The sequence below is a fragment of the Bradyrhizobium sp. UFLA05-109 genome (genome assembly GCF_054185165.1).
The window spans coordinates 1-57,503 of record NZ_JBBIAR010000051.1 but is presented as its reverse complement, the minus strand read 5'-3'; the positions used below and the strand labels follow the sequence as shown (position 1 = coordinate 57,503).

Sequence of the window (57,503 nt, the reverse complement as noted above, 5' to 3'; positions counted from 1 at the left end):
GAGATCGAGCAGGCGGGCCTGCACTGAGACATCGAGGCCGCCGGTCGGCTCGTCCATGAAGACGAGGCGCGGCTCGGTAACGAGGTTGCGGGCGATCTGGAGACGCTGGCGCATGCCGCCGGAATAGGTGCGCGGCGCATCGTCGATCCGCGCGACGTCGATCTCGACGCGCTCCAGCCAGCTCGAAGCGGTGTCGCGGATGCGGCCATAGTGATTCCAGCCCACGGCCATCAGCCGTTCACCGACATTGGCGCCGGCAGAAACCGCCATGCGCAGGCCCTGCGCGGGATCCTGATGCACATAGCCCCAATCGGTGCGGAACAGAAACCGCCGCTCGGCCTCGCCGAGCGTGGCGAGATCACGGGTTGCGCCATCGCGCATTCGATAGGAAACACGGCCGCTGCTTGCGGCAAGCTGGCCCGACAAAAGTTGGAGCAACGTCGACTTGCCGGAGCCGGATTCGCCGACGATCGCCAGCACCTCGCCGGGATGGAGCGCGAAGGAGACATCACGGCAGGCGGCGATCCTGCCGTAGGATTTGCTCAAGGCTTCCGCGACCAGTAGCGGCTGATCGTTGTCAAGCATAGGCTCAGCCATTTGATTCCCCTTGCGCCTTCTCCTTGTACGGGGCGGCGCTCAGGCTGCCGTGGTGGCCGGCCGCCTGACGTTCCTCGCAGAAATCAGTGTCGGAGCACACGAACATGCGCCCGCCCTTGTCGTCGGTGACGATCTCATCGAGATACGAGTTCTCGGCACCGCACAGCGCACAGGGCGCGTTGAAGCGGTAGGGTTCGAAGGGGTGATCTTCGAAATCGAGCGACACCACCTGGGTGTAGGGCGGGATCGCATAGATGCGCTTCTCCCGGCCGGCGCCGAAAAGCTGGAGCGCAGGGCAATTGTCCATCTTGGGATTGTCGAATTTCGGCGTCGGCGACGGGTCCATCACGTAGCGCGCGTTCACCTTCACCGGATAGGCGTAAGCAGTTGCGATATGTCCGAACCGCGCGATGTCCTCGTAGAGCTTGACATGCATCAGGCCGTATTCGGCGAGCGCATGCATGCGGCGCGTCTCGGTCTCGCGCGGCTCGAGGAAGCGCAGGGGTTCGGGGATCGGCACCTGATAGACCAGCACCTGGTCTTGCTTCAGCGCGGTCTCCGGGATGCGATGACGGGTCTGGATCACGGTCGCCTCGTCCGTCGCGGTCGTTGTGGCGACGCCGGCGGTCTTGGCGAAGAATTTGCGGATCGAGATCGCGTTGGTGGTGTCGTCAGAGCCCTGATCGATCACCTTCAGCACGTCATCCGGCCCGAGAATCGCGGCCGTGACCTGCACGCCGCCGGTGCCCCAGCCATAGGGCATCGGCATTTCACGGCTGGCGAACGGCACCTGATAGCCGGGAATCGCGATCGCTTTGAGGATCGCGCGGCGGATCATCCGCTTGGTCTGTTCGTCGAGATAGGCGAAGTTGTAGGCCGGCGCGTTCATTCCGCGGCCTCCTTCATCGGCTCGGCTTCGTTGGCCTCGGCAAATTCCTGGCGCAGCTTGCGCAGCAGGCCAAGCTCGGACTGGAAGTCGACATAGTGTGGCAGCTTCAGGTGCTCGACGAAGCCGGTAGCCTGGACGTTGTCGGAATGCGACATCACGAATTCCTCGTCCTGCGCAGGTGCAAACACTTCCTCGCCGAGCTCGCGCGAGCGAAGCGCGCGATCGACCAGCGCCATCGACATGGTCTTGCGCTCGCTCTGGCCGAAAGCGAGGCCGTAGCCGCGGGTGAAGCACGGCGCGTCCGTCGCCGAGCCCTTGAACTGGTTGACCATCTGACACTCGGTGAGCTCGATCGCGCCGAGCGGCACGGCGAAGCCGACATCCTCCGCTGAGAATTCGACCTCGACCTCGCCGAAACGGATCTCGCCGGCGAAGGGATGATTACGGCCGTAGCCGCGCTGGGTCGAGTAACCCATCGCCAGCAGAAAGCCTTCGTCGCCGCGCGCGAGATTTTGTAGCCGCAGATCGCGGTCGGCGGGGAAGTTGAGGGGTTCGCGCGTGAGATCGCCGACGGGCACGCCGTCTTCTGCTTGCGGCGACGGCTCGATCAGCCCGTCGCGGCCCAGAATGTCCGTCACGCGCGGCGTGGCCGCGGGCGAGGCTTCGGCCGTCGCCGGCTCCTCCGGTACGAAACCTTCGGCAAGCCCCGGGTCGAGCAGGCGATGGGTGTAATCGAATGTCGGCCCGAGGATCTGCCCGCCCGGAATGTCCTTGAAGGTCGATGACACCCGCCGCTGCACCCGCATCGCGCCGGTATCGACCGGCTCGCTTGCGCCGAAGCGCGGCAAGGTGGCGCGGAAGGCGCGGACCAGGAAGATCGCCTCGATCAGGTCGCCGCGCGCCTGCTTGATGGCGAGCGCGGCGAGCTCGCGGTCATAGAGCGAGCCTTCGCTCATGACGCGATCGACGGCAAGGCCGAGCTGCTCGGAAATCTGGCCGAGCGAAATTTCCGGCACGTTCTGGTCGCCACGCCGCGCGTGCGCCAGCAGGCGATGGGCGTTCTCGATGGCACGTTCGCCACCCTTGACTGCGACATACATGCTTTAGCTTCCCTTATTCGCGACCCGCGTGGTGCGCGGGATCGCAACCACGGCGTCATCGGCGACCAGCACAACGTCGATGCCGCGCGGAAACAGCGCCTCGTTGATGCGCAGGCGCTCGAACAGGTCGGCCGGCCTGATCGTCGCCTGAACGATCGCCACGCCGTCGATGCCGGGGCCACGGAGCTCGAAGGCGGCTCCTGCGTCGAGGCTCTCCACTTGCAGGATCAAGGTGGTCGAGCGATCCGGATATTCGTTGCTGCCGAATGCAAAGCGCTCGAGCGAAGGAAGCGCGGCACCATCGGCGATCAGTGCAAAGCCCGCGACCGAAGAATCCTGAACCACCGGCGCACCGGTGTGGAATTTCAGCCACTTCAAGACGTCAGAGCTCTCCGACATCCGCGCATCGAGCCAGAGCGGCGTGTCGTGGTCGAACAGCGTCAGTGCAATCGCCGCCGTGCCCCGCATCATGGGTCCGGGCGTGCCCGTCAACGGCACGATACGCTGCACCGAGCCCGGCCGCGCCATCGCGTCCATGACCGAGCGAAAGGTCGATTGAGCCGACAACACCTTGTCGGCGAAACCCGGCGGCAGTTCCGCAATCGTGGTCATGGCCTCACCCCTCACCGCGCACCATGGTGTAGAAATCAACCTTCGTTGCCGCGGTCTGTGCGGCACGCTGCGCCTGTCGCGCGTGCAGGTCCGCGCGCAGCGGCGCTATGACCTCGCGTTCGACAACGGCACCGAATTCTTCCGTCTGCACGAGCGCGTCGCAGAGCGCGATCAGCCTGGCCTTCTCACCGTCGCGGCCGAGCGTATAGCCAAAACCAACCTCACCGCTCGCAAGCTGCACCGCCGCACGCGACACGGTGGCTTCGCCCAGGTTGAACGGCGCACCGTCGCCGCCAACGCGGCCGCGCAGCATCACGAGGCCGTTCTCGGGCGCGCGCAGGTCGTCGTGCCGCGGCAGCACGATGGTGCTGAGACGGTTGGCGATGTCGCCGGGTTCCGCGTGCGCCAGCACGGCCATCGCCGCCTTGCGCCGGGTCTTGAGGCTGTCTTGCGGGGTCACGTCGCTCACCAGGCTTGCCGAATTGAAGTTGTCTATGATAATAGACAACTTCATAAGGAAGCGCCATGACTGTTTCGTGACAACCGTATGATTTTCGAGATAGGCTGTTCCCCGTTATGAGCCTTCAGGACACTGCCTCTTCCGGCGTCGCGCTGTGGCGCCTGGTTGCCGACGGCATCGAGCGCGGCATCGCCGACGGCCGCTTTGCGGCCGGCGAGAAGCTGCCGGGCGAGATGGAGATCGCCGAGACCTATCGCGTGAACCGCCACACCGTGCGGCGCGCGCTGGCGGCGCTTGCCGAGCGCGGCCTGGTGCGCGCCGAGCGCGGCAGCGGCACCTATGTCGAGGCGCAGAAGCTCGCCTATCCGCTGCGCTCGCGCACGCGCTTCTCGGAGATCGTCGGCGCCGGCGGCCGCGAGCCGCGCGGACAGCTGATCGAGGCGCTGGCGGACGTGGCGAGCCGGGAACTTGCGCGGGAACTCGGCGTGAAGACCGGCGCGCCGCTGGTCCGGATCGAATCCGTTCGCCTTGCGGACCGGTCGCCGATCTGCGTCTCGACGTCCTGGTTGTCAGCCGAACTCTTTCCTGATGCGGGAGCGGTGTTCGCCGCCACGCGCTCGATGACGAAACTGCTCGCGCATTATGGTGTGCGCGACTACCGCCGCGGTTCGACCCGGATCACAGCCGGCATCGTCGATGCCACCGATGCGGCGCGACTCGATCTCGCGCTGGGGCGTCCGATCCTGGTGGTCGATTCGACCGACGTCGATCCGGACGGCAAGCCGCTGGTGACGAAGCGCTCGCGGTTCGCGGCAGAACGGGTGGAATTCTTGATCGAATCGTAGGGTGGGCAAAGGCGCACTTGCGCCGTGCCCACCATCCTTCCAAGACTTCGACAGAAATGGTGGGCACGCTTTGCTTTGCCCACCCTACGAGAGAAGCGCTCTATGCCACCGCTCGCCTGCCGATGATGGCGAAGCGCAGCTTGCCGGAGACGAAGTCGATCGCGGCGACGGCGACCAGGATCATGAGCACGAGGAACGACACCTTCTGCCATTCCAGCACGCGAATCTGCTCGGCGAGCTGGAGGCCGATGCCGCCGGCACCCACGATGCCGATGATGCTGGCCGAGCGCGTGTTCGATTCGATGAAGTACAGCACCTGACCGGCGATGACCGGCAGCACCTGCGGCATCAGGCCGAAGCGAATCTCATGCAAGGCACTGCCGCCTGATGCCCTGATGCCCTCGACCTGCTTCTGGTCGGCCGCCTCGATCGCCTCCGAAAACAGCTTACCGAGCGCGCCGAAGTCCGAGACCATGATCGCTAGCACGCCGGCGAACGGGCCGAGCCCGACGACATTGATCCAGACCAGCGCCCAGATCAGCGTATCGACGCCGCGGATCGAATCGAGGAAGCGCCGCACCGGGAAGCGAATGATGTTCGGCGGCACGATGTTGCGCGCCGCCAGCAGCGAGACCGGCAGGGCCAGCGTTGCGGCGAGGGTGGTGCCGAGCAGCGCGATCGACAGCGTCTCGCCGAGCGCCTTGAGATAAAGCGGCAGCGACGTTCCTGGATCGGGCGGGATCATCATCATGGTGATCCAGCCGAGCTGCTTGAGGCCTGCGATGAACTTTGCCGGCTCGAAGCCGAGATCGTGTAGGCCGAAGATGAAGACAGCGAGCGCCGCCACGATCATGGCCGGCGTCGCCAGACGCGCGGCCGCCGGCCGCTCGAAGGCATCGGGATATTTTGTCCGCAGCGCCGCGGTGTCGGGCTTCTCGAACTGCTTCATGACCGTGCATCCTTGCCGAACAGCCGCGCGCGCAGCCAGCCGGTCGTGATGTCGATGACGAAGATCGTAAGCACGATCATCAGCAGGATCGCGCTGACGTCGGAGTAATAGAACTTGCGGATCGCGACCACGAGCTCCTGGCCGATGCCGCCAGCACCGACGAAACCCATCACCGAGGATTCGCGGACATTGATCTCGAAGCGCAGCAGCGCGTAGCTGACATAGCCGGCGGAAACCTGCGGCAGCACGGCAAAGCGCATGCAGGACAGCCAGCTCGCGCCGGTCGAGCGCACGCCTTCGACCGGCTTCATGTCCGCATTCTCCACGATCTCGGAAAACAGCTTGCCGAGCGCGCCGGTGGAGTGAATGGCGATCGCCAGCACGCCGGCCATCGGCCCGAGCCCGAAGGCCATGACGAAGATAAGGGCAAACACGATACCCGGCACGGTGCGGGCGAATTCGAGCAGGCGGCGCACGGTGAAGCGCAACCAGGGCGCTGGCGAGGTGTTCTCAGCGGCGAAAAAATTCAGGCAGAAGGCGCAGACCGCGCCGATCAGGGTGCCGACATAGCTGATCAGCAGCGTCTCGCCGAGCAGCTTGCCCCATTTGTACCAGCCCCACAGCCATTCGCCGGGATCGGTCCAGACACGCTGGCCGCTGTCGAGGGTGAGGATACGGTCAAAATAGCTGACGAAATTGCCGAAATAGGTGAAGAGCGTCCGCAAATTCACCTCGGCCCCGATCGCGGCGAGGATCAGCGCGGCGATGAACAGCGTAGCGCCAGCGAACAGCCGCAGGCGCTTGCGCGCCACCGCGTGGCGATAGGCCGCGTTCAGCGCAGTCAGTTGCTGCTCGGGAAGGATCGAAACCGCGATGGTCATGGGGTCAGCGGACAAGGCTCGACATAGAAAAGAGCCGGGTCAATTGACCCGGCTCCAGGTGCGTCGTCCCGTTCGATCAGGACGCCTTCTTACGCAGATTGTCGACGAATTTGATCAGCTCGATCGTCTTGTTGTAGTCGTCGGTGGCGATCGGCTCCCAAGGCTTGTTCTTGCCGTCGGAGAGCTTCTTGAATGCCTCGGGATCCTTCTGCGCCGCCTCCAGGAAGGCCTTCTTGATCGCGGCCTTCATGTCCTCGGGCAGATCGCTGAGATAGGCATAGGGGTCGTTGATGATGAGGTCGGACTTCACGATGATGCGGAAGTCCTCCTTCTTCATCACGGTGCCGTCGGCCGACTTTACCATGCCCTTGTTGAGCATGCGGGTCAGGTTGGAGTCGTCATCGGCGTTCCACCAATTGGCGGCGACGTCGACGGTGCCCTGGGCGAGCGCGAGAACGGCGTTCTCGTGGCTGCCGGTGAAGACCACCTTGGAGAAGTAGGCATCGGGATCGATGCCCATCGCGTTCAGCTTGAAGCGGGGCATGTTGTTGCCGGACGTGGAATTCGGGTCAACAAGCCCGAGATTCTTGCCCTTGAGGTCCTCGATCTTCTGGTACGGCGACTTCGCCAGCACGTAGAACACGGAGTAATAGCCCTTCGAGCCGTCGGAATTGACGTCGATGACGAAGGCATCGGTCTTCACGCCGGTGAGGCGGGCGCGCGCAAAGGACGCCGGACCGTAATAGCCGATATGGATATTGCCGGCGCGCTGGCCCTCGATGAGGGCAGCGTAGTCATTTGCAACACGCAGCGTGACCTTGATGCCGAGTTCCTTGGACAGATAGCTGATGAAGGGGGCGTAGCGCTCGGTAGTGCCCGAGCCGTTCTCGGCCGGGATCGCCGCAAAGGTGATCTCCGGATATTTTGCCCTCCAATCCTCGGCGGAAGCGGAAGCGGAGAAAGCCAGTGCGGCGGCGCCGGCAAGGACGATGCGACGAGTGATCATGATACCCTCTTGATCGGTTGAACGCGGTGAACACAAAAAAATTGGGTCGCCGCTCAGGCGGCGGCAGCGGTGCCGAGTGCCGGAACACCTTCGGGCGCGGGCAGCGGCGTGCCGCCCATGACTTCACTGGCTTCGAGATCGTAGAGCTCGCGCGCCACGTGCTCGGTGAGCGCCGACGGCGCGCCATCGAACACCACGCGGCCCGCCGCCATGCCGATCAGGCGATCGCAGTAGCTGCGCGCCAGATCGAGCGAATGCAGGTTGCAGATCACGGTGATGCCGAAATGCTTGTTGATGCGCAGCAACGCATCCATCACGATTTTGGTGTTGCGCGGGTCGAGCGAGGCGATCGGCTCGTCGGCTAGGATGAGATCGGGCTGCTGCACCAGCGCGCGGGCGATCGCGACGCGCTGCTGCTGGCCACCGGAAAGCTGGTCAGTGCGCTGGGCCGCGAGCGAGGCCATGTCGAACTGCTCCAGCGCCGACATCGCCAGCGCCTTGTCCTCTTCCAGCCAGGTCTGCGTGAGCGAGCGCCAGGCCGGCATCGCGGCAAGGCGTCCCATCAGCACGTTGGTGAGCACGTCGAGACGGCCGACGAGATTGAACTGCTGGAAGATCATCGCAGCGCGGGCGCGCCATTGCCGCAGCTCCTTGCCGCGCAGCGCGGTGACGTCGACGCCGTCGAACAGGATGCGTCCCTCTGTTGGTGTCACCAGGCGATTGATGGTCCGCAGCAAGGTCGACTTGCCAGCGCCGGAACGGCCGATCACGCCGACAAAGCCGCCGGGGGTGATCTCAAACGAAGCACCATCCACCGCGGCTTTTGTGCCGAAGCGGCACGTCAGACCTTCAAGCACCAGCATGCAGGGGCTCCCAACTAGCTGGGGCCACCGCTAACGCCGCCGCTTTACATTTGTGTGACAGGGCCACTGCGGTGCGGCGATCCTACGCACCTCGTCCCCCGTCATCTCTGCGTCATGACATCGTCATCAAGCCGCTCGAAGACGAGATCCCTCCCCCCTTTTGACGGATGCACCATGGTCGCCAAAGCGCTTTCGGTCCAACCGACCATCGATCCCACCGCCAAGCTGCACGAGATCAAGCTCGGCGCCTATTGCGAGGTCGGCGCGCGCACGATCCTGCACGAGGTGACGATGGGCGACTATTCCTACGTTGTGAACGATTCCCAGATCACCTACACGACAATCGGAAAATTCTGCTCGATCGCGGCGATGACGCGCATCAATCCCGGCAATCACCCGATGCAGCGCGCCAGCCAGGCGCATTTCACCTATCGCGCGAGTGCCTATTTTCCGGGTGAGAGCGACGAGGCCGAGTTCTTCGAGTGGCGGCGCCAGCATCACGTCCGCATCGGCCATGACGTCTGGATCGGCCACGGTGCGATCGTGCTGCCGGGCCGCAATATCGGCACCGGCGCCGTGGTAGCCGCAGGTGCCATCGTCACCAAGGACGTGCCCGCCTACACGATCGTCGCAGGTAATCCGGCCCGCCCGGTCCGGCGGCGGTTCTCCGACGAGATCGCCGGCCGCCTGGCAAGGCTCGCGTGGTGGGACTGGGATCACGAAAGCTTGCGTGAGGCCTTGCCTGATTTCCGCAAGCTCGGGATTGAAGATTTCCTCGCAAAGTACGAAGCACGGATCGTTGCCAACCAATCCTCTCCCAGCAAGCGAAGCGTCCTCGCGTGACCGAAATATTCCTTGAAGGCGGCCGGGCCCTGATCGGCACGGAGATCGTCGAAACCTCACTCGTCGTTTCCGGACAGGACATCGCAGCGATCGACCGCGGCCGCGGTCGCGTACCGCTTGCGATCGACGCCCGCAATCTTTTGCTCCTGCCGGGCATCGTCGACCTGCATGGCGATGCCTTCGAGCGGCAGATGATGCCGCGCCCGGGCGTCGACTTCCCGATCGACGTGGCGCTCGCCGACAGCGACCGGCAGGTCGTCAGCAACGGCATCACCACCGTCTTCCATGGCACGACATGGTCGTGGGAACCGGGCCTGCGCTCTGGCGACAATGCGCGGCGCCTGCTGGAGGCGATCGAGCGGCTACGCCCGCAATTGGCTGCCGACACCCGCTTCCATCTACGGCACGAGACCTACAATCTCGATGCAGAGGACGAGATCGGCCAATGGCTCGCCGAAGGACGGATCGATCTGTTCGCCTTCAACGATCACATGGCTGCGACCATCCGCGATCTGGCAAAGCCGAACAAGCGCGGCCGCTTGGTTGACCGGACCGGACTGTCCGACACGGCTTTTGAAGAGCTGGTCGGCCGTATCGCCGCTCGCGCGGCGGACGTCCCGGCGACGACTGCGCGGCTTGCTGCCGCGGTGCGCGCGGCCGAGGTGCGGATGCTCTCGCATGACGACGCAACGCCGGCGATGCGCAAGGCGTATCGTGACATGGGCGCCACGATCGCCGAATTTCCAGTCAACGAGGAAACCGCGCGGGAAGCAGCAAGCGCAGGCGACGCCATCATCTATGGCGCGCCGAATGTGGTGCGTGGCGGCAGCCATACCGGCTGGACCAAGGCGTCCGACATGATCGCCAAAGGGCTCTGCTCGGTGCTGGCCTCCGACTATTACTATCCGGCGCAATTGCTCGCCGCCTTCCGGCTCGCCGCTGATGGCGTGCTTCCACTGGCGCAGGCCTGGAAGCTGATCTCGGAAGCCCCGGCAGAGGCCGCAGGCCTCTCCGATCGCGGTATGATCAAGGAGGGACAGCGCGCCGACATCCTGCTGGTCGACGATACCGTGCCGCTGCGGCCGCGGGTGGTCGCGGTGATCGCCGCTGGCAAGCTCGTCTACCTCACCGATGGCACGCGCCTGCTGGGCTCAATCGCGACGCCGCGTGAAGCTGTCGCCACCGTCTGAACCCGCTATACCTGAGGCGATGACCGATTTTCCCCGCTACGCGATCTACTATGCCGCCGATGCCGACAGCATGCTGTCGCGCTTCGGCGCCGAGCTGCTTGGCTATGATGCCCATAGCGGCCGTGAGTTGCCTTTCCCTGCCGAAGCGCTGCATCTTGCAGCCGATTGGCACGACGTCACGGCCGATCCCCGCAAATACGGTTTTCACGGCACGCTGAAGGCGCCGATGGCGCTGGCGGGCGGCAAGACCGAGGCCGAGCTGGTTGCGGCGTGCGCAGCGTTTGCCAGCAAGCCGCGGCCGATTCCCGTGATTCGTCCGATCGTGGATTCCATCAGCGGCTTCATTGCGGTGATCCCGTCCGAGCCCGTCAGCGAATTGACCCAGCTTGCCGCCGACTGCGTGCGCGATTTCGATGCGTTCCGCGCGTCGCTGACGGCGAACGATCGCGCGAGGCGCAACCCGGATGGGCTGCCCGAGCGGCAGCGCGACTATCTCGATCGCTGGGGCTACCCTTACGTGATGGAAGAATTCCGCTTCCACATGACGCTCACGGGCCGGCTCGATGCAGAGCGGCGTGCACCGATCGTCGAGATGCTGCGGAAGCGGTTTGCGGAGCTGCGCCTTGTAACGCTTGCCATCGACCGCATCGCGCTGTTTCGCCAGGAAAACGCCGCGGCACGCTTTCACATCATCGGCGAGTGGCCGCTCGCCAGCTAAGGCTCATCACCAGCTCGCGAGGTTGAACGCGAGAGCGACGGCGCCGACCAGGACGAGGCTCGCGGCCCAAGCCGCATCCAGATTGAACCAGCTTCGCGACACGAACTTAAGACCGAGATAGCGGTAGACCAGCCACGCAAGGCAACCACCCACGATGATCATCGCAACGACGTGCGTTAGCGAAACCAGCACCGCCATCGCAAGATTCGCCGTGACGAGGGTGCCGGCCGCCTGATGGGCCGCGTCGAGGTCAGCGGCCTGGCATAGCCCGAGATAGATCGGCACGAGCATCAACGCAGCACCGTGGGCGATGGCGACGGCGAACGACCAGAGCGCCAATTGCGTTGGCGGTATCCGCGCCAGCGTCCGCGGATGACGGCGATCAACCAGACGAAATATGCCGAAACCGATCACGAGGAGGCTCGCGCCGAGCTGGATCGGCCGCTGCCACTCGGCCAGCGCCAGCAATAGCGCGAACGGCAGGAGCACCAAAAACGTCGCCAGCAGATGGCCGGCCGACAGCGCCCCGAGCGCGCCAAACAGCGCGCGTGGACTTCGTTCCATAAGTCCTGCCGAAACCGCGAGCGGCCACCCCATTCCCGGGTTGACGCCATGATAGATGCCGCTCGCAATGAGAGCGAGCCAGAGCCAGGCAAGGGTCCGGCTCGCCTCTCCCCAATCTAGGCCGACGGATAGCAAAAGGAGTCCGTCGAGCAGTCGCCGCCCTCAAGCCTGATCTGGTGGGCCCGATAGCCTTCCGGGAAGCTGACGAAATAATCGCTGGCGAGTTCGAGTCCGCCGTTGCGACCGACATTGGCCATCACTTCGACGCCGGGAACGCCATCCGGATAGAACTGATCGTCCCAGGTCGAGTAGAGCGAGTTGGTCCAGTACACGCGCTTGCCGTCACGGCTGATCTCGACCATCTGCGGCCCACCGGCATATGCCTTGCCGTTCGGATGCGGCGCGCGGCGCACGATGCCTCCGGTGTACACCGAGCCCGCGAGCTTGGGTTTCCGGGGATCGCTGACGTCGTACTGGCGCATCTCGCCGGTGCCCCAGCAGGAAACATAGAGGAACCGGTCGTCCATCGACAGATCGATGTCGGTCACGAGTGGCGGGACGGCACCAAAGCCCTGCAAAAGCGGCGGAAGCTTTTCTTTGGCTGCCGGCTCCGGCGGGATCGTTGCCGTCTTTTCGGCGTGGAATTTTCCGCCTTCGCGCCACCAAGTCCAGATCGAGCCTTCCAAATTGGTGGTGTCGACTACCACGCCAGCGAAGCCGTATTCACGAACCGGATCGTGCGCTGGCCGCACCTCCAGCGCCATCTGATGGTTGGCACCGAGGTCGATCGTCTGGACGTTGCGCCGGGCCCGGAGATCCCAGAAATGGAGCCGGTGGCCATACTTGTTCGACAGCAGATCTTCGGGAACGATGCCGTTCTCGAATTGCGGCGGCAGCCCCCACTCGCTCGTCACCATGTAGTCGCGCGGCAGATTCCACCAGAAGTCATAGTGCAGCGTTTGCGGACCGCGATCGATCTCCCAGCGACCGAACACCTCGAACGTCTCGCAATCCATGATGAAGACGCCGGGCGGCCCGCTCGTGCCATCCTTAGCGCCACCGCCCAGCGTGCTGACGTAAATGCCGTCCGGCCCGCAGTGGATGGTGTGGGGCCGCGAGTAGCCGGTTTTCTTGAAGACTTCCTCCGGCTCGATGATCTTGTGAATTTTCGCTTTGGTCGGATCGGGCTTGGTGTCGATGATGTAGATGCGCGATGAACGCAGGCCGGGAATGACGAGATAGCGCCGCTCGATGAAAGCGTGCCCGGCAAGCGGAGACAATGCTGACGAGCAGGCATTCCAGCCGAAATGATGAAACTCGTCGCCCTTGTTCGGCATCGTCACGGTATGGACGATCTGGCTGTAGGTTGACGATCCCGGCTTGGCGTCGATGACCGCGAGTGCGTCGGGCTTTGAGAAATCCGGACTGAGCAGCAATGTATAGGCGAAATTTTCGGGCGGCGCTTCCATCGCGAGTTTTGGCGATGCGTGGAAGGTCGGATCTGGCCGCATAGTCATGGCACTGCCTCCCTGTTTGCGTCGATTTGCGCCAACCTGGCTCGGGATAACGGCATAATGAAGTGCTGACGGGCGATGTCCTTAAGCTGCTCCGCAGGCCTGGTTGGCCCGGGAAGATTACGGCAACGCGCTGCCACGCGAAACCGGCCGAAGCGCGCCAATTCGACGCTTGGCCGAGTGGAAACTGTTGCGAGACGGGCTCGATCGCGAACCCACACTCGGCGTCGTCCCCGCGAAGGCGGGGACCCCCGCGCGAGCGCTTGCGCTCGTCCACAAGTCTTCGCAACAACTAAGGCCTGTGGTTATGGGTCCCGGATCTGCGCTCCGCTTCGCTGCGCTTGTCCGGGACGACGAGCGGAGTTTGTAGGCGCCAAAAACTCAACGTCGTTCCGGCGAAAGCCAGGACAACGTTGGGGAGCGAACTCCGCTACTTACCCCAGCGCAACGCCAGCGCGTCGCGTTCCTTGGCCAGTTCGAGCAGGCCTGCGCGCGTGGCCGGGTGCAGCGGTTGCAGGGGATGGCGCACGGCGTCGGACTTGATCACGCCGCCGGCCTGCATCATCGCCTTGCAGGCGATCAGGCCGCACTGGCGGTTCTCGTAGTTGATCAGCGGCAGCCAGCGCTCATAGGCGGCCTTGGCCTCCTCGCGCTTGCCGGCAAAATAGGGATCGACGATCTGGCGGATGCCGTCGGGATAGCCGCCGCCGGTCATCGCGCCGGTGGCGCCGGCGTCGAGGTCGGCCATCAGCGTGATCGCCTCCTCGCCGTCCCATGGACCTTCGATCGCGCTGCCGCCCGTCTCGATCAGGCTGCGCAGCTTCGCCGCCGCAAACGGCACCTCGATCTTGAAATAGCGGATGTTGGAAAACTCCCGCGCCAGCCGTGCCAGCAACTCCACCGACAGCGGCGTGCCGGCGACCGGTGCGTCCTGGATCATGATCGGAATCTCGATCGCCGCCGACAGCACCTTGAAGAACTCGACGATGCCTTTCTCGGGCACCCGGAAAGTCGCGCCATGATAGGGCGGCATCACCATCACCATGGCGGCGCCGGCCGCCTCCGCCTGCTTGCTGCGCGCCGCGCACACGGCCGAGGAGAAATGGGTGGTGGTGACGATGACGGGGACGCGGCCGGCGACATGCTCCAGCACGGCATGCATCACGGTCTCGCGCTCGGCGTCGGTCAGCACGAACTGCTCGGAGAAGTTGGCGAGGATGCAGATGCCGTTCGAGCCGGCATCGATCATGAAGTCAATGCAGCGACGCTGGCCCTCGAGGTCGAGCTCCCCGCGCTCGTTGAAGATCGTGGGGGCGACGGGAAAGACGCCCCGGTACGGACGCTGGACTTTGGTTTGGGGCGTGGCCGACATCGAAACTACTCCCTGGATCTCTTGCCGCGACTTATCGGGCGGGCCGCCCGCGATGCTGCGCGAGCATGGTACCGCTACCATCTAGCGCGGTCGCGCACCTGCGGCAATGCCGATCGCGGCGGGGAACTTCAGATCTGATGAGCTACGCCGAACGAACGGCGCCGAGGAAGCCTTCGACCGCCACGCGGAGGCGATCGGCATCGGCGGACATCTTCTTGACCGACTCCGTCAACACGGTGCCGGCATTGCCGGTCTCGCGGTTGAGGCCGGCGACGCTGCCGATCGTGTCGGTCACCTCGCGGGTGCCGAGGGCGGCCTGCTGGAAATTGCGCGAGATCTCGGTGGTCGCCGCGCGCTGCTCTTCGACCGCCGCGGCGATCGCCGTCATCTTCTCGTCGATGCCGCCGATCGCCCCGCCAATCGACCGGATCGCGGACACCGCCTGTCCGGTCGCGGACTGGATTTCCGCGACCTGGCGCGAGATCTCCTCGGTCGCGGTCGCCGTCTGCGACGCCAGGCTCTTGACCTCGCCGGCGACCACGGCGAAGCCGCGGCCCGCCTCGCCGGCACGCGCCGCCTCGATGGTGGCGTTCAGCGCCAGAAGATTGGTTTGGCCTGCGATGGCGCTGATCATCTTCACGACCTCGCCGATGCGCGCGGCGGTCTGGTCCAGAATCTCGACGGTGGCATTGGTCTGCTCGGCCTGCGCAACCGCCTCGCGCGCCTCGCGCGCGCTGGCCTGCACCTGCGCCGAGATCTCGCCGACCGATGCCGACAGCTCCTCGGTCGCGGCCGCAATGGTCTCGAGATTGTTGGTGGCCTGCTCGGCCGCGGACGACACCGCAGCCGTCTGGTTGCTCGACTCCGACACCAGCGAACGCACACCCGTCGCCGTGGCGTCGAGCTCCCGTGTCGATTCGGCAACGCTATGAATCACCGCCTGCACGGCGTCGTCGAAGCGCCGGCAGGCCGCGTCGACCGTGCCGGAGCGGGCGAGCTGCTGGGCCTGTTGCGCCTCGCGCTCCTGACCGAGCCGTTCCGCCGTCGCCGCGCTCTCGCGGAGGCTCTCGAGCGCTGAGGCCATGGTGCCGAACTCGTCGGGATGTTTCGACTGCGGCACCGACGTTGCGTAGTCCCGGGCGCTGATCCTTGCGATCGCGCCCATCAGCGATTGCACCGGTCGCACCAGGCGATTGCGCACCACGAACACGCCGGCCAGGGTCACGGTCAGTGCCGCCAGGAAGGCCAGCGACTGCACCACGAGCTTGGCGAGCGCGGTCTCCTGCACGGCTTCTGCACGCGCGATCGACTGGTCCAGCGCCTTGTTGGCAACGGCCACGATCGGACCGAACGGCGACTGGCAGAGCGCATTCCACTCCTGCGCGGAAACGGCAGCACGCCCGCTGCCGTCGAAATTCCTGGTGAGCTGCGAAATCTGCTGCACGACCGAGTCGGTTTTCGCACGCGCCTCCTTGGCCGCGGAGACGAGATCTGCGGTCACATCAGGCGCGGCGAGCAGCTCCTCGATCCCGGTCCAGCCTGCGCCGACGACGCCGTTCCATTGCGCCACGTTCAGCTTCTGGCTCTCATCGAGCGGCTTGCTGCTGTTGACGTTGGGGCGCAGCGCCGAGCACTGGATGCCATAGCGGTCGCGCACCTGCCAGGCGAGGCGGCGAACCTGGATCATCCGGGCGATGAAGGGATCATTCATCCAGGCGCGGTTCGAGACGGCGGTTGAGGCGAGGTTCGCCGTATCGATGGTCTTGCTGACGGCCTCGTACCAGGCATTGGTGCGATCGATCTTGCGCTCGGCGCGCGGACGCGCGGCTTCGTCGAAGAACAGGCGGAACTGCGGCGCGGCTTCGCTCCAGCGTTGCTTCAGCGTGCTTGCAAGTTCCTCGCGACGGGCGAACTCGACGGTCTCGATGGCTGCGGCAATCGAATCATAGCCACCCTGCTCGAGCTTCTCGATCTCGCTCAAGCGGGCGCGCGGATCATCCTCGCCGAGCAGCGCGCTCTGCGCATCGCCACGGTTGGTTCGTAGCGACAGCACGCCCTGAAAAATGGCCTTGTCGGCGGCGGCGAGCCGCCCGGTCTCGAGGCTGTCCCGATAACGACCGAACGCGCCCGCCATCTGGATCGCCGTGCTGGTCAGGGCGCCGACGGCCAGCAGGGCCATCACCACCAGGAGAAGCGTACTTACCGATTTCTTAATCATGGCCATTGCCAGCGCGCCCAGTTTCGTGCGGCGGCACTGTGCCGGGCGACCTGCCAACGTTCCGTTAAGGCTTTAATCGAACTCGCTGCAATGCAAATCTGCCGCAACGACTGGTTGGTCTGGGCAATGAATCTGGACGAACGACTGAGGAGGCCGGCGCGCTGCGCCGGCCTCACCCGAGGTCATGTAACCTTCGTAAAATCCGGCGGGCGGCGCTCGGCAAAGGCCAAAAACGCCTCGCCCGCCTCGGCAGTGCGCAGGCGCTGTGCGAACTGCTCGCTTTCTGCCGTCATCTGCGCGACCAGCGCCTCACCATTGCGCATCAGCCGCTTGGTGGCGATCAGCGCGCCGGCAGGTTGCTTCGCGAGGCGCTCGGCGAGCGCGGCGGCCTCGGCGTCGAGCTTGTCGAGCGCCACGACGCGGTTGGCGAGGCCCCATTCGAGCGCGGTCTTCGCCGGCACGGCCTCGCCGAGCGCGAACATCTCGTAGGCGCGGACGTGACCGATGCGCAACGGCATCAACAGGCTCGAGGCCGCCTCCGGCACCAGTGCGAGGCTGACGAACGGCGTCGACAACAGCGCATTGTCGGCAAGCACGACGAGATCGCAATGCAGAAGCATCGTGGTGCCGACCCCGACCGCGCGGCCCTGGACGGCCGCAACCAGCGGGCGCGTGCAGCGCGCCAGCGACTGGATGAACCTGACGACGTTGCGGCTGCCCTCGGATTTGCCGGTGGCGACTGCGGCGAATTCGCTGACGTCGTTGCCGGCCGTGAACATGTCACCTTCGCCACGGATCAAGATCACGCGGACCGACGGATCGGTCTCAGCGCCCTCGATGGTGTCGGCGAGCTTGCCGTACATGGCGTCGGTCAGCGCATTCTTCTTGTCAGGGCGCGTCAGCGTCAGCGTCAGCACGCCATTGGTCATTTCAGTCCGGACATGCTCGGTCATGGAACGGCTCCTCTCATTCGTCTGTTGCTCGTGGAAACTTGGTCTGAATGCTCGTCAACCAGCGCGCGACGATGTCGATCTCGGCGCTGGAAAACCCTTCCGTCAGCGCGGCATTGATTTCTGCTGCTGCCGTCTTCGCCCGCACCTCGACCGCACGGCCCTTGGGCGTGAGCCAGACGCGCCAGGCGCGGCCATCCTCGCGGTCGGCCCGCCGCTCGACCAGCCTTGCCGCGGCCATCCGGTCGACGAGGCCGGAGATGCCCGCCGGCCCGAGATCGAGCGCGGCCCCCGCCTCGCCCATCAAGGCGCCGTCCTGCCGGCCGAGGATGAACAGAAGCCCCGCCTGGGATGGCGTCACCTCGCTCTCCGGATGCGCCGCCATGAATCGCTGCAGCCGGCGCTGCGCGACGTTCAGGAGGTAGATCAGCCGATGGTGCCGTGCCGCCGTCACGCGCGCTCCAATTTATTTCGCATGCGAAATATATAGATCGATGAGGCCAGCTTGTAAAGCGGCGCGGGCGTCACGCCGTTGTGGCGCGACAGCCGTCCAGAAAAATAGCTGCGGCGGTGCGGACGCGACGCTCGATCTCCTTGCGTGATGGCAGCGGCACACCGCCATAGATCGCGGCGCGCTGAGGAGCCGAGACGGCCATACCGATCAGCATGCCCGCGGCCTCCTCGACATCGTCAAGCACGAGGCGCTCTGCCTTCACCTGGACGCGCAGCCAGCGCGAGAGAGCGGCCGCGGTGCGCGCGATACCATTGCGATAGAAGGTGACGGCGAGATCCGGAAACGCCGCGGATTCCTGGAGCACGATGCGTTGCATAGCGACAACCTCCGGATCGAGCGCGAGGTCGGCGCAAGCGAGCAACGCGGTAGAAAGAGCCTCCGCGATGTCGGCGTGATCAATGCCCTTGAGTTGGACGTCGGAGAGTTGACGGTCGAGCCGATCGGCGACCATGGCCTCGAACAACACCGCCTTGGCCGGAAACAGCCGATAGAGCGTCTTGGTGGAAATGCCGGCGCGGCGCGCCAGCTCCTCGGTGCTGGTCGCTGCGTAGCCGTTCTCGGCAAAAGCGTGCCGTGCGGCATCGAAGATGATTTGACGCGTCTCGCCGTCATCGCGCAGTGGCGGCCGTCCACGGGGGCGGAGTTCGCTGGAAGGTTTTTCCTGAGCCATGTTTTTACATGATGCCTGTCATTCCATTGACAGTTTTCAACTTAGCCCTATTTTGGAAATCGTCAAGTTTCCTAATTCAGGGAGGCCGCCATGACCGTCCACGCCAGCCCATCCAAGATCGAAGCCACAGGGGTTCCGGCCAGCGTGCCGCAGAGCCTGCTGCCGGCCGAAACGGCGTCCGCCCCGCCCAGAAAGCTCAGCCTTCGCAAGCTGTTGCTTGCCGGTGTCGCAGTTGCCGCGCTGGCCGGCGCGAGCTGGTACGGTTACGACTACTGGACGGTCGGCCGTTACCTCGTCTCCACCGATGACGCCTATGTGAAGGCCGACAACACCACCATCGCGCCGAAGGTCAGCGGCTACCTCGTCCAGGTGCAGGTCGCCGATAACGAGCATGTGAAGGCGGGCCAGGTGCTGGCCCGGATCGACGACCGCGACTTCAAGGTCGCGCTCGATCAGGCCCGCGCCGACGTTGCGGCCGCGAGTGCCACCATCACGAGCAAGGAGGCGCAGCTCGAGGTTCAGCAGGCGGTGATCTCGGCCGCCAGGGCGACGATCGACGTCGACACCGCAACCAAGACCTTCGCAAGCCAGGAGAACAAGCGCTACACGGGCCTCGCCGCGACGGGCTTCGGCAGCGTGCAGAATGCGCAGCAGGCGCAGGCGCGCGACGCCAGCGCGGACGCGACGATCCAGCGCGACACCGCCAATCTCGCCTCCGCCCTCAAGCAGGTCGATCTGTTGAAAGCCGAGATCGTGCAGGCCACGGCCGCTCTCGCCCGCGCGGAAGCCGTGCAGCACCAGGCCGAGCTCAATCTCGGCTACACGACGATCGTCTCCCCGATCGATGGCGTGGTCGGCAACCGCACCCTTCGCGTCGGCCAGTTCGTTCAGGCCGGCACGCAGTTGATGTCGATCGTGCCTGCCGACGGCGCCTATGTGGTCGCCAACTTCAAGGAGACCCAGCTCACCAACGTGCATGCCGGCCAGACGGTCGACATCGAGGTCGACATGTTCCCGGGCCAGGTCGTGCACGGGCACGTCGATTCGATCGCGCCCGCGAGCGGTCAGGAGTTCGCGCTGCTGCCGCCCGACAACGCCACCGGCAACTTCACCAAGGTGGTTCAGCGGATCCCCGTCAGGATCGCGCTCGATGCCGAGAGCGCGCCGTCGATCGCGCTGCGTCCGGGCATGTCCGTGATCCCGACGATTGCGACGCGTTCCAGCGCTCCCGCCGCGCTGGCAGCGACTGCACCCAAGGCAACCCAGACTAAGGCAAACCAGACCTCCGGAGGGTCGCGCCATGTCCAACAGCCTCGCAATCCCAGCACCCGCACGCTCGATTCCGGCCGCGACGCCTGATCGCATCGTCGCCGATCCGAACCGCGCCAGCGCCACGATCTGGATCGCCGTCTTCGCGGCGATGATCGGCGCCTTCATGGCGATCCTGAACATCCAGATCACCAACGCCTCGCTGCTCAATATCGAGGGCGGCATCGGCACCGGTGTCGACAACGGCTCCTGGATCTCGACGTCCTATCTGATCGGCGAGATCATCGTCATCCCGCTCACCGACTATCTGTCGCGCGTGTTCTCGTTCCGTAACATCATCCTGAGCTTTGCGACGCTGTTTGCGGCATTCTCGGTCGCCTGTGCTTTCACCCACGACCTGCCCTCGATGATCGCGATGCGCGGCTTGCAGGGCTTTTTCGGCGGCGTCCTGATCCCGATGGCGTTCACGCTGGTCTTCACCAAGCTGCCGAAGGGCCAGCAGCCGATCGGGCTCGCGATGTTCTCGCTCGCGGTGACCTTTGCGCCCGCGATCGGCCCGACCATCGGCGGCTATCTCACTGAGAATTACGGCTGGCAGACGATCTTCTTCGTCAACGTCGTGCCGACCGCGGTCATGGTCACGACGCTGTTCTTCGCGCTGGAGCGGCAGCCGCTTCAGCTAGGCCTGCTGCGCGAAGGCGACTGGTTCGGCATCGCCACCATGGCGGTCGGCCTGGCCTCGCTCCAGGCCGTGCTCGAGGAAGGCAACAAGGACGACTGGTTCGGCTCGCCCTTCATCGTGCGGCTTGCCATTGTCGCGGCCGTCAGCCTCGCACTGTTCATCTACAATGAGCTGGTCGTGGAAAAGCCACTGTTGCGCCTGCGGCTATTGACGCAATGGAATTTCGGCATCGGCACGATCGCCTCGGTCTTCCTCGGCTTCGCCCTGTTCGGCTCGGTCTACCTGCTGCCCGCCTATCTCGGCCAGGTGCAAGGCTACAATGCCGAGCAGATCGGCAACGTGCTGGCCTGGACCGGCCTGCCGCAGCTTCTCCTGATCCCCCTGGTGCCGAAGCTGATGCAGCGCTTCGACGCCCGCTATATCGCGACCGTCGGCCTGCTATTGTTCGCCACGAGCTCCTTCATGAACATCATGATGTCGCTCGATTATGCGGGCGATCAGTTCCTCGCGCCCAACGTCGTGCGCGCGGTCGGTCAGGCACTGACGCTGGCGCCGCTCTCAGCGCTCAGCCTCGGTAGCGTCGCACCGCAGGATGCGGCCGCCGCCTCCGGTATCTCCAACATGATGCGCAATCTCGGCGGCGCGATCGGCACCGCCGTGCTCGCGACCATCGTTACCAAGCGCGAGCAATTTCATTCCAACATCATCGGCCAATCCGTGACGCTCGGCCGCGAGGAGGTCCGCAGCCGCATCGCGCAGCTCACGAACTATTTCGTCGCCCATGGCGTGCCGGATCCCAACGCCGCGCACGAGCAGGCCGTCATCGCGCTCGGCAAGCTGGTGAAGCGCCAGGCGCTGGTAATGGGCTTTTCCGACACCTTTGCCGTGATCGGCGTGATGCTGGTGCTGGCCGCGCTGGCCGTGCTGCTGACGCGGAGCGTGAAGGCGGCGGGCGGCCCGGCGCACTAAGCCTCGACCACTTATTTTTGAGCGGCCGTCACGCTTGACGGCCGTCTTTTTTTGTGTTCTTCCTTTGTTCCATTCAAGTACAGGTTGTATCAGGAGTTCATTTCATGATGAGTGATATGCACGGCGATGGCGGGCCGGCCCAGCTCGTGATTCATGATGACGAAGATACGCCAGACGAATTCGTGATCGAATTGCTGCGGCGGGTTTTCGGTAAGTCCGAGCGCGAGGCGGTCGCGCTGATCACCAGGATCGAGCAGGAGGAAAAGGCCGGTTGCGGTCCCTACCCGCGGTCCGTCGCCGACGCACTGCTCAAATCCGCGCTGCAGCACATTCAATTTGCAGGTCACGGCCTGCGGATCACACTCGAACCGGTCAAGACGACCTGCGAGCTTTGCGGCAAGCCCGAGGCGCAGACCGACGTGCGACTCGGGGGCCGGACGATCTGGCTGTGCAGCGACTGCATGCGTGCCGCAGGTAACTCCGGCGAGGAGCCGAAGGAAGAGGAGTTCGAATATGCCTGCGAGGTTCTGGACCGGCATTTTGCCGGCGTTCCACGCAGCAAGCTCGTGACCACGGTTCGCCAGTTTCCGGGACACATGCGCGCAGACGTCCAGGCGGGCATCGACCGCCTGTTCGCTTCCGCCGTCCGGCTGTTCGGCATCAATGACGAGCAACGCTACGAAACGCTGTCGATTGCGCGGCTTCTGCGCGAAGGCCGCAATGCGCAGGCGATCGCACCGCTCCAGTATTTCGATGTCGATATTGGCGAGAAGAACCCCGCCAAGTGCCTCGACAACGGGCTGTGGCTGTGCGCGCAGGGTGATCTCCGCTACGCCGTGCTGCTCTGTGCGCATCGCGAGTTCAGCCGCGAGTCCGGAATCCGGATCGAACTCGCCGTGCCCTCTGGCGCCGCGGGCGCGGCCCTCGTCCAGCGATGCTTCGGCGAGCTGGAGCAGGCTGTGCAGACCGCGCGCACCTATCGCGGCAAGATTCTCTCGCTCGACGCCGACCGAGATTATCGCGGCCTCTCGCGCGGCATCACCGTACACCGCCTGCCGCCGGTCGCACGCGACGAGGTGATCCTGCCGGAGCAGACCTTGCGGCTGCTCGATCGCAACGTCCTGAGATTCGTCGGGACCCGCGATCAATTGCGCAGGCTCGGTCAGTCGACGCGCAAGGGCATTTTGCTGTACGGCCCGCCAGGCACCGGCAAGACGCACACGATCCGGTATCTCGCGGCGCATTTGCCCGGGCATACGACCCTGATCATCACCGCCGAGCAAATGGGCCTTCTCGGCGCCTATATGAGCCTGGCGCGGCTGCTTCAGCCCTCGATGGTGGTGATCGAGGATGTCGATCTCATCGCCCGCGACCGCGATGACATGGGGCCATGCGAGGAGCCCCTTCTGAACAGGCTGCTCAACGAGATGGACGGGCTGAAGGAGGACGCAGACATCCTCTTCGTCCTGACCACCAACCGGCCGGAGGACCTCGAAGATGCGCTCGCCGGCCGGCCCGACCGCATCGACCAGGCCATCGAAGTGCCTCTCCCCAACGAGATCGGCCGCAGCAAGCTGGTACGGCTCTACGGCAAGGGGCTGCCGCTCGATGACGCCATCGTCGCCGAAGCGGCGCGGCGCAGTGAGGGCACGAGTTGCGCCTTCATCAAGGAATTGATGCGGCGGCTGGCACAGGCGAGCCTGGCCCGCGACGGCGGCAGTTCCGTCATCTCCGCCGACATCAATGAGGCGCTCGACGACATGCTGTTCTCCGGCGGCCGCCTCAATGCGCAGCTGCTCGGCGGCGCACAGGCGATGGCGGCGGGATGATCACCGTTCTCGCCGCTGGAGCATGATCCGGAAAAGTGTGAAGCGGTTTTCCCTCGCGACAAACGCGGAACGCGTTTGCGCGGAGATCATGCTCAAACAAGCACCTAAAGCGCGATGACGATTCATTCCAATCTCATCGCGCTTTGGAGTGCTCTAGTACTCCGCCGCGAGGTGCCGGGCAATGTCGCCGACCGGAAGCCGCGTCAGATCCTTGGGCAGTTCGCCGACGATGCGCGCCTTGACGTCCGCATGAAACGCGGCGCGCAGGTCTGCCAGTGCACGCGGCGGTGCAATGACGACGAGCGCCTTCACGTCGCGCTCGCGGACGAGCTGCTCCATCGCGGCTGCGACACGCCGGGCGAAGCGATGCTCCTCGATATCGTGCCAGTCGGTCGGCTCGACGGCCGCCCTTTGCCCTGTCGGCTTGCTGACACGGCCGGGACGATCGGTCCCCTGCTCGCGCGTCGGCGGATTCTCATCTGCGAACACGTCCTCGGTTTTCAGGTTCGGCTGCGCGGGATTGCCTTCGTTGCGCAGGAACAGCGCCTTGCAGCCGTCGCCGATGAAGACGAAGGCGCCGTGGGGAATCATCAGGCCGCTCATGTCAACGCTCCAGCTTTCGCTTCGATATTCAACCCCTCACCCGCCGGCGGGTTGATTCAAATCAACGCGAGCCTGCCACGGCCAAATGCGTGCTGCGCTTACCAATACGTGAGCACGGGAACTTGCACCGCGACACCGGTGCGATCTTCAACGAATTTGAGAGAAATCAACGACAGGTCGCGCGCACACCAACCCAAGTTCTCTAGGGAACGTGGAACCCGTTCGAGACGCTGGCGCAGAAACCTGCCAAGAAGATCGAGGTCACGATCGGTTCGTGCGAGGCGGTCCCCGCAGCCCTCGCACCAGCTATCCGCATCCGGCGCACTCCGTCACTGCGCGCAGAAGAAGCTCACTGCCTCCGTCACCGGGCCGCCATTGTAATGCGGCCAGGCTGGCCAGCGGCACAGCGGCAGCGCGCGCACAACCGAGAACGCCGGCGCCTCGACCTTCTGCTCGGTGACCTCGAGATCGCCGGGCGCCTTATCGTGCTCGACCCAGTCGACCAGCACGCTCAGCATGTCGATATTGGCCGGCGCGCCGGAGCCGACATGGTCGACGCCGGGCGCCGTGTAGAGCCTTACGAACAGGTCCGTCGTCGCCGACCCCATCAGACGCTCGACGTTCTCGAAATAGCGGATGCCGGCATAGGGGCTCTGCGCATAGTCGGCCATGTGCTCGAGCATGATCAGCCGGCCGCCATGCTCGCGGAAGCGGCTGAGATCGGGATTGGTCGAGTCCATCAGTTGGGACACCTCGAGCAGCCGCGCCTTGTGATCTTCGGGCCTGTAGGTGGTGACGTCGAGCTTGGGATCGCGCGCGAAGATATATTGAAGGGTGCCCGCACCGTAGACCCAGGCGATGCCATTGGTCGGGGCCGGCGGCTGCGCAGGCGCCGCGGTGCCGAGCCACCAGGCCGTCCATCCGCCGGTCGGGCCGACGGATGGCGTATCCTCGCCCGACACGCCCCAGCCCGGATAATCATCGAGCCCGTTGGCGAGCGGGAACGGGAATTTGTAAGCGCCGTGCAGCGTGTCGATCGCCTTGATCTGCGCGTCGGTGAGGCATCGGTCGTCACTCTGTCCGCTCGCGCAGCGCAACGTCTGTGGCTTGAAGGTCGCTTTGCAGCCGACGGGATTCTCCACCAACGCATCGGCTGAGCCGTCGGCCTTGTCGCAGGCGGCGCGCACGGCGTCGCCCACGAGCTTCACCTGGGCCGGACGGATCCAGCCGTCGCCCATGGTCACCAGCCCCGACCGGGTGCCGGCATGCTGCAGGCCGACCCAGTTGATGACCGGCACGCGCGAAAAAATGCCGTCGAAATCCGCCGGGTAACGCTGCGCCATGGTCAGACCTTCGCGGCCGCCCTCGGAAGAGCCCATGAAGTACAGCTTCTCAGGCCCCTTGCCGTAGGCGCGCTCCATTAGCGTGACAGCGGCGTCGCGCACTTTCTTGTAGGCGCGGTGGGCAAAGTTCTCGAATGCCTCGTCGTTGAGCGCGAAGGCCTGAGGCGGCTCGCCCGGCTTGGCCTCATGGCCGGAATCGGTGCCATAGGTGACGAAGCCGCGCGCAAGCGGCGACGGCTTGTCGAAGGGATAGGCCGGCGGCAACCCGAGTCCGGTGATCAGGACGCCGTTGAATCCGCCGCCGCCATATTGCACCGAGCGGCCGTTCCACTCGACCGGCAGGTTGAGCTGGAACTTGATCGGCGGCGCTTTCGGGTCCACAGGTTCAATGTGACCGAGCACCTTGCAGAAAGCAGGACTGGCCGGGGTGACAGGTCCCGACGGCATCGGTCCGCGTTCGGCAACGGTGAGCGGCGACGGCGCCTGGAGCGATGCCGAGTCGATCTTGACGGCACCAGCGTCCGAAGCAAGACCCTTGCAGACGGTGTCGGCATCCTCGGCCAGCGTCAGCGCGGATGCGCCGTCGACATGAGCCAACGCCACCAGCAGGCTCGCGAAACACACGGTTACGCTGATCTCAGAACGCGTCATCGCTTCCACTCGGACTTTTCTGTTATGAACGACAAGCGCGCGCATTCAACGCAACGTGCGGCCGTCCGTCAATCGCAAGCGCCCGATGGCCCGCCGTTAGAACGATCCCACGACGCTGCCGAGCGCGATGACGATGACCAGCGCCAGCAGCGACGAGACGATGCCGACCATCACGATATCCAGGTAGCTCTCGCGATGGGTCAGGCCGCAGATCGCGAGCAGGCTGACCACCGCGCCGTTGTGCGGCAGGATATCCAGCGTTCCCGAACCGATCACCGCCACGCGATGCATCAGCGCGAGGTCGACGCCGGTTCGCGCGGCGAGGTCCACATAGGTCTGGCCGAGCGCATCGAGCGCGATCGTGAGGCCACCGGACGCCGAGCCGGTCAGTGCCGCCAAAATGTTGGTCGCGACCGCAAGCGACACCAGCGGTCCGCCCTCGATCGAAAGCACCCAGTCGCGCACCGTCTCAAAGGTCGGCAGCGCAGCGATGACGGCACCGAATCCGACCAGGCTTGCAACGCTCACCGCCGGCAGGACGGACGCATTCGCGCCGGCATCCATCGTCTGCCGCAACGATGCGAGCCTCGGCCAGTTCATGGCTATGGCCACGACGATCGCGGTGGCGAGCGCGACCGAGACCGACCATACGCCGGCGACCGCGGGCAAGGACGTGCCGCCCCAGCGCTGCTCGGCCAGGTATGAGAAATCCAGCCGCGGCAACACCAATAGCGACATCACGAGATTGACGGCCACGACGACGACGAGCGGCAGGATGGCGCTCAATACCGGCGCCTGTGCCTCGCTGCGACGCCCATGGCGGATCTCCGCCGGATCGAATTCGCGGGCGAGCGTCGCGCGCTCGCGTAGCAATTCATCGTCGACGATGTTCTCGGCAGCCTCGTGCGTATCTGCGCCAAAACCTTCGCCGGCGTGGCGAGCTGCGGCTTCCGCCCGTTGCAGCCACCACAAGCCCGTGCCGAGCATGACGAGGGAAGCGATGATTCCGAGCCCGGGTGCGGCGAACGGCGTCGTGCCGAAGAACGGCATCGGAATCGCGTTCTGGATCGACGGCGTGCCCGGCAGCGCCGACATCGTGAAGGTCGAGGTCCCCAGCACGATCGCCGCCGGGATCAGCCGGCGTGGAATCGAGGCTGCGCGGAACAGCGACTGTGCCATCGGCGCGATGACGAAGAAGGCGACGAACAGGCTGACGCCGCCATAGGTGACCAGCGCACCGGCCAGCACGACGGCGAGGATCACGCGCTGCTCGCCGAGCCGCTGTGCCATGAAGGTGGCGACTGCCGTCACTGCGCCGCTGTCATCCATCAGCTTGCCGAAGACGGCACCGAGCAGGAAGATCGGAAAGAACTGCGCCAAAAAGCCCGCGGCGCTCGCCATGAACACCTGCGTCAGATTGGCGAGCAGCGGCTCGCCGCCGAATGCCGCGGCCACGAGCGCCGCGAACGGGGCGAGCAGCAGGACGCTCCAGCCGCGGAAGGCCAGCACCACGAGCAGGCCGAGCCCGACGAGAATGCCGAGAAGCCCCACGTCTCAGCACTCCGCCAGGAGAACATCGAGATCGGCGGTCGAGCGCCGGCCGACGTCCTCGCGATGACGTTCGAGGAATTCGCTCGCAGCCAGCCGGCCTTCGTCGCGGAGCATCGAGAGGAACTCCCACTCCGCGTTCAGCTTGGAGGAGGCACCGAACTTCGTCAGGATGTCGCTCTTGATCCGGTGCGTCCGCATCCGCGCCCAGCGCGCGCCCTCGCCACTTCCTGGATCGGCCGCCTGACGCAGCAGCGCGATCATGCGCAACTCCTTCATCAGCGGCGAGTTGAACGAGATCTCGTTGAGCCGGTTGAGGATCTCCGCCGCGGTGCGCGGGTCTTCCGGCCGCTCCGTCGGATTGATCTGCACCAGGATGGTATCATAGGCGTCGCTTTCACGGACCAGCGGTGTGATCGTCGGATTGCCGGCGAAGCCGCCGTCCCAGTAGGGCTCGCCGTCGATCTCGATGGCACGGAACATGGTCGGAAGGCAGGCCGAGGCCAGGAGAACGTCGGCCGTGATCTCTGCGTTGCGAAAGATCCGGCCCCGGCCGGTGCGCACCCGCGTCGCCGTGATGAACAGCTTGATCTCGGAACGCGCGAGGCGTTCGAAATCGATGCTCTCGGCGAGCACCTTGCGCAGAGGATTATAGTCGACCGGGAGATCGTAGGGCGAGAACAGCCGCGACATCAGATCGGTGAAGATATAGGCCGGCGAGGTGTCGAGCGTCCAGCGCCCCATCAGGCGATCGAGCGGCGAGCGCTGCAACGGACTGAATGCCGCGGCGCGCGAAACACGGCGCCAGTATTGATCCAGCGCCTCACGCGCCCCCTTGGCGCCGCCCGCCGTCCATCCGTCGGCCAGCACCGCCGCGTTCATCGCACCGGCGGAGGTCCCGGAGATCGCGACGACATCAAACCATGTCTCCTCGAGGAGACGGTCGAGCACGCCCCAGGTGAACGCGCCGTGCGAGCCTCCGCCCTGAAGTGCAAGGTCGATCGGTATGTGGTCTCGGGCCATCGTGTCCGCACTCAGCAACTTAAGCTCAAGTTCGATGAGACTTTAGACGAGACTTGTTAGATGAGCTTTGCCTTCAGCGCCCCCAGGTAACCACAGGTAGTGTAGAAAGCAGAAGGCGGGCCACGCAACAGCGCAGCCCGCCCGAACGCGTCACAGCGTCGTGATACGAAAAGCGCTCAGTCCATTCGCCCGTCAGTGCTCGAACACCAGCCGCGCCCCGATCGTTCCGTCGAGCGCGCGGATCTGCTGGAGCAGCTCATTCGAATCCTGGCCGCCGAGGTCGGCATCGAGCACGACATAGCCGAGCTCGCCATGCGTCTCCAAATATTGGGCGGCGATGTTGACGTCTCGCTGCAAAAACACCTCGTTCAGCCGGCGCAGCATGCCCGGCACGTTGCGGTGGACGTGGCTGAAGCGGGCACCCGTGGGGCGGAGATGGAGCTGCACCTCAGGGAAATTGACCGCACCCATGGTCGAGCCGGTGACGTAATAGTCGACGAGCTTGCGGGCCACCTCGCCGCCGATCCGCTCCTGCGCCTCTTCCGTGGAGCCGCCAATGTGCGGCGTGAGGATCACGTTGCTCAGGCCCTGAAGCGGACTCTTGAAGCGATCGGCGTTCGAGGACGGCTCGACCGGGAAGACGTCGATGGCGGCGCCGGCGACGTGCTCATCGCGCAAGGCGCGCGCCAGCGCATCGAGATCGACGACGGTGCCGCGGCTGTTGTTGATCAGGAACGAACCCGGCTTCATCAGCCGCAGCTCGCGCTCGCCGATCATGCCCGCGGTCTCCGGCGTTTCCGGCACATGGAGGCTGACTACGTCGCTCTGGGCCAGGAGGTCCTCAAGCTTCTCGACCGGCTCGGTATTGCCGTGACGCAGCTTGTCGGTCCGGTCGAAGAAGATCACCCGCATGCCCATGGCTTCGGCGAGCGTCGAGAGCTGCGAGCCGATATTGCCGTAGCCGATGATGCCGAGCGTGCGGCCGCGCACTTCGCGGCTGCCGGTCGCCGACTTGTCCCAGCCGCCCTCATGCGCCGCCACCGAGCGCGGAAAGATCTGCCGCAGCAGCATCACGATCTCGCCGATGACGAGCTCGGCGACGCTGCGCGTATTGGAGAACGGCGCATTGAAGACGGGAATGCCGCGCTTGCGGGCGGCGAGCAGATCGACCTGATTGGTGCCGACGCTGAAGCAGCCGACTGCAAGGAGCTGGTCGGCCGAGGCGAGCACGTCCTCGGTGAGCTGGGTGCGCGAGCGGATGCCGAGCAGCGAAACGCCCTGCATCGCCTGCCGCAGCGCCTCGCCATCGAGTGCCTTGGTCAGCCGCTCGACATTGGTGAAACGGGCGCCCTTGAACAGGTCCACTGCGCTGTCATTGACACCTTCAAGCAGCAGGGCTTTCGCGGTCCGCTCTGGGGTCTGGCCTGTGGCTGGCATGCGGTCTCCGTGGATATCGCCTTCGCGCGGCTTAGTCGCAGGCGGGGCGGAAGACAATATGATTTTCAAGTGGAGGCAAGATGGCGGGTATGGGTCTGCCCGGGTGCGCTCAGATCACGTAAAATCCGTGCGTCGCGTCGCGGCGGAGCTGCTCGACGAGGCCGTATTCCCAGTCGAGATAGGCCTGCATCGCGCTTTCCGCGACATCGGTGCCCTCGTAGGGACGCCTGTACCGATGCACGGGATCCGGCTTGGGCAACACCTGCGGTGGGCCTACCTCGAGTGCGCCGTCATAGCCACCTTCGAGCACGTAGACTTCCCAGCCCATCTGCGCAAGCCATGACGCCGTCATGTCGGCGCGCACGCCTTTGTCGTCGGTCAGGAGGATGCGCGCGCCGCGCACGGGCGCTGCCATGTCGATCTCCTGAACGAGCTGGCCGCCCGCGTAGTGGCGGAAGCCGGCGAGGTGACCGATCGCATAGTCCTCGGCGTCGCGCACATCGAAGCGATACAGCGTTCGATGAGGTTGAGCAGCGAGCGCCGCCGCCTCACCCGCGCCGATGTGGCGAACGCCCGCACGATAGGCGACGTCGCGGGCATTGGCCGCGGCGCCTTCGAACGACCCGATCGCACCGCGCCGCCCGGCACCGTGCTCGAGCGTGTGCTTGGCGAGCGTCCACCCGATCGTGCCGTTGCGCAGCGCGCGCACTTTGTTCGGGACGCCCGCATTGATCAGCGACTGCGTGCCGATGATCGAGCGCGTGCGACCGGCGCAATTGACGATGATGGTGGTGTCGGGATCGGGCGCCGCACGGCCCGCCCGCAGCACGAGCTCGGCGCCGGGCACGCTGACCGAGCCCGGGATATTCATGGTCGCATATTCGTCGAAGCGGCGAACATCGAGGATCGCAACATTGGCCTTGCCGGCAATCAGGCTTGCGACCTCGTCGGCGCTGAGCGAGGGCGTGTGACGGCGCGCCTCGACAAGCTCGCCGAAGGCCTTGGCATAGGAGTTGACGTCCTCGAACACCTCGTGACCTGCCGCCCGCCACGCGTTGAGGCCGCCGTCGAGCGCGCCGACATTTGTGTAGCCGAGCGCCCGCAGCCGTTCGGCGCCCGTCGCGACCAGACCTTCGCCGTCATCATACAGGACGATTGCCACGTCCTTGCGCGGCAGCCGCGTCTCGGCCTCGATCGCGATGCGCCCCTCCGCCATGTTGGCGGCGAACAGGGGATGGCCAGTCGCAAACGCCGCTTCATGCCTGAGATCGAGCAGCGCGATCTCCTCGCGCAGTAGCAGCGCGCGACGGATATCTGCAGGGGTGACCGTGGGAAGCTTCATGGAGCGGCGGGTCCTCGCGAGAATGAGCCTGCCGTTTTTGAACCATTGCCGCGGCCTTGGCTAGCCGCTCCGCGCGCTCACTGCTTCGGGCCGGCTGTTCCCGTTTCCTTCAGCCGCGCCGATCTGACCCAGCCGGACACGGCATTTCCGTTTCTGGGGTTCGTGTACATCACCGAGGCCCAACCGTCGTCGGTTTGGGCGTAGGCAATCAATTCGTCCTTGGGAATGACGAAGATGCCGTTCATCGCACAGGCGAGGTTCGGAGCCGAGTATAATTGCAGTCGTCCCGCTCCGGTCACGACGTTCGCCATGGGCGGCGACAGCATCGGTGCGTCCCTGCCGCCCAGTTCCGGCTCCTTGCAGAGTGGCGCGGCGAGCGCTGGCGTCAAGGCGACCGCGCCCCAGACGATGAAAGGAAGCAAGGACCGGACCATGACCATTCGTGACCTCCGCGAATGCTCATCGGTCGTCGCGAAGGCGAGAAAGGTTTGGTCGCGTCACGCGATCGCGGGACTCACGAGCGCGTCGATCTTCGCCTTCAGCGCCTTGCCGTCGGAGAGGCCACGAAGCGGCGGACGCACGCGCAGCCAGCCGGGATCGGCGGTCTGTGCGGAGAGGATCGCTTTCAGCGTCGCGACCAACGACGGCGTCTTGACGACGATATCGATCGCCGCCTGCATGCGCGCTCCGACGTCCTTGCCGTCGACCATGCCCTTGACGAGTTCGGGCACGATGTTGGCCATGCCGCAGATGGTGCCGGCGCCGCCCGCCGCGATGGCGCGGGTGATGTCGGCTTCATTTCCCACGGTGATGGCGAGCTCGGGGGCCGCTGCACGGAATGCCTGGAATTGCTTGAAGTCGCCGCTGGAGTCCTTGAGGCCGGCAACGAGCTTGCCGAAGCGCTTGCGAAGGCTCGATGCCACCGTCGTCGGGATGGCGACGCCGGAGACCTGCGGGATGTGGTAGAGATAGGCGCGCAGGCGATCGTCCGCGACGCCATCGAGAATCGCCGCGAACGCGTCCTCAATTCCTTCAGGCGTGACGCTGCGATCGAAATAGGGCGGCAGCACCAGCACGTGGCGCAGGCCGAGGCTCAACGCCGAACGCGTCAGGGCGATGCTGTCGGTGATCGCGGGAAAGCCGCCTCCGATGCCGATGCGGTCGGCCTCGACGCCAGCCTTGAGCAGCGCCTCGACGGTCGCAACCCGCTCGGCGACGTTGAACGAGGTACCTTCGCCGGTGGTGCCGAAGATGACGACGCCGTTGACGCCCTGCTTGAAGAGCCGAAGCGCATGTTCCCCCAACCGGGCAGGATCCGCGGCCCCATCGGCCGTCAGCGGCGTCGGCGTGGCCACCCAGAATCCGCGAATTGCGTCCGTCATGACATATCCTCTTCTGCCGGCCTAAGGCTTTGATCAGTCTTTATCTTTTTGAGAAGCGCGAAACTCGCTTGGCGTTCCCTCGAGTTTCTTGTACCTTACATACAAGCTAATCACAATCCTCCCGTCAGGCGGGTCGCGCCGCCAAAAATGCATGGGCGAGCGCCAGACCTCGCACCGCGCCGTACAAAGAAGGCTCCGCATCGACATGACGACGCTGCTCGAAAGCCCCGAGGACATGCTGCGCGATCTGCGCGACCGGCTTGGCCCGCAAGCCGTGCTGATCGGCAAGGAGGTGCCCGCGCGCAATTGCAACGACTGGAGCGCGAGCCTGCCGCAAACGCCGCTCGCGGTGATCCGCCCGGTGGATGCGGCCGGCGTTGCCGCTGCGATTGCGACCTGTCGCAGGGCAAGCCTGCCGTTCGTGCCGCAGGGCGGATTGACCGGCCTGTGCCGCGGTGCCTCGCCCGAGCCCGGCTGGGTCGCGATCTCGCTGGAGCGCATGACCGGCATCGAGGAGATCGATCGCGCGTCCGCGACCATGACGGTGAAGGCCGGCACGCCGCTGGAGTCGATCCAGAAGGCGGCCGATGAGGCCGGCTTCTTCTTTCCGCTCGATCTGGGATCGCGCGGGTCCTGCGCGATCGGCGGCAATCTCTCCACCAATGCCGGCGGCAACCGCGTGATCCGCTATGGCATGACGCGCGAGCTGGTGCTCGGGCTCGAGGTCGCGCTCCCGGACGGCACCATCATCACCAATCTCAACAAGCTGATGAAGAACAATGCCGGCTACGACCTGAAGCATCTCTTCATCGGCTCGGAAGGCACGCTCGGCATCATCACGCGCGTGGTGCTGCGGCTGTTTCCAAAGCCGCGCTCGACCATGGCCGCGCTGTGCGCGCTGAAGGATTATGCCGCCGTGGTCGCGCTGCTCGATGCCGCGCGCTCCGGCCTCGGCCCGCTGCTGTCGGCCTTTGAGGTGATGTGGCCGGATTATTGGGAGGTGATCACGGCGCGCGCGGGCGTCAAGCCGCCGGTCGCGGCTGGTCACGGACTTTACGTACTGGTCGAAGCGCAAGGCACGGACGAGAGCATCGATGCGCCGCGCTTCCAGGCCTGGCTTGAAGAGCTATTGGAGCGCGGCCTGCTCGCGGACGCCGCCGTCGCCCAATCGCTGGCGCAGACGCAGAAACTCTGGGCAGTGCGCGACATCTGTTCCGAGTTCGGCCAGGTGCTGGGGCCGCACCTCTCCTACGACATCGGCCTTGCGGTCAAGCGCATGGATGAGTTCGTCACGCGCTGCAAGACAGCGCTCGCCGACGGCATCGAGGGCTGCGAGAGCGTCTATTACGGCCATATCGGCGACGGCAATCTACACCTGGTGTCCTGGGTGACGGGCCTGCCGACCGAGCGCCAGCCGAAGGACGCGCTGGACGCGATCATCTATGGCCTCGTGCGCGAGATGGGCGGCAGCGTCTCGGCAGAGCACGGCATCGGCACGCTGAAGAAGCAATGGCTCGGGCATGCCCGCAGCGAAGCCGAGATCGCGCTGATGCGCACGCTGAAGGCCGCGCTCGATCCCGATCATCTGCTCAATCCCGGCAAGGTCATCTGAACCCCGATGAAGTCGCTGAAGCTCGACCCGCCGAAATCGCTGGCGCAGCGCGTGATGCTGCGCCTGCGTCAGGGCATCATCGACGGCGAGTTCGCGCTCGGCGCGGCGATTTCCGAAGAGATGGTCGCGCAATCCTTCGGCGTCAGCCGCACCCCGGTGCGCGAGGCGATGGGACAGTTGCAGGCGCAGGGCCTCGTGGTGATCCGGCCGCAGGTCGGCAGCTTCGTCTTTACCCCGAGCGCGGAGGACATCACAGCGCTCTGCACGTTCCGGATCGTGATCGAGCCCAAGGCCGCCGAGCTTGCCTTTGCGCACGACCGCGCGGGCGCGGGCGCGGCGATGGAGGCCGCAATCGCCGGGATGGAGGAGGCGGTCGCGGCAAAGGACAACGTCGCCTATGGGCGCGGGGACACCGCAATGCACGAAGCGCTGTTCGCCCACTGCGGCAATCGCTACCTTCAGGAATCCTATCAACTCGTCTCCGGGCGCGTCGCGACGCTGCGCACCAATCTGAGCTCGCCGATCGACGTACGAACGCCCGAATCCTTCGAACAGCACCGGACGCTGCTGCGCCTGTTCGAGCGCGGCGACTTCGCAGCTTTCGCGAAGCTGATGACCACGCACATCAACAATTCGGGCAAGACCTATGCACAAACGCTCCAGATCGCTTGAACCCGCTCGCATCGGGCCTGCTCCGAGCCACATGGCCGAGGATCGAGATCGATTCACCGGCCCTGCCCCGTGGCGGGGGTAGTTACGAGACAATCCTAACCAAAGAGAGGAAACGCGAAGTGTTGAGTGGTTACAGGAAGGCGATCAGGACCTGCGCCGTGGCGATGTCGGTGCTTCTGGGCACGGCATGGACGACGCAAACGACCGCGAGCGCCGAGGAAAAGCTCGTCGTGTGGTGGAACAAGGGCTACTACAAGGCCGAGGAAGACGCGCTGCTCGACGTCATCAAGAAGTTCGAGGCCAAGAGCGGCGTGAAGGTCGAGCTGTCGCAATATGCGACGCAGGACATGATCCCGAAACTGGTGGCGGCGCTGGATTCCGGCAATCCGCCCGACGTGACCTATGCGGACACCTACAATTTCCAAGGCGTCGGCAAGTGGGCCTCCGAAGGCAAGCTCGTGGAGCTCGGCTCCATCCTTGAGCCCATCAAGGGAGAGTTCGCTCCGCATCCGCTCGAAACCGTCATGCTGTACAACGACAAGACCAAAGCGAAGGCCTATTACGCCTTCCCGGTCAAGCAGGCGACGCTGCATCTCCACTTTTGGAAGGACATGCTCGAGGAGGCAGGTCTCAAGGAGACGGACATCCCGAAGGACTGGAAGGGCTTCTGGTCGTTCTGGTGCGACACGGCGCAGCCGGCCGTGCGCAAAGCGACCGGCAAGCGTATCTACGGCATCGGCCATCCCATGGGCGTCGACGCCACCGACAGCTTCATTTCCTTTCTCGTGTTCATGGACGCCTACAACGTTGTGCTCGTCGACGACAACGGCAAGCTCCTGGTCGACGATCCCAAGGTGAAGGCGGGCCTTGTCGCTGCAATGAAGGACTATGTCGCGATTGCCGCCAAGGGATGCACGCCGCAATCGGCCACGAGCTGGAAGGATCCCGACAACAACGTCGCCTTCCACAACAAGACGACGATCATGACGCACAATTCGACGATCTCCGTTCCCGGCAAATGGCTGGACGATGCCAGCAACGAGACGCTGACCGCCGAGCAACGCGAGGAGGCAAAGAAGAATTACTATGACCGCATCCGCACCATCGTCTGGCCAGACAAACCGGACGGCACGCCAGTCCACACTCGTGCGTCGGTGACCGTCGGCATGATCTTCGAGCAGGCCAAAAACAAGGAGCGGGCCAAGGAGTTCGTCTCATTCCTGCTGCGCGACGAGAACCTGCAGCCCTATGTCGAGGGCGCCCTCGGCCGCTGGTTCCCGGTCAAGACCGCCGCCCAGAAGTCCGCGTTCTGGGATAGCGACGTGCATCGCCGTGCCGAGCGCGATCAGTTCGCCGCCGGCGTCGGCGGTTATGAGATGAGCAAGAACTACAAGTTCACGGCGCTCAACAACGAGAACGTCTGGATCAAGGCCGTGAACGCCATCGTCACCAACAAGGTGCCGGTCGAGCAGGCCGTCGATCAGATGATCGCGCGGATCAAGGAAGTGGCCGGCAACTGAGGCCTCACCTCAAGCGCGGGCGCTGCAAGTGGGTTCATCTCGCTCATGCGCCCGCGCCAGGCGCCGGTGCCTGCGTCGCGACAGATAAAGCAGGACGCTCGCCGAGCGTCCTGTTCGCGTAGATGTCCGCCATGATTGATACTGATTGCGCGCCGTCTTTTGGAACGCAAGCGCGGCGCGGCTGCGTGTCACAGCATGCTAGTCGCATTCGTAGGTGGCCACGACGTTCGAGAAATCGAGCCTTGCGAGCGCATCGGGATCAATCCAGAAATGCAGCACGCAGCCGATGTTGGCGTGCCAGTCGAAGAACGCGAGGTCTCCCCCAATCTGGAGCAACAGGATGTCCTCAAGGTGCTCCTCCGTTGCATCCTGTGGACCGCTGCCATAGCCCAGCATCTGATGAAGCGCGGTGCTGAAATGGCGGTATTGCCCGTCCTTCACCGTCGGCGTTTTCCAATGATTTTGCCGGGCGAGATTTGCGATGTACTCGTGAGGGACATCGTCGCACGCCTCGGGATCCTGGGTCGCCATGCAACGGACGGTGTGATTAATGGCATAACCGAGGTTGGCCGGGATTTTGTGAGGATAGGTGAATACTTGCTCGTCCAACCTCTCGTATGTCTGCGCAACGTCGAACCACCAACTGCGAAAGCCCGCTTTTGCATCGGCCTCGAGGCGATCCAGTGAGGTCAATGTCCGGCAGCGCTCAAGCCATCGGATGGCACCGGCACGAAGACGGCGCAACTCCGTAGCCGCCTGGTCGCCGAGGGGCTTGTAGGATCGCGGTCTGAAGTCATCCTGGATGAGCGACAACACCGAGCGAACGACATACGTCATAAGCAACCAGTTGAACGGCCAATCCTCATCCTTGGCATATGCATCCATCGCACGAAACTGGAGCAGGTCCGCTTGCTTTGGCTCGCCCGGGCCCAACGCCCGACACAATGACTCGACGAAGAGCTCGCCTCCCACCGGGTCCTCGTGGAAGTAGAAGTCGGTGAACGGCTGAAAGGAAAGAGGGTATTTGAACTCGACCCTGGAATGAAAATCGACGGCCGGGTCGAGCCATTTGACCTGGGCGTCGCCGTCGCTGCCGCCGAGCGGCATAAGATCAGGTGGCGGCGACCGTTCGGCATACGCGCCACCATGTGCGGGGGAATAGAGCACGCGGCATGGAGGCCGGTCTTCACCGACAAACACCGAACTACAGAAGAAATAGAGGGTACCAACCTTTGGGAGTGGCGACGGTATGGAGCGCGGCAGGTCTGCCAGGTCGATCTGTGCAACGAAGCTAAGCGCGACGGTCTCCAACTTCTCATTCGCCCTGACGTCTGCTCTCGGCCATTCGAACGCCGGAGGCAGCTTGGGGAGGCCGCCGAAGAAGCTTCGCGCGGGGTGAGCGAGCGGCACAGGCAGATCGCTGCGTGTGACGAGCGCCGCAGGGAGCGCTGATTCCGCAAGCGCATCTCGTTCAGATCTGGCCATCATCGCCCCCTGCCACCCCAGCGTGTATAGAGCCGATGGAACCATTCGGCCACGGATCAGACAAGGGGGGCTGCTTGTCACATCCGCGTCCGATGCGGCTTAGCGTTCTCGCGGCTTGTCTCGCCCGAGCCTGGCCATACTCGCCACGGCAACAGGCAGAAATTGATGGGCCGATCGATTGAATTTGCGGCACACCCGGCTTATGCGTGGGCGCCATGGATACCATCGCCAACGCCGCAAAACCCTTGAGTTCCTGGCCCCGCCACCGGGCACATCCCGGCAAGGCGGCGCCGTTCCTGCCGATGAGCCGCGCCGAGATGACGGCGCTCGGCTGGGATGCCTGCGACATCGTGCTGGTGACGGGTGATGCCTATGTCGACCATCCGAGCTTCGGGATGGCGATCATCGGCCGGTTGCTGGAAGCGCAGGGCTTTCGGGTCGGCATCATCGCGCAACCGGACTGGCATTCGGCCGAGCCGTTCAAGACGCTGGGAAAGCCGAAGGTCTTCTTCGGCGTCACCGGCGGCAACATGGACTCGATGGTCAACCGCTACACGGCCGACCGGCGCTTGCGCCACGACGACGCCTATACGCCGGGCGGCGAAGGCGGCCGGCGCCCGGATCGCTGCACGATCGTCTACGCCCAGCGTTGCCGCGAGGCGTTCAAGGACGTGCCGATCGTTCTCGGCGGCATCGAGGCCTCGCTGCGCCGGATCGCGCATTACGACTACTGGTCCGACAAGGTGCGCCGCTCAGTGCTGGCCGACGCCAAGGCGGATCTCCTGCTCTACGGCAACGCGGAACGTGCCGTCGTCGAGGTGGCGCACCGGCTCGCCGTTGGCACGGCGCCGCGCGAGCTCGATTCCATCCGGGGCACCGCACTGTTTCGCCGCGCGCCCGGGGATTACACCGAGCTTCACGCGGACGATCTCGACTCCGCCGACGAAGGCGCGGCTCGCCACCCCGGCAACACCGTGATCCGGCTGCCGGCCTGCGAGCAGGTCGAGCAGGACCGCGAGGCCTATGCGCGCGCGTCACGCGTGCTGCACCGGGAGAGCAATCCCGGCAATGCGCGGCCGCTGGTCCAGCGCCATGGCGATCGCGACCTCTGGCTGAACCCGCCGCCGATCCCGCTGACCACCGAGGAGATGGACGCCGTCTACGATCTGCCCTACGCCCGCGCGCCGCATCCAGCCTACGGAGATGCAAGGATCCCGGCCTGGGAGATGATCAAGTTCTCGGTGACGATCATGCGCGGCTGCTTCGGCGGCTGCACCTTCTGTTCGATCACCGCCGCATCATCCAGAACCGCTCGGAAGGCTCGATCCTGCGCGAGATCGAGCGCATCCGCGACAAGACACCGGGCTTCACCGGCGTGATCTCCGACATCGGCGGTCCCACCGCCAACATGTACCGGATGGCGTGCAAGGATCCGAAGGTTGAAGCGGCGTGCCGGCGGCCGTCCTGCGTCTTCCCCGAGATCTGCCCGAACCTCAACACCTCGCACGACGACCTGATCCGGCTGTATCGGAAGGTACGCGAGACCAAGGGCATCAAGAAGGTGATGGTCGCTTCCGGCGTGCGCTACGACCTCGCGGTGGAGAGCCCGGAATATGTCAAGGAGCTCGTCACCCATCACGTCGGCGGCTACTTGAAGATCGCGCCCGAGCACACCGAGCGCGGCCCGCTCGACAAGATGATGAAGCCGGGAATCGGCGCCTATAACCGCTTCAAGCGGATGTTCGATGCCGCAGCAGAGCAGGCCGGCAAGAAATATTACCTGATCCCCTATTTCATCGCGGCGCATCCGGGCACGACCGACGAGGACATGATGAACCTCGCGCTCTGGCTCAAGAAGAACCGCTATCGCGCCGACCAGGTGCAGACCTTCCTGCCCTCGCCAATGGCAACCGCCACGGCGATGTACCACACCGGCGTCAATCCGCTGCGCGGCGTGCGCCGCGGCGGCAGCGACAAGGTCGAGGCGATCAAGGGCCTGCGGCAGCGCCGGTTGCACAAGGCGTTCCTGCGCTATCACGACCCCGACAACTGGCCAGTGCTGCGTGAGGCGCTGAAGGAGATGGGCCGCGCCGACTTGATCGGCTCCCGCCCCGACCAGCTCGTGCCCGCACACCAGCCGCCGGGCACCGGCAAGGCCGCCGGCACGCGACGTCCCTTGCGCCCGGGCGACCGGACGCAGCGCTTTACGACGAAGGGCGTGCGCGTGATGAAGTGAACATCGATCGCGGCGTTGTCCAGACGAAGCGGAATCGTGGTAGTATCATCGGGTCGCTGCCGAAAGCACGACCTGAACATTTCACTGGTCTTGGGTGGTTCGCGCCATGCTCAGGCCTACAGAAGACACACGTGAAATCCAAGAGCTGAACCCGGCTGAACTGGGTGCGATCGCCCACCTGTATCGCGGCGAGATCTATCGCAGCACCATCTGGCGCACACGTCTCGACAATACGACCAACTGGTCGATCGTGACCTTGGGCATCGCCCTGTCGTCGACATTCTCGTCTAAAGAGGCATCAGCGCTGCCGCTCATTCTGATAGGCATGCTGCTCGCGGTGTTTCTCGGACTCGAGGCGCGCCGTTATCGCTATTTCAACGTTTGGCGCGCGCGGGCGCGCTTTCTCGAAACACACTGGTACGTTCCGATCTTGAGCGGCAAGCGCGGAGAGGACGATGCCGGCTGGCGGAACATCCTAGCGGAAGACTACCTGCATCCGCGCCATCATATCAGTTTCGTTCGCGCCGCCGGGCGTCGCATTCGCCGCACATACATCTGGATCATCGTGATCCAGACATCCGCCTATGTCGGCAAACTCGCGATTCATCCGCAAATGGCGGCTCACCTTGATGAGCTCATCGATCGCGCCGCAATCGGCCCGATCCCGGGCTGGGTGGTGATTTGCTGCGGCCTTCTCTACAATCTCTGCTGGGTTGTACTTGCCGTCGCGACGTATTGGCTTGATCGGCGTGCACATGGCACACGACCCTCCACGGGCGGAATGGGTTGACCGCAGAGGCGGCACCCCGCGGTTCGCAGATAGGTCGGCAATACTGTCTAACCGCGCAGTGGCAGAGTCGCGTCGCGATGCAGTGACGAATTGCGGCATTCGATTGCAAGGCCTATCTTGAGACCAGACAATCACGCGGCCGCCTATCGTGCGGCGTGGGCTCACGGCGGACGGCTTGCATACCCATCGGAGGGCACGCCATGTCCATTGCTCCGACGCTGCACCGATATCTCGCTGCCGAAAAAATCCAGTATGCCGAGATCCCGCACGATCTCACCATGTCATCGACGCGCACGGCGGAGGCCTGCCACGTCTCGGGCGATCGTCTCGCCAAGGCCGTCGTGTTGCGGCATGACGGCGGCTATATGCTCGCGATCGTGCCGGCATCGCACCATCTCAACCTGCCCGATCTGAAGCACAGGCTCGGCGAGGATCTCGTGATGGCCAACGAAACCGAGATCAATCGAATCTTCGCCGACTGCGCGCACGGAGCCGTGCCGGCCGTCGGCAGGTGCTACGGGCTCGATCTCATCGTCGACGACACCATCCAGGCCCAGCCCGAAGTCTATATCGAAGCCGGCGATCACGAGACGCTGCTCCAGCTGACGCATGCGCAGTTCACGCGCCTGACGGCCAATGCGCCGCATGGACGCTTCAGCGTGCACGATTGACGCGGCACGACGGCGAGATGATCCACCAGTAGGTTTCCGGTCGCGACGACGCGTGCGGTCGCACCCGGTTCGTTGTATAGTCACGTGGCGGGGGCTGCGTTCACAACGGAGGTCCTCATGAAGGTCAAGGACGTGATGCACAAGGGCGTCGATTGGGTCAGCCCTGACACCCCGATCACTGAGATCGCGAAGTTGATGCAAGGGCACGACGTCGGCTGCATTCCGATCGGTGAAGACGACCATTTGATCGGGATGGTGACGGATCGCGACATCGTCTGCAAAGGCCTTGCAGCCAAGGACTTCAACGCCGCGCGCATGACGGCGCGGGACGTGATGACCGAGGGCATCCATTGCTGCCGGGAAGACGACGATCTGGCGAAAGCCGTGCATCACATGGAGACGCTGAAGATCCGGAGGCTGCCCGTCATCAACAAGAGCAAGCGGATGGTCGGCATGATCAGCCTGGGTGATGTCGGCCAATCCGCCACCACCGATCTGTTGACCCAATGCGTCAAGGGCGTTTCGGCCCATCACCATTGAGGCAGCGCCGGCTCGACGCGAGGGACGTCAATGGCTCCGTGCCAAGGCGGCGCGGGCAAGGGAGGACATGATGGCGTGGCGCGACGACAAGGCCCGGGCAACCCTGATCCATGATGCGACAGGAAGCGTTCAGCCAGGCAAGAGCCCTCGGACCTTTGCCGAGCTTCTGTTCGGCTACACCAATCTCGAGGACCTCGCCAATTACGACGCCTCCTCACTGGCCCTCCTCGCCGAGCAATCCTGGGAGCATGTGCAGCGACGCACGGCGGGCAATGCCGATATCCGCGTCGTCAATCCGGCGATGCCGGACGGGCGCGAGATTTCCGTGCTCGAAATTCTCAACGACAACATGCCCTTCCTGTTCGACTCCACCATGGCGGAACTCACCGAGCAGGGCATCGAGGTCACCCTCGTCGCTCACCCGATCATCGCGGTGGAGCGCGATGACCAGGGCAAGCTGCTGCGTTTCCATGGCGAAGCATTGCCGGAAGGGGCAAGGGGCGCGCGAGAGAGCCTGATTCACCTCCACATCACCCGCCTGGATGCCGAGGCCGACCAGCAGAAGCTGGTCGTCGGCCTCACCAAGACGCTGAACGACGTGCGCGCCTGCGTCACCGACTGGCGAGCCATGAGGGACCGCGTCGAGCAGGCGATCAAGACGTTCACGTCCAATCCGCCGCCGCTCCCGATCGACGAGGTCGCCGAGGCCAACCAGTTCCTGCAATGGCTGTGTGCAGACAATTTCACCTTTCTGGGCGTGCGCGAATATCGCTTCTCGCCCGACAGCGATGCCTCGGACGACATCACGACCGGCGAAGGCCTCGGCATCCTGAGCGACCCCGATGCGAAGGTCCTGCGCCGCGGCAACGAAATGGTTGTGATGACGTCGGAGATTCGCGAGTTCATGCACGAGCCTACCCTGCTCATCGTCATCAAGGCCAATGTCAGCAGCCGCGTCCATCGCCGCATCCGGATGGACTATGTCGGGATCAAGCTCTACACGCCCGACGGGCGGCTCGAGGGCGAGTTGCGCGTCGTCGGCCTGTTCACCTCGGGCGCCTATACGCGCTCGGTCCGGCAGATCCCTTATGTTCGCCACAAGGTGTCGCGGGTGCTCCAACGCGCCGGCTTCGACCCGAGCGGCCATTCGGGCAAGGCGTTCATGCATATTCTCGAAGAGTATCCGCGCGACGAGCTGTTCCAGATCGACGTCGACACTCTCTACGATTTCGTTATGCAGATCCTGATCCTCTATGAGCGCCCTCGCGTCCGGGCGCTAGCGCGGGTCGACAAGTTCGATCGATTCGTCTCGATCCTCGCCTTCATTCCGCGCGACAAATACGACACCGACGTGCGCACGCGCGTCGCCAACTTCCTGGCGCAGGCCTTCCGGGGGACGGTGTCGGCCTCCTACGTGTCCTTCCCCGAAGGCGCGTTGGCGCGCGTCCACTACATCATCGGGCGCTATGAAGGTAAGACTCCCGCCGTCGAGCGCGCCACGCTGGAGGCCGGGATCAGCGCCATTGCCGCAACATGGGCTGACAAGCTGAAGGCCGCGCTGACTGCGTCAACCGACGGCATGCGGGCGCGCATGCTCGCCAATCGCTATGCCCAGGCCTTTAGCGGCGGCTATACCGAGGTTTTCACGGCGGAACAGTCGGTCGCCGACATTGCGACCATCGAAAAGCTGACGGCGGCCCGCCCGGTGACGATTTCGGTTCACCGCTTCGAGGGCAAGGACGATCCCAGGCGCTTCGGCCTGAAGGTGTTCTCGGACGCCGCGCCGCTGTCGCTGTCCTATCGGGTGCCGGTGATCGAAAATCATGGCCTGCGCGTGGTCAACGAGCGTACCTATCAGATCGTCCCCGGTAACAGGCCTGAGCCGGTCTGGCTGCACGACATGACGATCGAGACCAGCGACGGTCAGCCGATCGAGATCAGTCCGGAATTGAGCCATCGCCTGGAAGCCTCGATCATGGCGGTCGTCGCCGATCGCGCCGAATCCGACGGATACAATGCCCTGATTCTGCGCACGGCCCTGGGCTGGCGGGAAGTCTCGAGCATCCGGGCGTTGTCCCGCTATCTGCACCAGATCCGCGCTCCATTCAGCCAGGACTATATGTGGCAGACCTTGCGCAAGAACGCCGCGATCACCGCCAACCTCGTCGCGTTGTTCCAGGCCCGCCTCGATCCGCGCCTCGCCCAGACGGAGGCTGAGCGTGCGGCGCGCGAGACGACCCTGCTTGCTGAGATCGAGGAGCAGCTCAAATCCGTCGCCTCGCTCGATGAAGACCGCATCCTGCGCCGTTTCACCAATCTGGTGCAGTCGACCATCCGCACCAATTTGTGGCAGGTCGGCCAGGACGGACATCCGCGCCCGGTGATCTCAATCAAGTTCAACGCGCGCGGGATCGAAGACCTGCCGGCGCCGCGACCGCTATACGAGATTTTCGTCTATTCACCGCGGGTCGAAGGCATTCACTTGCGCTTCGGCAAGGTTGCGCGCGGGGGACTGCGCTGGTCCGACCGGCCGCAGGATTTCCGCACCGAGATCCTGGGCCTCGTGAAGGCGCAGCAGGTCAAGAATGCCGTGATCGTGCCGGTCGGCGCCAAGGGCGGCTTCGTGCCCAAGCGCCTGCCGCCGCCCTCCAATCGCGAGGTGTGGCTGGCCGAAGGCACCGAGGCCTATCGCATCTTCGTTCGCTCGCTGCTCGAACTCACGGACAATCTCGACGGCGACGACATCGTGCCGCCCGACTCCACCGTGCGGCATGACGGCGACGATCCGTACCTCGTTGTCGCCGCCGACAAGGGCACCGCCACCTTCTCCGACGTCGCCAACGCGATCTCAACCGAGAAGAACCATTGGCTCGGCGATGCCTTTGCCTCCGGCGGCAGCCAGGGCTATGACCACAAGAAGATGGGAATCACGGCGCGCGGCGCCTGGGAGGCGGTCAAGCGGCACTTCCGCGAGCTCGGCACCGACATTCAGACCATGCCGTTTACCGTTGCCGGCGTCGGCGACATGTCCGGCGACGTCTTCGGCAACGGCATGCTGCTCTCGCCGGCGACGAAGCTCGTCGCGGCTTTCGATCACCGCGACATCTTCATCGATCCTTCGCCCGATCCGGCGACCAGCTTCGCCGAGCGCAAGCGCCTGTTCGACCTGCCGCGATCGAGCTGGCAGGACTACAACAAGTCGCTGATCTCGCAAGGCGGCGGTGTGTTCCCGCGCTCGCTCAAGGCGATCCCGCTCGCGCCGGAAGTGCGCGCCCTGCTCGATCTCGACAAGCCGCAGGCCACGCCGTTCGAGGTGATGATCGCCATCCTGAAAGCGCGCACGGACCTCCTGTGGTTTGGCGGCATCGGCACCTATATCCGCTCGTCCTCGGAAAGCGACGATCAGGCCGGCGACCGCGCCAATGATCCGATCCGCATCACCGGCACCGAGGTCCGCGCCCGGGTGATCGGCGAAGGCGCCAATCTCGGCGTCACCCAGCGCGGACGCATCGAAGCGGCGCAGAAGGGCATCAAGCTCAACACCGACGCCATCGACAATTCGGCCGGCGTGAACACCTCCGACGTCGAGGTCAATATCAAGATTGCGCTGGCGCGCCCCGAGCGCGAGGGGCGCCTCAGCCCCGCCGACCGCAACAGCCTGCTCGCCGCGATGACCGACGAGGTCGGCACGCTGGTGCTGCGCAACAACTATCTGCAGACGCTGGCGCTCTCACTCGCCGAACGCAAGGGCGTGGCCGAGAGCGGCTTCCTTACCCGCCTCATGCAATCGCTCGAGCAGCGCGGTCTGCTCAGCCGCGCCGTGGAGTTCTTGCCGGACGATGCGGCGATCACCGAACGCGCGAGGCGCGGGCAGTCCCTGACACGGCCCGAACTCGCCGTGTTGCTCGCCTACGCCAAGCTGACGCTGTACGATGACCTGCTCGTGACCAACGTGCCTGATGATCCATATCTTGCCCGCGAGCTGTCCCAGTATTTTCCGCGCGAGGTCCAGGACAAATTCCCGACCGCGGTCGAATTCCATCGGCTGCGGCGGGAGATCATCGCGACCAGTCTCGCCAATGCCGTCATCAACCGTGGCGGCCCGGCATGCATCGTGCGCCTGATCGACGAGACCGATGCCGATATCCCCACCATCGTCATGGCCTATGTGGCGGTGGATGAGTCCTACGGGCTCCAAGGGCTGAATGACGCGATCGACAAGCTTGACGCCTGCATCGACGGGCAGTTGCAGCTGTCGCTCTACGCGACGATCCAGGATCTTCTGCTGTCCCGGATGGTCTGGTACGTGCGCAATGTCGATTTCAGGGATGGCCTGGAGACGGTGATTGCACGTTTCGGCCCGGGCATCCGCGAGATCACGGCCTCCCTCGACAACTCCTTGCCGCCGGACTTGCAGGCCGTGCGCAGCAAGCGTCGGCAGGACCTCACCGAGGCCGGCGTCCCGGCCGGCCTTGCCGGCGAGCTCGCCGACCTCGACGCCCTGATCGCGGCACCCGATATCGTGACGGTCGCCGAACGCACCACCCGCGCCATCGGCGATGCCACCGCGACCTTCTTCGCTGCGGAAGCCAATTTCCGTCTCGATCGCATCATCGCCGCCGCGCGCAGCGTCCCGGCCAACGATTATTTCGAACGCCTCGCCATCGACCGCGCCGTCGACCAGATCGCAGCGGCCGAAAGACGACTGGCCGCGGATATGCTGGCGACCGGCCAGTCCGGCCAGCAAGCCGTCGAGATCTGGCTCACGGCTCACCCCGAAGCGACGCGCATCCGCCGCTCGGTCGAGGAGATTGCCGCCAGCGGCCTGACGCTCGCCAAGCTGACGGTGGCGGCGAACTTGCTGGGGGATCTGGTCAAGGGCTGACGCGCCCGCAAACGGAGGGACCCCATGATCCATGCGACCTGCCATACCGCCGACAACGTCGTCTGCCTCGAGTTCGATGCCACGCCCTGGTTCAGCGAGGCCGACGCTCCGAGCATCATCGATCTGGCCCAGCGCGAATGGACGAGTGCAGCAATTGCTGAGTCGCTCGAGCGCCGGCGAGGATACGAACGCCTGCATAACCTCATGGAATATGCGGCGAAGCGACTTCAGGAGGACTCCTTGGAGGATCCGACCTGGGAAACCTTCGAGTGTATCGTCGACGGGCCGGAAGCCATGGCCTGGCTCGCGAAGAACCGGCCTGAAATCGTGGCACGGATTCCAAGCCAGCCGGCGTGAGCGCTAGGGTTTATCGGCTCTGATCGAAGCGGAACCGGGCTCGCCCTTTTCTCGCCGCCATCATCATTCACGGAGCTGGCAGGGCGGGGCAACGGTGGGCAGCGTTCCCGAAGGTTCCGTGTGATCGTCCGACATCTTCTGCAACATGAAACTCAGGTATCGCGACGCGCGCTCGTGCGCGGGCTCGCGTCCTTCGGCGCGCTCGCGCTTGGCGGATGCGCAGGCCTGGGCGCAACGGGCGCGCGCTTCGACGCGTCGTCCCTCTCGGTTGACCCCACATTGCTCGTCACCACGACGCGCAAGCCCGTGAACGGCGGTCGCACGAAACCCTGGTTCGGGCCGGAGCGCGCGACCACGATGACGGTCGCGCGGGCCAAGCTGGTGGCGCCGGACGAGAGCCGTCTTTCGCTCGCCGCGGTCGGACTTGGCGATTGGCGCCTTGACCGGGTCGAACCGGTATCGGCCGACGCTGGCGATCTCCTGGCGCAAGCCGGCGGTGGGGGAGACGTCCTGATCTACGTGCACGGCTTCAAGCAGACCTTCGAGACCGCAGCGCTCGATGCCGCCCATCTCTCCGATGGGATCAAGTTCCGCGGCCGGACCATGGTGTTCTCCTGGCCCTCAAAGGCAGGACTGTTCGACTATGCCTATGACCGCGACAGCGCGATGTGGTCCCGCGACGATTTCGAGCGCGTGCTCTCCTCCCTCGTGTCGGCTCCGGGTAGCGGCCGCGTGCACATCGTTGCGCACAGCATGGGAACCATGCTGACGCTCGAAAGCCTGCGTCAGCTCTATGCGCGATACGGTGACACCGTTACGGGCAAAATCGGCGCGGTGGTTTTTGCGGCGCCTGATATCGACATGGACGTGTTCTCGTCGGCGATCCACCGCATCGGCCCGCTCGCCGGCAAGATCACCGTGATTGCCGCGACGAACGATCGCGCACTGGCGCTCTCGGGGCAACTCGCCGGCGGAATGACGCGGGTCGGCGCAGCCGAGAAGGCCACCATCGAGCGGCTCGGCGTGCGCGTGATCGACGCCTCCGACGCCGGCTGGGGCATCATCAACCACGACCTGTTTCTGTCGAACGCCGAGGTGCAGCGGGTGATCCGCCGCTCGATCGACGGCACGACCACGTAAAAGGGCGCCGGCTCCTCCGCCTTTGCCGCGCGATCCCATGCTATTATGATGCGTGGACGATCACCGGGAGCCTCGGTTGCAGCGCCAGCAGTTCAAGATCGACATCCAGTCCGACGAGCCGGTCTGGACGCCGGCGCGCGCGGCGCTGTGGCGACGCATTGAGCAGCATGATTTCGAGCCCGACACGCCGCTGAACTTCACCCGACGCCTCGCGCGCGACCACGGCTGGAGCCTCGACGAGGCCCGTGCGGCCGTCGAGGCCTATCGCCGCTTCTGCTTTCTCGCCGTCGTCTCGCCGACGCCGGTCACGCCGAGCGAGATCGTCGACGAGGTCTGGCACCAGCATCTGATCTATTCACGCGACTACTGGACGATCTGGTGCGGCGAGAGGTTACAGGCCCCGCTGCACCATGATCCCACTCCCGGCGGGCCCGAGGCCCAGGCGACCTATCGCCGGCAATATGCCGAGACGCTCGCGCTGCATGAGCGCATGTTCGGGCCGCCAAGCGCGGCGCTGTGGCCGGCGACACATCTGCGCTTCGGGCGCCAACGCTATCATGTGACGGACCGCCGCCGCTGGCTTATCATCCCCAGACCCATCGCATGGATTCGCGATCGATTGATGAGGACGAACCGATGACATGGAATCCGTTGGACTGGACGGCTGGTCCCTTCCTGACTCTCTATCTGACCAGCGCAGCCATCATCTTCCTGCTGGGTTACCATTTCAGGTCGACGATCGGCCCCCCTGCCAACGCGACGCGCCAGTTGAACGCGCTGGAATTGGCCTATCTCGGCGGTGGCGCACGGCGCCTCGGCGATGTGATCCTGCTCAGCCTGACGTCGGGGAATGGTGCCACCATCGCGCAGAACGGCCGCACCATCACCGTCACCGACCAGACGCCGCTGACGACCATCATGCGCAAGCCGGCATCGCTCGCGGTCCAGTCGGACATGACGCGCCAGCAATTCCAGACGGCGGTCAAGCCGATCGTCCAGCAGATCAAGGGGCGCCTGCAGCAGCTCGGCTATGCCCCGTCCGACGCGCAGATGACGTCCTTCCATCTGACGGTCCTCCCTTTCGTCGCGCTCCTCCTGGGTCTCGGAGCCATCAAGGCCGCCGTCGGCGCGGAGCGGCACCACCCGGTCGGCATCCTGATTGTCCTGCTCGTCGTCACAATCATCGGGGGCATCCTGCTGGCGCAGCGACCCCCGCGAACGCGCGCAGGCAAAGAGGCCCTCGAGAGTTATCAGGCCTCCAACGCGCGGGCCTCGCGCGCGCCGCGCGACCACGAGCTGCTTCTCGCCGTAGCGCTCTCCGGTGCCGTCGTCCTGTCGGGGACTCCCCACGCCCCGGTCTATGCCGCATCACAAACGATGAGCAGCGGTGGTGGTGGCGATGGTGGTGGCGGTTGCGGTGGGGGCGGCGGAGGTGGCGGCGGATGCGGCGGGTGCAGTTGAGAGAGAAACAGCCGCAAAGACAAAAGGTCGAAAACAACCCCATGCAAAGTAGCCGGCGATTTTCAGCCGCGAGGCTGATGCATACCCGGCCAAAACATTGAAGCATCAAAAGAAACGCGCGATTTCTCCGCGCGCTGAAGGCCCGCCAGAGCCAAAACGGGATTGGAACTCGGGAACAGCTGATGCGTTACGACGGCGCGGATGAGAAGGCCGCGTTTCGAAGGTGACGAGCCTCAGCTTTCGCTGCCTCCACCACCTTCCGCATCATTGACCGGCATTGGCGCACCTCGGTGAAGGAGGGCTGCATGTCAAACGGCGTCGGTTCGAGACATATCCAGGAAGCAGCCGCCGGCCGGCAGGACGAAAAGCGCGCCGGATGGAGCTGGTGGTACCTGCTCCTCCTCATTCAATTCGTCGCCGTTCTCTGGCCGCCGTTCTACAACATGGCCGAGCCCGAGCTCATCGGCATCCCATTCTTCTACTGGTACCAGCTTCTCTGGGTCATCATTGGAGCCATCCTGACCGCAATGGTCTATTTCGCGACGGAGGAATAGCCCGGTCGCGGGTGCAGTCACGCAAGGGGAAACGATACCGAGGAGGGCCAATCGGGAGGAGTGCCGTGCAGGACGTCAACTGGACTGCCTTGATCATCTTCCTGGTGCTGTTTGGGCTGATCACGTGGCTCGGCTTTGCAGCCGCGCATTGGCGCAAGGGCGACCTCGACCAGCTGCACGAATGGGGACTTGGCGGACGCCGCTTCGGTACGATCGTCACCTGGTTCCTGATCGGCGGCGACCTCTACACGGCCTACACCTTCATTGCCGTTCCGGCGCTGGCTTTCGGGGCCGGCGCGGTCGCCTTCTTCGCTGTCCCGTATACGATCATCGCTTATCCCATCCTCTTCCTGGTTTTTCCGCGGCTTTGGTACGTTTGCCACCGGCACAACTACATCACGGCCGCCGACTTCGTCCGCGGGCGCTTCGGCAATCGCTGGCTCGCACTGGCGATGGCGGTCACCGGCATCGTCGCGACGTTGCCTTATATTGCGCTCCAGCTGGTCGGGCTTCAGGTCGTGATCGGAGGGATGGGCGTTTCCGGCGAGGGCTATAGTGGCGACTTGCCGTTGCTGTTTGCGTTCATCATCCTCGCCGCCTTCACCTATTCGAGCGGACTGCGGGCCCCCGCGTCGATCGCAATCGTCAAGGACATCCTGATCTACATCACGGCGTTCGCCACCATCATCCTCGTTCCCATACAGCTTGGCGGCTTTGAGAAGATCTTCGCAGCCGTACCGGACTCGAAGCTCCTGCTGGCGACGCCCGGCGCCAACACGACCGGCGCGTACGGCGCCTACGCGACGCTGGCGCTCGGGTCGGCGCTGGCGCTCTTCCTTTACCCGCATTCAATCACGGGCATCCTGAGCGCCAGCAGCGGACGCGCCGTCAGGCGCAATGCGGCACTTCTGCCTGCCTATTCATTCATGCTTGGCCTGCTTGCGCTCGTCGGCTTCTTCGCCATTGCCGCAGGCGTCGGCACGCTTCCCGAATACGCGACCGGCTTCAAACAGTTCGGCAACAATTTTGCGGTGCCGGCCCTGTTCCTCCACACCTTCCCGTCATGGTTCGTCGGCATCGCCTTTGCCGCCATCGGCATCGGAGCGCTCGTGCCGGCTGCGATCATGTCGATCGCTGCCGCCAATCTCTACACACGCAACATTCACCGCGAATTCATCAACGGCGCGCCCACCGACAAGCAGGAAGCGCAGATGGCAAAGATGGTGTCGCTCATCGTCAAGTTCGGCGCGCTGGCCTTCATCGTGTTCGTGCCATCGAAATTCGCGATCTACCTGCAGCTCCTCGGCGGAATCTGGATCATCCAGACGCTGCCGGCCGTGATGCTCGGCGTCTACACGCGATGGTTCAACGATTGGGCGCTGCTCATCGGATGGGCCGCGGGAATTGTTGCGGGAACCGCAATGTTCGTCGCGGCGAACCTTACCCCGACCTATGCTCTTGCGGTGGGCGACTTCACCTTTCCCGGCTATTCGGCGCTGTACGCCGTGGTCCTCAACCTCATTCTGACACTCGTCCTCACGCCGCTGTTCAATCTCGTCAGCCGCACTTCGGCCGATGAGACTCTCGCGACCGAGTATCGGGCGCCGTTGCGAACCTGAGAAAGAAATCGCAAGACGGAAAAGCGCACCGCCGCACGACGATGCCGGATCACGTCATACGCTATGCGCGGCCCTTGATCTCATAGTGGCCCGGCACGCATTTGTAGCGCTCGATCCGCCAGTTTGAATGATACAGCGGATGTTCACCCATCCACTTCGCAAGCGGCGCCTGCGCCCCCTTCATGCAGTCTTGAAACGTGATGTCGGGCGTCATGCTGCTGTTGGTCACGATCTCCTCGACGCAGCTACCCGCGGCGGCGCCGCTGAGGTGACAGAGAATTGCAACGACGGTCACGAACATGCATCGCATCCCTTCCGGTTCGCCGGGCGGGCAGCGCGCACGATTGCGACGTCCTCGCCCTTCAGCGGGCCCGATCTTACCGAGCGCTACCGACGCGTCATCCTACTTAGGTCCTGATCGTACTTTGGTCCTGATGCGAGTCCGTAGTCGCTCGGACGCGGCAGAAATCTGGACGGCAAGATAAGCCGGTGGTGGCTTATCCGGCAAAAAGCGTCTCGATCGCCAAGAAACTGCAATCAGCAGCTTAGCGAGGTCTTCACGCAACTAATTCTTGGCGCAACTAATTCTTGGCGTTCCGCGTCTTGCTCGCTCCCCTGAGCGGGGCCGCGGGTGATGGAGCCGGATTGTCCCAGCCTGCCATCTGCAGACAGGTGAGCAGATCGACATAGCTTTGTATGCCCCCAGCCGTAGCCTCGCCTTCGCAAGTTTCACGCCTCGGAGCAGGAACGGTCAGCCAGGTCGAACTTAGCTGTTGCTGCGCAATCCTCTCGTCACGCATGCATTCGCCGGCGTCCTGCGCGAGAGCGAGTCCCGACGCCTTGTCGTCAGCAGAAACGTCCCTGCAAAGAGCTTCCACGTTCAGGATGGGCACGCGGTCTGAAATCGCTACCGTGGGCTGACCAAGAAGCGATAATGCCAACAGCGCTGCTTTCATCTGATCCTCCCCTTTTGAATTGGATTGGACGGGGCAGCTCAGGGAAGTTAGGCCTGATTTGTTTCCGGCCGGCTTCGCCTGGCCGTGAAAGGGCTTCGTCCCGGGCCGAAATCGAAAGGCCGGCTCGCCGGCGATGAATGCCTGCCGCAAGACATGGGAACGGCGCAACGGCGGCCGCTGGCAATGGCGCCGGAACGTCAGCGAATGGCAATCGCTGCCAACACTCGACGAAGGTAGACGGCGGTGAATTCGCTCGATTTGCTCCGCGCTGTCGATGCGGACTCGGCACAGCCGATCTCAAGGCGACTGCGCGCCGCGATTGCGGCGACTCCATTCGAACATCCGAAGCTTGCCGTCATCGCCGTTGTGAACACTGAGGGCTGTGCCGCGCGCTTAGAAGCAGCACGCGCCCGCTCGGCTCGGGTGATCAGATTCCGAGACCCTACCGAGAGCGCGGACTAGCTCGCGGTGCGCCCGTGTTCCCAATGTTGCAAAATGGGCTCTCGCCCCGCTGCCTGTGGATTAACGCGCCATTAAGTCCCGTGCCATCACCATGCTGATAAGCTCCGGTTGGGCACGGGGATCTCAACATGATTGAAGTAGTGCTTTTCGTCGCAGCAGGCGCATCACTGTACGGCCTAACTGGCTTTCTGTTTCGCGATCAGATCACAAGCCGGCACTGATCTATCATCTCTGCCCGTCAGCGCTGGTTCGGGCCCGGCTAGAGGCCACACGAGAACCTGCGCGAAGTCGATCGACTTTCAAAAAGTACAGGTTTTGAAAGAAGCGGATCGACGCTGATTCATCGGTCGATTTAGATTCCGAAAGTCTTACTTTCAAAAGGGGCGATCGGCGATGCGTTACGGCTATGCACGGTCAGCTCAAAGGGCCAGGACTACGCGGGACAAGTGGAAGCGTTGAAGGCCGCAGTGTGTGAGCGCATCTTCAGCGAGAAGGCATCCGGCAAATCGATCAGCGGCCGGCCGGAGTTTGATCGGCTGGTGCGGGCCTTGCCCCGGACGATGTGGTCACGGTCACCAAGCTAGACCGGCTGGCACGTAGCAGCCGCGACCTACACAACATCCTTCACGAGATCGCCTCGCGCGATTGCGCCTTCGTCTCGCTGGGCGAAGCTTGGTGCGACACCACGACCGACGTGGGCCGGCTGGTGCTTACCATCATGGGCGGCACTGCCGAGTTCGAACGGGGGGCTGATTCAGAAACGCTGCGAGGAAGGGATTGCCCGGGCCAAGCGTGAAATATCAGATCATTCCCACGACCGGACATCGCCAATTTCGTGACAGATATCACGAGCGAACGCTGACAATCATCGCACGCGCTAATGGGCGGGAGATTTCGGCCTCAAGAATTCAGCGGTCTCCCGCCGAAACGCCTCCAGCGGAACGGCGCTCCTGTCTATCCAAACCCTTCAGCGCATGCCAGAGCCAGCGGTGGGACTGAGCGCGCTTATGAACCGCGCGCTGACGTGTTTAGGGCTCCGCCGAAGTTCTTGAGGACCTCTGACACCATGCTGCTGAGACCGCCGGAAACTGCGTCCAGCTGATCGCTCGTCAAGACGCGGCCTTCGAACCAGACTTTTCGCTCTGTATTGGTCGGCTTCCTCACATCCGTCATGTCATTTCTCCTTTGGCGATCGTGTGTGCGCTAGCGGTAGCCAATCCTAAAACGAGGCGGCGGCCACCATTTGCTCAATGCAACCTGAACACGCCATCGACGGCGCGCAGTTCAGCCGGCTTGATCAGCCTGGAATGCGCCACGGTGACCGAGAACAAGGGGCCGTCGAGCTTCTCCCGCCAGAAGGCGAGAAAATCCTGCAGCGCCGGGAATTTCGGAAACAGATCGTAATTCTGCCAGACATAGGTCTGCAGCAGCGAGCGATGATCCGGCATCCGATAGAGGATCCGTGCCGTCGTCAGCCCGTATCCCATCACTTGTTTCCGAAAATCCTCGGAAGCAATCCCAACCCGAGAAGCCATGCTCAATCTCCATTCCCTCCACGCGCTGGTCCGTCCCAGCAGATCATCTTCGCCGTCACGAGCTGACACCCCCTTATCGCTCTCGAAGCGCCCGCCATCAGTGATGGCCATCACTCTCGACCTCTCGGGGCCGATGCAGAGCGCGAGTCATTCGAACGCTCATGCGACATCGTCGCCAAATGGAGCAATGGTCTCTCCGCGCAAAAACGCGCAGAGAGACCGCCCTGCCCATTTACCCGAAAAGCCACGACCATGAGGCCGGCCTGTTTGTAGTTAGTCTGGTCACGAAGTGGAATGGCGGCCCACCGTCGCCCCACTGGTAGAATTGCGAAGAATTTCCGCCGCCGGTCACTTGATCGAGCTGATCGTCGCGTAGCAGGTCTGTCGTGGCGTTAGTCACTCTCTGATGGTCGGTCGTGTTCGTCATGGCTTCCTCATGGTGTTGAGAATCAACTTCTAGGCAGCAATCCGCGCTCTGGCTGTGATAATAACTGTCACACGCGGCGAGCCTATCGTTGTGCTGCCTCGGAAGGGATTCCGTCCAGGAGGCCACCGGCTGCTCGCGTGCAACTGTCGCCAAGATCGCGAAGCGCGCTCAGAAGGCTGCCTAGCGCGCGCACACCCTGCCCACGACGCACCGAGCCCCGTCCTGCATACCGCTGGGTGGGGCTTTTGCTTGCCCCGCGCCGTGCGCTGGCGCGAGGTGGGCCTTAGCAAAGCACCGCCGCGATCGTGAGGAGGCCGATAGCCGCCAACGACCAGGAGAGCGTCTGCAGCATCCATGATGAGTAGTGGTCGCGCTTCATGCCCGCAGCACGGCCCAGCGCTCACCGAGGACTCTTGATCCATCTCAAAGAACCCAGGAGCCGCGCCCGCGCGGGCCGCGTGGGCTGACGCGAAATCCCAAATTCTTGGCTCGCAATCACAAGACTTACCGGCCGAACTTGCGATAAGCGAACCATTTTCTGGGGAAACTGAAATAGATGGCCCGGTTTCACTTTCACAAGCACCAAGATGGGAAACTGATCGAAGACCACAAAGGGCGTTCGTTTCCTGACGAAAAAGCTGCGTGTCGCCATGCGTTGCGTGAGGTTGCTGCAATCATCGGGCGGATCGGCCGTGACGATGGTCACGCCGGAACATATGTCGCCATTGAAGTGGAAGACGGCGAGCGTACGCGATGCGTTGTCAGAGCTTTTATAGTCGTTGAGCATCCTCGCTGAAGTCATGCGCCGCAGCAAACAACATCGTCTGGCGAGCCACTGACAATCAGCATCGCATCGGCGGGTTTGATCCCCGCAGCCCTCGCGGCCGAGAACCTGAGGGGCGCGCGAATCGCGCACCATGCGTTGGCGCGCGTCGGCAGCGCTGTACGGGCTCGGATGATCTAGCCGCCCAGGAGAAGGACGGCGGCGCAGAAGCCCGAGACGGCTAAAGCGATAAAGCAGCGTTCCACAAGATCCATCTGCGATCCTTCCGGGACCACCCCACCCGTAAACGTTGAAAGCGGCCTAAGGGTCCTATCAGCGCCGATCTCGGCAGGCCAGATGCACCACGACTTGCGTGCTTTTCTAGGCTGTTTCCATTAAGGAATCGGAATCGCTCCAGCCTCCCGTTGCGTTGACACCAGAGACGCGCGAGCCGATGCTCGCGTCGCCGCTCGTCGAGTGGCGCGGCGGCTTTCGCAGGGCCGACATTCCCAAGGAGACCAACGATTCACCGCGTCCCGGCCGGCGCGCGGGAGCAAAACGTTGGCCGTCGTTTAAGGAATACTGCGATGATGGAATCTTCCGGGAGCATCAAGACCCTGCAGCAATTCGTCAACGCCGCCGGCACCGCCACCGTCAAGCTGGTGAGGCGGACCAGGGAAGTCACCGACGCCCTCGGCAAGAGCTGGATCGTCACCATCGGCTATGCCGTGGTCATCAACTCCACCGACAACTACTCCACTTTCTATCCCTATGAGGACCGAGCCGAAGCGGCAGCCTGCTGCATGGACGTAGTCCAAGATGGCTCCGAGATCGACACCGAGCGCGTCGCCGCCGCGCGCTGATCCACGAAACAGAAGTGCAGGGTCTTCGGTCTCCGCGCTAGATCAGTGCAGCAAACCAACCAGCCGCGCCTTGTTGATCAAGTACGACACAAAGGCCGAGCATGCACCGATCATAAACAGGG

Annotated in this window: 52 protein-coding genes and 1 pseudogene (1 of these 53 running past the window's edge); 25 read left to right on the top strand and 28 right to left on the bottom strand. The window is 64.3% G+C overall.

The genetic code is table 11. The features are described from left to right. The 5 genes in view from phnK to phnG are tightly spaced (at most 4 nt apart) and all read right to left on the bottom strand, a layout consistent with a single transcriptional unit that may run on beyond the window. On the bottom strand, positions 1-597 hold the 5' portion of the coding sequence (phnK, locus tag Q3C01_RS31095; RefSeq protein ID WP_458149105.1) for a phosphonate C-P lyase system protein PhnK. The gene continues 198 nt to the left of window position 1, outside the view; only the first 597 of its 795 coding nucleotides appear in the window; the start codon lies at positions 595-597; its stop codon lies beyond the left edge, outside the window. Then, the gene (locus Q3C01_RS31090; RefSeq protein ID WP_458149104.1) at positions 590-1,486 is read right to left on the bottom strand and encodes an alpha-D-ribose 1-methylphosphonate 5-phosphate C-P-lyase PhnJ; all 897 of its coding nucleotides are present in this window, start codon (positions 1,484-1,486) and stop codon (positions 590-592) included. The genes phnK and Q3C01_RS31090 overlap by 8 nt, the downstream gene beginning before the upstream one ends. After that, complete coding sequence (locus Q3C01_RS31085; RefSeq protein WP_458149103.1) at positions 1,483-2,586, bottom strand: carbon-phosphorus lyase complex subunit; 1,104 nt, start codon at positions 2,584-2,586, stop codon at positions 1,483-1,485. Before Q3C01_RS31085 ends, Q3C01_RS31090 begins: the two co-directional genes overlap by 4 nt. Positions 2,587-2,589: 3 nt before the next feature. Continuing rightward, positions 2,590-3,198 (bottom strand): phosphonate C-P lyase system protein PhnH, encoded by a 609-nt coding sequence (gene phnH, locus Q3C01_RS31080; protein ID WP_458149102.1) that lies wholly within the window; start codon positions 3,196-3,198, stop codon positions 2,590-2,592. A gap of 4 nt (positions 3,199-3,202) precedes the next feature. After that, positions 3,203-3,616, bottom strand: a complete 414-nt coding sequence (phnG, locus tag Q3C01_RS31075) for a phosphonate C-P lyase system protein PhnG (protein ID WP_458149128.1) — start codon at positions 3,614-3,616, stop codon at positions 3,203-3,205. Between the two features lie 158 nt (positions 3,617-3,774). Between phnG and phnF the strand changes: the two genes are divergently transcribed. Next, complete coding sequence (gene phnF / locus Q3C01_RS31070; RefSeq protein WP_458149101.1) at positions 3,775-4,503, top strand: phosphonate metabolism transcriptional regulator PhnF; 729 nt, start codon at positions 3,775-3,777, stop codon at positions 4,501-4,503. Between the two features lie 100 nt (positions 4,504-4,603). On the opposite strand, the gene phnE (Q3C01_RS31065) is transcribed toward phnF, so the two are convergent. The 4 genes from phnE (Q3C01_RS31065) to phnC form a co-directional block, all read right to left on the bottom strand. Further along, complete coding sequence (gene phnE, locus Q3C01_RS31065; RefSeq protein ID WP_458149100.1) at positions 4,604-5,452, bottom strand: phosphonate ABC transporter, permease protein PhnE; 849 nt, start codon at positions 5,450-5,452, stop codon at positions 4,604-4,606. Further along, positions 5,449-6,333 (bottom strand): phosphonate ABC transporter, permease protein PhnE, encoded by an 885-nt coding sequence (gene phnE / locus Q3C01_RS31060; RefSeq protein ID WP_458149099.1) that lies wholly within the window; start codon positions 6,331-6,333, stop codon positions 5,449-5,451. The genes phnE (Q3C01_RS31065) and phnE (Q3C01_RS31060) overlap by 4 nt, the downstream gene beginning before the upstream one ends. A 76-nt stretch (positions 6,334-6,409) precedes the next feature. Beyond that, on the bottom strand, positions 6,410-7,339 hold the full coding sequence (gene phnD, locus Q3C01_RS31055; protein ID WP_458149098.1) for a phosphonate ABC transporter substrate-binding protein: 930 nt from the start codon (positions 7,337-7,339) through the stop codon (positions 6,410-6,412). A gap of 53 nt (positions 7,340-7,392) precedes the next feature. Then, positions 7,393-8,202, bottom strand: a complete 810-nt coding sequence (phnC, locus tag Q3C01_RS31050; RefSeq protein ID WP_458149097.1) for a phosphonate ABC transporter ATP-binding protein — start codon at positions 8,200-8,202, stop codon at positions 7,393-7,395. A gap of 174 nt (positions 8,203-8,376) precedes the next feature. Here phnC and Q3C01_RS31045 point away from each other — a divergent pair, with 174 nt between their 5' ends. Genes Q3C01_RS31045 through Q3C01_RS31035 form a run of 3 tightly spaced genes read left to right on the top strand, consistent with a single transcriptional unit; the run spans position 8,377 to position 10,953 of the window. Continuing rightward, positions 8,377-9,045 (top strand): transferase hexapeptide repeat family protein, encoded by a 669-nt coding sequence (locus Q3C01_RS31045; RefSeq protein WP_458149096.1) that lies wholly within the window; start codon positions 8,377-8,379, stop codon positions 9,043-9,045. Then, on the top strand, positions 9,042-10,235 hold the full coding sequence (locus Q3C01_RS31040) for an alpha-D-ribose 1-methylphosphonate 5-triphosphate diphosphatase (protein ID WP_458149095.1): 1,194 nt from the start codon (positions 9,042-9,044) through the stop codon (positions 10,233-10,235). Before Q3C01_RS31045 ends, Q3C01_RS31040 begins: the two co-directional genes overlap by 4 nt. 19 nt (positions 10,236-10,254) lie before the next feature. Then, positions 10,255-10,953 (top strand): DUF1045 domain-containing protein, encoded by a 699-nt coding sequence (locus Q3C01_RS31035; RefSeq protein WP_458149094.1) that lies wholly within the window; start codon positions 10,255-10,257, stop codon positions 10,951-10,953. Between the two features lie 6 nt (positions 10,954-10,959). Here Q3C01_RS31035 and Q3C01_RS31030 read toward each other — a convergent pair whose 3' ends face one another. The 7 genes from Q3C01_RS31030 to Q3C01_RS31000 form a co-directional block, all read right to left on the bottom strand. Beyond that, positions 10,960-11,550, bottom strand: a complete 591-nt coding sequence (locus Q3C01_RS31030) for a hypothetical protein (protein ID WP_458149127.1) — start codon at positions 11,548-11,550, stop codon at positions 10,960-10,962. An 83-nt stretch (positions 11,551-11,633) separates the two neighbouring features. Beyond that, a complete protein-coding gene (locus Q3C01_RS31025; protein WP_458149093.1) occupies positions 11,634-13,034 on the bottom strand; it encodes a selenium-binding protein SBP56-related protein in 1,401 nt (466 codons plus the stop codon). Between the two features lie 427 nt (positions 13,035-13,461). Continuing rightward, a complete protein-coding gene (locus Q3C01_RS31020) occupies positions 13,462-14,403 on the bottom strand; it encodes a dihydrodipicolinate synthase family protein (protein ID WP_458149092.1) in 942 nt (313 codons plus the stop codon). Between the two features lie 142 nt (positions 14,404-14,545). Next, a complete protein-coding gene (locus Q3C01_RS31015; RefSeq protein ID WP_458149091.1) occupies positions 14,546-16,627 on the bottom strand; it encodes a methyl-accepting chemotaxis protein in 2,082 nt (693 codons plus the stop codon). A gap of 176 nt (positions 16,628-16,803) precedes the next feature. Next, positions 16,804-17,574 (bottom strand): enoyl-CoA hydratase, encoded by a 771-nt coding sequence (locus Q3C01_RS31010; protein WP_458149090.1) that lies wholly within the window; start codon positions 17,572-17,574, stop codon positions 16,804-16,806. Positions 17,575-17,587: 13 nt separating this feature from the next. After that, entirely contained in the window at positions 17,588-17,956 is a 369-nt protein-coding gene (locus Q3C01_RS31005) for a MarR family winged helix-turn-helix transcriptional regulator (protein WP_458149126.1), read from the bottom strand. Between the two features lie 139 nt (positions 17,957-18,095). After that, positions 18,096-18,755, bottom strand: coding sequence for a TetR/AcrR family transcriptional regulator (locus Q3C01_RS31000; protein ID WP_458149089.1), 660 nt, complete (start codon positions 18,753-18,755; stop codon positions 18,096-18,098). Positions 18,756-18,845: 90 nt separating this feature from the next. On the opposite strand from Q3C01_RS31000, the gene Q3C01_RS30995 reads away from it, so the two are divergent. The 3 genes from Q3C01_RS30995 to Q3C01_RS30985 all read left to right on the top strand — a co-directional run bounded on the left by Q3C01_RS30995 (position 18,846) and on the right by Q3C01_RS30985 (position 23,504). Continuing rightward, a complete protein-coding gene (locus Q3C01_RS30995; RefSeq protein ID WP_458149088.1) occupies positions 18,846-20,114 on the top strand; it encodes an HlyD family secretion protein in 1,269 nt (422 codons plus the stop codon). After that, on the top strand, positions 20,056-21,675 hold the full coding sequence (locus Q3C01_RS30990) for a DHA2 family efflux MFS transporter permease subunit (RefSeq protein WP_458149087.1): 1,620 nt from the start codon (positions 20,056-20,058) through the stop codon (positions 21,673-21,675). Before Q3C01_RS30995 ends, Q3C01_RS30990 begins: the two co-directional genes overlap by 59 nt. 104 nt (positions 21,676-21,779) lie before the next feature. Further along, positions 21,780-23,504 (top strand): ATP-dependent Clp protease adaptor ClpS, encoded by a 1,725-nt coding sequence (locus Q3C01_RS30985; protein WP_458149086.1) that lies wholly within the window; start codon positions 21,780-21,782, stop codon positions 23,502-23,504. A 153-nt stretch (positions 23,505-23,657) separates the two neighbouring features. On the opposite strand, the gene Q3C01_RS30980 is transcribed toward Q3C01_RS30985, so the two are convergent. The 8 genes from Q3C01_RS30980 to Q3C01_RS30945 all read right to left on the bottom strand — a co-directional run bounded on the left by Q3C01_RS30980 (position 23,658) and on the right by Q3C01_RS30945 (position 32,833). After that, positions 23,658-24,107 (bottom strand): host attachment protein, encoded by a 450-nt coding sequence (locus Q3C01_RS30980; protein WP_458149085.1) that lies wholly within the window; start codon positions 24,105-24,107, stop codon positions 23,658-23,660. A gap of 329 nt (positions 24,108-24,436) precedes the next feature. Next, a complete protein-coding gene (locus tag Q3C01_RS30975) occupies positions 24,437-26,101 on the bottom strand; it encodes a tannase/feruloyl esterase family alpha/beta hydrolase (RefSeq protein ID WP_458149084.1) in 1,665 nt (554 codons plus the stop codon). A 96-nt stretch (positions 26,102-26,197) separates the two neighbouring features. Continuing rightward, positions 26,198-27,652, bottom strand: a complete 1,455-nt coding sequence (locus Q3C01_RS30970) for a GntP family permease (RefSeq protein ID WP_458149083.1) — start codon at positions 27,650-27,652, stop codon at positions 26,198-26,200. Between the two features lie 3 nt (positions 27,653-27,655). Further along, positions 27,656-28,672, bottom strand: coding sequence for a patatin-like phospholipase family protein (locus Q3C01_RS30965; protein WP_458149082.1), 1,017 nt, complete (start codon positions 28,670-28,672; stop codon positions 27,656-27,658). Between the two features lie 192 nt (positions 28,673-28,864). Continuing rightward, on the bottom strand, positions 28,865-30,109 hold the full coding sequence (serA, locus tag Q3C01_RS30960) for a phosphoglycerate dehydrogenase (protein ID WP_458149081.1): 1,245 nt from the start codon (positions 30,107-30,109) through the stop codon (positions 28,865-28,867). 109 nt (positions 30,110-30,218) lie between these two features. Further along, positions 30,219-31,451 (bottom strand): rhodanese-like domain-containing protein, encoded by a 1,233-nt coding sequence (locus tag Q3C01_RS30955; protein WP_458149080.1) that lies wholly within the window; start codon positions 31,449-31,451, stop codon positions 30,219-30,221. 77 nt (positions 31,452-31,528) lie between these two features. Beyond that, positions 31,529-31,891, bottom strand: coding sequence for a hypothetical protein (locus Q3C01_RS30950; protein WP_458149079.1), 363 nt, complete (start codon positions 31,889-31,891; stop codon positions 31,529-31,531). A gap of 57 nt (positions 31,892-31,948) precedes the next feature. After that, entirely contained in the window at positions 31,949-32,833 is an 885-nt protein-coding gene (locus Q3C01_RS30945) for a dihydrodipicolinate synthase family protein (protein ID WP_458149078.1), read from the bottom strand. Between the two features lie 199 nt (positions 32,834-33,032). On the opposite strand from Q3C01_RS30945, the gene Q3C01_RS30940 reads away from it, so the two are divergent. The 3 genes from Q3C01_RS30940 to Q3C01_RS30930 all read left to right on the top strand — a co-directional run bounded on the left by Q3C01_RS30940 (position 33,033) and on the right by Q3C01_RS30930 (position 36,637). Beyond that, positions 33,033-34,445 (top strand): FAD-binding oxidoreductase, encoded by a 1,413-nt coding sequence (locus tag Q3C01_RS30940; RefSeq protein ID WP_458149125.1) that lies wholly within the window; start codon positions 33,033-33,035, stop codon positions 34,443-34,445. 6 nt (positions 34,446-34,451) lie between these two features. Further along, on the top strand, positions 34,452-35,117 hold the full coding sequence (locus Q3C01_RS30935; protein ID WP_458149077.1) for a GntR family transcriptional regulator: 666 nt from the start codon (positions 34,452-34,454) through the stop codon (positions 35,115-35,117). A gap of 164 nt (positions 35,118-35,281) precedes the next feature. After that, positions 35,282-36,637 carry an ABC transporter substrate-binding protein gene (locus Q3C01_RS30930; protein ID WP_458149124.1) on the top strand — a complete coding sequence of 452 codons (1,356 nt, stop codon included), beginning with the start codon at positions 35,282-35,284 and terminating at the stop codon, positions 36,635-36,637. A gap of 198 nt (positions 36,638-36,835) precedes the next feature. On the opposite strand, the gene Q3C01_RS30925 is transcribed toward Q3C01_RS30930, so the two are convergent. Then, the gene (locus Q3C01_RS30925; RefSeq protein ID WP_458149076.1) at positions 36,836-38,122 is read right to left on the bottom strand and encodes a DUF1963 domain-containing protein; all 1,287 of its coding nucleotides are present in this window, start codon (positions 38,120-38,122) and stop codon (positions 36,836-36,838) included. Positions 38,123-38,337: 215 nt separating this feature from the next. Between Q3C01_RS30925 and Q3C01_RS30920 the strand changes: the two are divergent. From Q3C01_RS30920 to mctP, 11 genes and pseudogenes are all read left to right on the top strand, one after another. Next, positions 38,338-40,358, top strand: a pseudogene (locus Q3C01_RS30920) (YgiQ family radical SAM protein). 106 nt (positions 40,359-40,464) lie between these two features. Then, the gene (locus Q3C01_RS30915) at positions 40,465-41,148 is read left to right on the top strand and encodes a DUF2270 domain-containing protein (protein WP_458149075.1); all 684 of its coding nucleotides are present in this window, start codon (positions 40,465-40,467) and stop codon (positions 41,146-41,148) included. 200 nt (positions 41,149-41,348) lie between these two features. Then, positions 41,349-41,819 carry an aminoacyl-tRNA deacylase gene (locus Q3C01_RS30910; protein ID WP_458149074.1) on the top strand — a complete coding sequence of 157 codons (471 nt, stop codon included), beginning with the start codon at positions 41,349-41,351 and terminating at the stop codon, positions 41,817-41,819. A gap of 117 nt (positions 41,820-41,936) precedes the next feature. Then, complete coding sequence (locus tag Q3C01_RS30905; protein ID WP_458149073.1) at positions 41,937-42,359, top strand: CBS domain-containing protein; 423 nt, start codon at positions 41,937-41,939, stop codon at positions 42,357-42,359. Positions 42,360-42,429: 70 nt separating this feature from the next. Further along, positions 42,430-47,244, top strand: a complete 4,815-nt coding sequence (locus Q3C01_RS30900; protein ID WP_458149072.1) for an NAD-glutamate dehydrogenase — start codon at positions 42,430-42,432, stop codon at positions 47,242-47,244. Between the two features lie 24 nt (positions 47,245-47,268). Next, a complete protein-coding gene (locus Q3C01_RS30895; RefSeq protein WP_458149071.1) occupies positions 47,269-47,601 on the top strand; it encodes a hypothetical protein in 333 nt (110 codons plus the stop codon). Positions 47,602-47,775: 174 nt separating this feature from the next. Further along, complete coding sequence (locus Q3C01_RS30890; RefSeq protein ID WP_458149070.1) at positions 47,776-48,741, top strand: alpha/beta hydrolase; 966 nt, start codon at positions 47,776-47,778, stop codon at positions 48,739-48,741. 76 nt (positions 48,742-48,817) lie between these two features. After that, positions 48,818-49,381, top strand: coding sequence for a glycine-rich domain-containing protein (locus Q3C01_RS30885; protein WP_458149069.1), 564 nt, complete (start codon positions 48,818-48,820; stop codon positions 49,379-49,381). After that, the gene (locus Q3C01_RS30880; protein WP_458149068.1) at positions 49,378-50,202 is read left to right on the top strand and encodes a TIGR04222 domain-containing membrane protein; all 825 of its coding nucleotides are present in this window, start codon (positions 49,378-49,380) and stop codon (positions 50,200-50,202) included. The genes Q3C01_RS30885 and Q3C01_RS30880 overlap by 4 nt, the downstream gene beginning before the upstream one ends. Positions 50,203-50,507: 305 nt before the next feature. Continuing rightward, on the top strand, positions 50,508-50,756 hold the full coding sequence (locus Q3C01_RS30875; protein ID WP_458149067.1) for a DUF3311 domain-containing protein: 249 nt from the start codon (positions 50,508-50,510) through the stop codon (positions 50,754-50,756). 65 nt (positions 50,757-50,821) lie between these two features. Further along, on the top strand, positions 50,822-52,375 hold the full coding sequence (mctP, locus tag Q3C01_RS30870) for a monocarboxylate uptake permease MctP (protein ID WP_458149066.1): 1,554 nt from the start codon (positions 50,822-50,824) through the stop codon (positions 52,373-52,375). Between the two features lie 61 nt (positions 52,376-52,436). On the opposite strand, the gene Q3C01_RS30865 is transcribed toward mctP, so the two are convergent. Both Q3C01_RS30865 and Q3C01_RS30860 read right to left on the bottom strand, forming a co-directional pair. Further along, positions 52,437-52,676, bottom strand: a complete 240-nt coding sequence (locus Q3C01_RS30865) for a hypothetical protein (protein WP_458149065.1) — start codon at positions 52,674-52,676, stop codon at positions 52,437-52,439. A 280-nt stretch (positions 52,677-52,956) separates the two neighbouring features. After that, the gene (locus tag Q3C01_RS30860; RefSeq protein WP_458149064.1) at positions 52,957-53,331 is read right to left on the bottom strand and encodes a hypothetical protein; all 375 of its coding nucleotides are present in this window, start codon (positions 53,329-53,331) and stop codon (positions 52,957-52,959) included. A 908-nt stretch (positions 53,332-54,239) separates the two neighbouring features. Between Q3C01_RS30860 and Q3C01_RS44975 the strand changes: the two genes are divergently transcribed. Together Q3C01_RS44975 and Q3C01_RS30855 are read left to right on the top strand one after the other, a co-directional pair. Then, positions 54,240-54,377: a hypothetical protein gene (locus tag Q3C01_RS44975; protein ID WP_479684017.1), complete on the top strand. Its 138-nt coding sequence runs from the start codon at positions 54,240-54,242 to the stop codon at positions 54,375-54,377. Further along, positions 54,356-54,589 (top strand): recombinase family protein, encoded by a 234-nt coding sequence (locus Q3C01_RS30855; protein ID WP_458149063.1) that lies wholly within the window; start codon positions 54,356-54,358, stop codon positions 54,587-54,589. Before Q3C01_RS44975 ends, Q3C01_RS30855 begins: the two co-directional genes overlap by 22 nt. 451 nt (positions 54,590-55,040) lie before the next feature. Here the strand turns inward: Q3C01_RS30855 and Q3C01_RS30850 are convergent, their stop codons facing one another. After that, positions 55,041-55,328: an usg protein gene (locus Q3C01_RS30850; protein ID WP_027528055.1), complete on the bottom strand. Its 288-nt coding sequence runs from the start codon at positions 55,326-55,328 to the stop codon at positions 55,041-55,043. Positions 55,329-56,311: 983 nt separating this feature from the next. Between Q3C01_RS30850 and Q3C01_RS30845 the strand changes: the two genes are divergently transcribed. Next, positions 56,312-56,551, top strand: coding sequence for a DUF6894 family protein (locus tag Q3C01_RS30845; RefSeq protein WP_458149062.1), 240 nt, complete (start codon positions 56,312-56,314; stop codon positions 56,549-56,551). Positions 56,552-57,105: 554 nt separating this feature from the next. Next, the gene (locus Q3C01_RS30840) at positions 57,106-57,381 is read left to right on the top strand and encodes a hypothetical protein (RefSeq protein WP_458149061.1); all 276 of its coding nucleotides are present in this window, start codon (positions 57,106-57,108) and stop codon (positions 57,379-57,381) included. Positions 57,382-57,503 lie beyond the last annotated feature (122 nt).

Coding starts and splice junctions, on each gene's coding strand:
- Q3C01_RS31090 (WP_458149104.1), bottom strand. CDS start 1,486: ATGAACGCGCCGGCCTACAACTTCGCCTATCTCGACGAACAGACCAAG.
- Q3C01_RS31085 (WP_458149103.1), bottom strand. CDS start 2,586: ATGTATGTCGCAGTCAAGGGTGGCGAACGTGCCATCGAGAACGCCCAT.
- phnH (WP_458149102.1), bottom strand. CDS start 3,198: ATGACCACGATTGCGGAACTGCCGCCGGGTTTCGCCGACAAGGTGTTG.
- phnG (WP_458149128.1), bottom strand. CDS start 3,616: ATGGCCGTGCTGGCGCACGCGGAACCCGGCGACATCGCCAACCGTCTC.
- phnF (WP_458149101.1), top strand. CDS start 3,775: ATGAGCCTTCAGGACACTGCCTCTTCCGGCGTCGCGCTGTGGCGCCTG.
- phnE (WP_458149100.1), bottom strand. CDS start 5,452: ATGAAGCAGTTCGAGAAGCCCGACACCGCGGCGCTGCGGACAAAATAT.
- phnE (WP_458149099.1), bottom strand. CDS start 6,333: ATGACCATCGCGGTTTCGATCCTTCCCGAGCAGCAACTGACTGCGCTG.
- phnD (WP_458149098.1), bottom strand. CDS start 7,339: ATGATCACTCGTCGCATCGTCCTTGCCGGCGCCGCCGCACTGGCTTTC.
- phnC (WP_458149097.1), bottom strand. CDS start 8,202: ATGCTGGTGCTTGAAGGTCTGACGTGCCGCTTCGGCACAAAAGCCGCG.
- Q3C01_RS31045 (WP_458149096.1), top strand. CDS start 8,377: ATGGTCGCCAAAGCGCTTTCGGTCCAACCGACCATCGATCCCACCGCC.
- Q3C01_RS31035 (WP_458149094.1), top strand. CDS start 10,255: ATGACCGATTTTCCCCGCTACGCGATCTACTATGCCGCCGATGCCGAC.
- Q3C01_RS31030 (WP_458149127.1), bottom strand. CDS start 11,550: ATGGGGTGGCCGCTCGCGGTTTCGGCAGGACTTATGGAACGAAGTCCA.
- Q3C01_RS31025 (WP_458149093.1), bottom strand. CDS start 13,034: ATGACTATGCGGCCAGATCCGACCTTCCACGCATCGCCAAAACTCGCG.
- Q3C01_RS31020 (WP_458149092.1), bottom strand. CDS start 14,403: ATGTCGGCCACGCCCCAAACCAAAGTCCAGCGTCCGTACCGGGGCGTC.
- Q3C01_RS31015 (WP_458149091.1), bottom strand. CDS start 16,627: ATGGCCATGATTAAGAAATCGGTAAGTACGCTTCTCCTGGTGGTGATG.
- Q3C01_RS31010 (WP_458149090.1), bottom strand. CDS start 17,574: ATGACCGAGCATGTCCGGACTGAAATGACCAATGGCGTGCTGACGCTG.
- Q3C01_RS31005 (WP_458149126.1), bottom strand. CDS start 17,956: ATGGCGGCGCATCCGGAGAGCGAGGTGACGCCATCCCAGGCGGGGCTT.
- Q3C01_RS31000 (WP_458149089.1), bottom strand. CDS start 18,755: ATGGCTCAGGAAAAACCTTCCAGCGAACTCCGCCCCCGTGGACGGCCG.
- Q3C01_RS30995 (WP_458149088.1), top strand. CDS start 18,846: ATGACCGTCCACGCCAGCCCATCCAAGATCGAAGCCACAGGGGTTCCG.
- Q3C01_RS30990 (WP_458149087.1), top strand. CDS start 20,056: ATGTCCAACAGCCTCGCAATCCCAGCACCCGCACGCTCGATTCCGGCC.
- Q3C01_RS30985 (WP_458149086.1), top strand. CDS start 21,780: ATGATGAGTGATATGCACGGCGATGGCGGGCCGGCCCAGCTCGTGATT.
- Q3C01_RS30980 (WP_458149085.1), bottom strand. CDS start 24,107: ATGAGCGGCCTGATGATTCCCCACGGCGCCTTCGTCTTCATCGGCGAC.
- Q3C01_RS30975 (WP_458149084.1), bottom strand. CDS start 26,101: ATGACGCGTTCTGAGATCAGCGTAACCGTGTGTTTCGCGAGCCTGCTG.
- Q3C01_RS30965 (WP_458149082.1), bottom strand. CDS start 28,672: ATGGCCCGAGACCACATACCGATCGACCTTGCACTTCAGGGCGGAGGC.
- serA (WP_458149081.1), bottom strand. CDS start 30,109: ATGCCAGCCACAGGCCAGACCCCAGAGCGGACCGCGAAAGCCCTGCTG.
- Q3C01_RS30955 (WP_458149080.1), bottom strand. CDS start 31,451: ATGAAGCTTCCCACGGTCACCCCTGCAGATATCCGTCGCGCGCTGCTA.
- Q3C01_RS30950 (WP_458149079.1), bottom strand. CDS start 31,891: ATGGTCATGGTCCGGTCCTTGCTTCCTTTCATCGTCTGGGGCGCGGTC.
- Q3C01_RS30945 (WP_458149078.1), bottom strand. CDS start 32,833: ATGACGGACGCAATTCGCGGATTCTGGGTGGCCACGCCGACGCCGCTG.
- Q3C01_RS30935 (WP_458149077.1), top strand. CDS start 34,452: ATGAAGTCGCTGAAGCTCGACCCGCCGAAATCGCTGGCGCAGCGCGTG.
- Q3C01_RS30930 (WP_458149124.1), top strand. CDS start 35,282: ATGTCGGTGCTTCTGGGCACGGCATGGACGACGCAAACGACCGCGAGC.
- Q3C01_RS30925 (WP_458149076.1), bottom strand. CDS start 38,122: ATGGCCAGATCTGAACGAGATGCGCTTGCGGAATCAGCGCTCCCTGCG.
- Q3C01_RS30915 (WP_458149075.1), top strand. CDS start 40,465: ATGCTCAGGCCTACAGAAGACACACGTGAAATCCAAGAGCTGAACCCG.
- Q3C01_RS30910 (WP_458149074.1), top strand. CDS start 41,349: ATGTCCATTGCTCCGACGCTGCACCGATATCTCGCTGCCGAAAAAATC.
- Q3C01_RS30905 (WP_458149073.1), top strand. CDS start 41,937: ATGAAGGTCAAGGACGTGATGCACAAGGGCGTCGATTGGGTCAGCCCT.
- Q3C01_RS30900 (WP_458149072.1), top strand. CDS start 42,430: ATGGCGTGGCGCGACGACAAGGCCCGGGCAACCCTGATCCATGATGCG.
- Q3C01_RS30895 (WP_458149071.1), top strand. CDS start 47,269: ATGATCCATGCGACCTGCCATACCGCCGACAACGTCGTCTGCCTCGAG.
- Q3C01_RS30880 (WP_458149068.1), top strand. CDS start 49,378: ATGACATGGAATCCGTTGGACTGGACGGCTGGTCCCTTCCTGACTCTC.
- Q3C01_RS30875 (WP_458149067.1), top strand. CDS start 50,508: ATGTCAAACGGCGTCGGTTCGAGACATATCCAGGAAGCAGCCGCCGGC.
- Q3C01_RS30865 (WP_458149065.1), bottom strand. CDS start 52,676: ATGTTCGTGACCGTCGTTGCAATTCTCTGTCACCTCAGCGGCGCCGCC.
- Q3C01_RS30860 (WP_458149064.1), bottom strand. CDS start 53,331: ATGAAAGCAGCGCTGTTGGCATTATCGCTTCTTGGTCAGCCCACGGTA.
- Q3C01_RS30850 (WP_027528055.1), bottom strand. CDS start 55,328: ATGGCTTCTCGGGTTGGGATTGCTTCCGAGGATTTTCGGAAACAAGTG.
- Q3C01_RS30845 (WP_458149062.1), top strand. CDS start 56,312: ATGGCCCGGTTTCACTTTCACAAGCACCAAGATGGGAAACTGATCGAA.
- Q3C01_RS30840 (WP_458149061.1), top strand. CDS start 57,106: ATGATGGAATCTTCCGGGAGCATCAAGACCCTGCAGCAATTCGTCAAC.